Raw genomic sequence first — 55,193 nt, forward strand, 5'->3', positions numbered from 1 at the left:
ATCCCGCTTAAACTATTGATGGCTAAGGGTTTCGGCTTTGTGCAGCAAGCCCTATTTAGACCCGCCTTTCCTAGAAAATCTGTAGGGTAATCGACTGGCTTGGCTTAGTTATCCTGTATGAGCAGAAAAATTGGATTTTGGTTACTTTGGCTTGGTGTTATCACTTATGCCTTTCTTCTTGCCCCTCCCAACCAACCTGAAACCCCAGAACTGATTAAAAATCTTTCCACAGGTAAGTGGGAAGGGATTAACCCGTTAATCATTGCCCTATTCAACATCATGGGTATCTGGCCGATGATTTATGGGGCATTGATGTTTATTGATGGCAGACAGCAGAAAATCCCTGCATGGCTCTTTGCCACAGTATCGTTTGGTGTAGGAGCGTTTGCCTTGTTGCCCTATCTGGCGCTACGCCAACCGAATCACGAGTTTACTGGCTCTAAGGGCACCTTCCTAAAGGCGTTAGATTCTCGCTGGCTTGGTGTTGCCCTTACTTTAGGAACTTTGGGTTTGTTGAGCTTCGGGTTACTTAAAGGCAATTGGGGAGATTTTGCTCAGCAGTGGCAAACCAACCGCTTCATTCATGTCATGAGTTTGGATTTTTGCCTATTGTGCCTCTTGTTCCCAACACTTCTAGGCGATGATATGGCACGACGTGGTTGGAAAAATTCCCAAGTATTTTGGGCGGTAGCGCTAGTACCTCTAGTTGGACCACTACTGTATCTTTGTCTACGCCCATCTCTCCCAGATTCTGGGGATGAGGTAGCGGCTGGTAGTCAGCAGCCAGTTTAAGCACTGGAATAATTTCAATTTCAACTGGGGTGCTAGGATTCGAACCTAGGGAATGGCGGGACCAAAACCCGCTGCCTTACCACTTGGCTACACCCCATTGGCTTCACCTTGATGATTCTAGCAATTAATGCCCAAGGAATGTCAAGTTATTCGATGAGTTTTAGATAAATTTGGGTGAGCGGGAAGATTGGGAAGGGAAAAGTTCGTTAACTGTACAAATTGATATAGCGGTTTCCTGGCGAGATGAGGTACAGCTCAGGTGTCTGAAACCAAAAGAGAGCGAGGAAAACGAAAAAGCTGATAGCTGATAGCTGACGGCTTTCTGCTATAGAGGGCTTGCAACTTCAATTTCTGCAAGCCCTCTATTCAAAAACGTTACTTAGTTGTCTTATGTAGGGTTGAAGTGCCAAGCCAACTTAGGCAGGATAAATGCGTAAGCGCCGATTGGGTTCATCGCCGAAACTGTCAGACTTAAGGCGATAGTGTTCGACTAGCTCATGTTGCATCTTACGCACTTTTGGCGATCGCGGCAGCAATTCCACAGGTTGCCCTTTGGGAATCACGATTTGCTCAACCGCAAGACGGGCTTCCTCTAGTGCCTCAATTTCGTCTTCTGTGCCACTTTCGGTAAATAAGCGCAAGTCAGCCTCATCTGGCATACTAGGGTCGTCCATGTCCAACAGATGCCGCAAAGCGCGGGTAATCTGAGGGATGGTGCTGGCTTTTACAGCATGGATAGGTACCTGACGCGCTTTGGCAATTGAGCGAAGCTTGCCGTGATTTTTGACGTGCGATCGCAAACCCAGAACCGCATCTGCACTATCCAGGTCTTTTGTCAAGACTACGGGCAAGTTTAGTACCCGGATGACTTGCTCCAATTGATGGCGGCTGACACCGTAAGGATAAACATGCAGTGGCAAATCCTCTCCATTTGGGCCTGGCATCCGCATCCCACTGCCCAACCCGTCTTGCTGCTGCCAAGATTGATCGAGCAACTGTTCAAAATAACGATTTTCAGAAGTCCGCTCTGGTGCCTGACGCGACAGTGGCTTCATCTGCCCGGATGAGCGCCAGCCATTTGGTCTTGTCATGGAAGAGGAGAGAACATTTCTGTTCGGTGGTGTTGCTACCGGAGCACTAGGAAACTCACGGGTAATCATCACCTTCCCAGTGTCATCTACCATTCTCACCTGTGGATTCGGTTGACGACTTCTGAGCAACTCATCAACCGTGTCAGAAACGCTCTCGTGGATTACCCAGCGCTGCCGCTCTAGCATTTCCACTGCAATTTCAAACGTTGGAGGTGCCTTACGCTCTAGAACGGTTTTCTGAGAGCCTCGGCGTCTCGCTTCATCATCTCCCAGTGTTACCGCCTGTATACCCCCAACTAAATCAGAGAGGGTAGGGTTTTTAATCAGGTTTTCAATTTGATTCCCGTGAGCCGTTCCCACTAACTGAACACCTCGCTCCGCAATGGTACGAGCAGCTAATGCTTCGAGTTCTGTACCAATTTCATCAATCACGATGACTTCGGGCATATGGTTTTCCACCGCCTCAATCATCACCTGATGCTGAAGTTCCGGACGGGCGACTTGCATTCGTCTCGCTCTCCCAATCGCTGGGTGGGGAATGTCGCCATCACCCGCAATTTCATTGGAAGTATCAATAATCACAACTCGTTTGTGCAAATCATCAGCTAAGACTCTGGCAATTTCCCGCAAAGCCGTTGTTTTGCCAACACCCGGACGCCCCAGCATGAGAATTGACTGACCCGTTTCTACCAAGTCACGAATCATGCCAATCGTGCCAAAGATGGCTCGACCAACACGACAAGTTAAGCCAATAATTTCACCAGGGCGATTACGAATTGCACTAATCCGGTGCAGAGTTCGCTCAATTCCAGCCCGATTATCGCCGCTGAAGTGTCCCACTCGCTCAACGCAATAATTCAACTGTTCCTGAGTGACGGGTATGTCGGAGAGATACTCCGCCTTGCCAGGAAAACGCACTTCTGGGAAGCGGCCAAGATCCATGACCACCTCAATCAAGCTGTCTCGCTGTGGGTGTTGCTCTACTGATGAGCGAATTTGCTCAGGCAAAATCTCTAGCAACTTTTGGAGGTCGTCTGTAATCTGCATCCTGTTTGAAATGAGGTTTTCGTCCACTACTGGCGCTTCTTGATTAGAAAACAGTTGTTGATCAGAGGGATTGATACTGTGGAAATTCACCATATGCTCGCATCAAAGACAGCGATCGCTGCTTTTGTCGGTGGGCTGGAAAATTTGTTTTTACTAAACTTTTTGGTTTAGTTAGGTAACGGTTGCGGCAGTTTTTTTCTGAACTTTAGCTGCGAAACGAGAGAATGGGCACTTGCCACCGCCTGCCAAAGCAATTCAGGTAAGGCTTCAAGGTGCCCGAAGGCAGGGCTTTGATGTGAAACAAGATTTCTCTCAACGTCTTCGCCATTCAATTCTTCTAATTTGTCTAGAATCGGTGAAAGTAATACACGAGCGTAACTACCATAAGCAATACCTGCAACATAATGTTGGCCGTGGGGAGCCGTGACTAAGGGCGAGGTAACCGTATCCGTTTTGAAGCAGGGAGAAACCGGGGAGAAGGGAATTTTTTCTGTTATGTCTCCCCATTCCCCATTCCCCATTCCCCATTCCCCATTCCCCATTCCCCACTCCTTAAGTAGCCCTGCTGCTTTGAGTTTTGCCACGGTATGGTTGTTGGTACCACCAGCTAGCTGTACATATCCCGGTAACCCCGCCGCAATGACTTTGTCAGAGAGTTTTACAGCTGCTCTTGTCGCGCCAGCACCAATATCGCCACTCATCGGACGACCATCAGTCTGCCAAACGAGGGCACAGGGTAGAGGTGTGATGAGTTCGTAAAGTGACCATAGGTACTCAATCAAACCGTCATCATCAGGACAGCTAATTGCTAAGAGCTTGAGCTTTTCGACCCACGGCGCGATCGCGTTCCACAGCCGTTGAAAATCTGCAAAATGCCCAACTTGTGTATGGATTTCCAGAGCATCAACACCACTTCGGAGAATTAGCGGTGCGATCGCTTCCGGAGCTGATACATAGGAGCGCGTATAAATTAGCTCACTAGGGCAAACAGGTAGGCAACGACCACAGCCGTAACACTGTTGGTCAATGACTCCAGAGAAATGCTGATCCGATTTTGGCTGTTGGATATCGGCTATCGAATGGCTTTCCCTCTGAGCAATCTGTCTGCTGCCGATTTGGGGTTGAGACTTCGGGATTCGGGAACCCTCCTGTGCTCCCTCTTTCTCCTTCTTTCTCTGTGTGTGGTCACTAGCTTTTTGGAAAACGATAGCTTGTGCTGGGCAAATCTTTTCGCAGGGACGAGGGCAGTCTGCTGGACACAACTCTGGATTAAATTCAGCTTTGCGGAAATGTGGGTCTTCCCCATCATTCAAGCTCACCATTAGCCAGGGTCGGCTTCGGAATCCAAACCCTCGCACTTGAGCCACCTCACCTAGTTCACTGGCAACTTCTATGGCTTCTTTAGCCGCTGCAATTACCGCTGGGTCAGCTGCGACATCAATGCAATCAGCACCAGCGAGAGTGTAAGCCAAGGTAAGATTTCGGACAGCAGGGAGGTGTTGGAAGCTCGCTCCGCAGATGAGCTTAAACCAGTGACCCTCCCTTAGGGAATGCAAGGGATAGTACAGTTCAGTCACCCCTATATGCTAAATCGTTACTAAAAAAATTGGGAGGTAAATTTTACGACCTTAAGTGGCGAAAAGCCGTAGGGGTGACATCACTGGCTAGGTCTTTTGATGGGTGTGATCGCCAATTTCCTTTACCCATATGTATAGATGTAGCGAACCCTCTCTAAGACTCACGCCAAATCTAGTGGTTGAGTCATTAAACATCTGCAAAAAAATAGCGAGAACGTAGCGTCTCGCCAATGATTAAGTTTTTTTCATTTATCGACAAACTCGGATAAATTATCCCGTCTAATCGCTGATGGCATTGAGCAGCACTTCTGATAAGGTCACATCTGCCATGTCATCAATCGTGAGCGTGTCACAGATATCAAACTTTGCTCCAATACCTTGCAACTGATCATCCAATGCCTTGAGGAACTGACTTGCTGTAGCGTCGTTACCGACTTGAATCATTGAAATTGCCAGTTCTTCATCCCGTTCCATCTGGCGTGATGCTTCAACAATCGCAACCATTACAGCTTTGCGGTCATCTGGCTCACCATCTGTGATCACCAAAATCGTCTCGCCACCTGGCTTTGTTTGCCCAGAGGCTTTGTGCTGAAAATATCGGTCAGCCGCATCTTTCAGCACAGCCGCAAGGTTTGTAGTCCCTGCTGGGTCATTTTCTTGAAAAATTTGTGCAACCTTACTAGAAGTCACATTGTCGTAGCGTTTGAAGCGGCTTGAAAATACATACACAGTAATGCCATCTGGGTCAAACTGTTCGCATTTTCTCGCCAATGCCAGGGTAGATTCCTGTGCGGCATCCCAACGACTTCTTCCACCCAATTGATCAGGAGTGGACATACTGCCGCTTTTGTCAATTATTAGTGTGTAATCTCGGTTTTGCACAGTAAAAGCCTCCTTCGAGGAAAAAATCAAGGCAATAGGCTAACTTACTTCCCACAGTACTTGCCACTTAAGCAAGTCAAAACAAGCGTGGTAGCAAGACTCCTGATGCCTATCTCTAGGCAAATTAAATGTGGCATAGCTGACCATTGGTACTCGATTGTGCAAACTTGAGGTAACCAATGGTCAAAGCTAGTTCTTAGTCATTGATGGCATTTAGCAACACTTCCGCCAACGTCAGGTTCTCCATGTCATCCAGGGTAATTGTGTCAACAATATCAAATTTTGCTCCAGCCCCTTGGAGTTCATCATCCAATGCTTTGAGAAACCGAGTTGCTGTAGCATCACTACCAACCTGGATTAGCGAAATTGCTAGTTCTTCATCCCGATCCATATGCCGCGAGGCTTCAATGATCACTCGCATCACCGCTTTACGATCGTCCGGTTCCCCATCCGTTATAACCAAAATCGTTTCCCCATTTGGTTTTGTCTCCCCTGCTGCCTTGCGTTGAAAGTACTTGTCAGTCGCATCCTTCAGGACACTTGCAAGGTCAGTGGTACCCATTGGATCGTTTTCTTGAAAGATTTGGTTGACCTTATCGGAAGTTACATTGTCGTAACGTTTAAAACGACCAGAAAATAGATAAACAGTAATGCCATCCGGGTCAAACTGTTCACATTTTCGTGCCAATGCCAGGGTAGACTCTTGGGCTGTCTGCCAGCGGTTTCTTCCACCAGGCTGGTCTGGGGTTGACATACTGCCGCTTTTGTCAATGATTAGTGTGTAGTCACGATCTTCCATAATTGAACCTCCCATTCAAAGAACAACCCCCTACAATCGTCAGCATTGCATTCCTGATCTAAGCCTATACGACTCTCCAACCAACCTGTCGGTTTCAATAGAGTGATCTCTTACGAACAATCAGTTCTTGCTAAATTGCTGTAATAGTTATCACCCTTGACGTTCCAATTTATGCAAGAAGCCTAATCTAGGTAAAATTCCAAATAAAATGCCGATACTGTTTGCGATCGGCTATCAGTTTTTTTCACTTCTAAATGTTTGACGATTACCGATGAGTTTCTCGTAAAGCTTGCAGATAATCAATAGCTGCTTCTAGTTTGGAGGAATAGGAATAAGAAAAATCTTCAAACCACATTCCTTCTTCTGAACGAGGATTGAGATTTTTTAGCCACTCTGTTGCTTCTTGAGTGAGTGCCTCCCGTTGCCTTTTCTTCCTCTGCTCAGCTCGAAGTTGTTCTTCTCGAAGTTGTTGCTCTTTTCGGAGTTGTTCTTCTCTGAGTTGCTGCTGTTTTTGGAGTTCCTCAGCTTGCTGTTTTTCTTCAAACTCAGCTTTAACCTGTGACAACAAACTGTCCTGGGCAGGAGATACCCAACTTTGTTGCAAAGGTTGAGATTGGTAAGTCGGTGCAGCAGGTGGAGGAGATTTAAATTCTTCCTCGTTGAAGAGAGGCTTTTTCTTGGGTTTTATCCCTTGGTCTTGTTCCTGATACTCGGCTTTAACTTGTGCCAATAAATCATCTATAGATTCCATTCTTTGACCCTCAGTTAATAGAGATTCTCCTAAATGAGCGTGTAGTCCCGATTTTCCAGCATATAGAGCCTCTCTCGATGAACTGCTAATTCTCTTGATACTTTTTTACACCTAATCAGTGATGGCGTTAAGTAAGACTTCTGACAAAGTCATGTCTTCCATGTCATCCATGGTTACTGTATCTACAATGTCAAACTTTGCCCCAGCACCTTGCAACTCATCATCTAAGATTTTGAGAAATTTAGTAGCTTGTGCATCTGTACCAACTTGAATGAAGGACAGGGCAAGTTCTTCATCCCGATCCATCCGTCGTGACGCTTCAATAATTACTTTCATGACGGCTTTGCGGTCGTCCGGCTCACCATCAGTCACTATTAAAATTGTCTCCCCGTTTGTCTTAGTTTGACCACTCGCCTTGCGCTGAAAATAGCTATTGGTTGCATCTAGCAGCACACTAGCTAAGTCAGTCCGTCCAGAAGGCTCATTTTCGCGAAAGATCTGCGGGACTTTATTGGAAGTGACGTTGTCGTAGCGTTTAAAGCGACCAGAAAACAAGTAAATCGTAATGCCATCTGGATCGAGTTCTTCACATTTACTTGCCAATGCCAGGGTAGTTTCCTGCATAACTTCCCAGCGGCTTTTACTAGATGGCTGATCTCTAACGGACATACTGCCGCTTTTATCAATAATTAATGTGTAGTCACGCTGCTCTAGCAAAATAATTTACCCCCAATCTTCTCAGTCTGTCTCAAGGGTATCAAAACCTGAAATCTGAGCTAAGTCGCTTGGGGGTGATAAAGGCGGCAGTATAAGATGTTGAGCTAATTACACCAGCCTAAGAACTCGCCGCTGTAGTGGTAGAGGTTAGGGAGTACCTGCTGACAAGAGTCCAGGTAACGCATTTTTAAGTGGTGTCCAACGGAAAGCGCGATCGCCTCCCATCTCCACAGCTATTTTCACTCGCGGTTCCTGTTTGGGCAATGTGGTTAAGTATTCCACTTCTTGCTGAGACAAAATCGAACCTTCAATAATCCAGAGTACTAATCCTTTTGATTTAGGAGGCAGATTTTCTAATTGGTAGCCCACTACAGGCGGCAGATAATAAACCCGAATATCTTTCTTACCTAAATGAGGAGGACGAACACCGTGGACACCAGTTAGATAAGCGGCTAAGTCACCCAACCCTCTAGCGCTAAAGTTCAAGGTGGTATAGCCTGCTGCGCGCAACCGACGGCGGTAGCGCCCTTCAAATCCTCCTTCTAAGGGCACATACATTGCCAATGCGCCCGACTGCTCTATGTCGCGGATGAATGAGCTGCCTGTTGTAATAAGTGCCATCTCTAACTCCGATTCCGCCTTAAGTTTTATAAACTATCGTTAGCAGTTTATTATAGATGATGGGCAGATTACGCCCTTCAATCCCTCAACTGCGATCAATTTGCTGAAAGTAAAGTGACTCACTAGACAAAGACAGGAAAATCATTGTATAGTTTAAAATTGTGATAAAACGAAGGTTGCGTGGAAGCAACTGAGGTCAGGATACGCTCTGGTCTTTGAACCACAGGTTCAAAACTGGGAAGTCCTTACAGGCGTTATTTGTTCTACCTAACGGTAAAGGCAAATACCCTTAATGTAAGAGAATTTGCAAGGTTCTTTGACTGACAGCTTCTATACTTAGACCTACTTGAACTTTCGCCACGTTAAGGATACTGGGGCTATTAAGACTTAAGTCCTGACGAGTTAAGGCGACAGGGTTAGTTAGTACTAACTCGTTAAAGCGGTTCGCACAATCTAGCTCTTAAAGATTGAAGGGCTACCAAAGGACATATTTTTTTCTTCGGCTGAAGAGATTGCTGTCTGGAGGTTATATTGACAAGTTTGTGAGGTAGCGCGGATTCACTGAATACCGCTAGTTATTCTCACTGTAATGACTATATAAGAAGGAGAAACCTGTGTCTGTCGGTATCCTCGGCACAAAACTCGGCATGACCCAAGTGTTCGATGACGAAGGAAGAGCGCTTCCTGTCACTATCGTCCAAGCCGGTCCATGCACTGTGACACAAATCAAAACCAAGCAAACGGATGGCTACACGGCTGTTCAAGTTGGTTATCAAGAAGTCAAGCCCAAGGCACTGTCTAAGCCTGAAATGGGGCACTTTGCCAAATCCAGTGCGCCAGCACTGCGACACCTACGCGAGTATCGTTTGGATGATACGAGTGAATTTGAATTGGGTCAGGCAGTCAACGCGAGCCTGTTCAGTAATGGTCAAATCGTTGATGTCAGTGGAACAAGTATCGGTCGTGGGTTCGCTGGTTATCAGAAACGTCACAACTTTAAGCGGGGACCGATGGCGCATGGTTCCAAAAATCACCGCCAGCCTGGTTCGACTGGAGCCGGAACAACGCCGGGTCGCACGTTTCCGGGGAAGAGAATGGCTGGTCGATTGGGCGGCGATCGCGTCACGATTCGTAAGCTTGAGGTAGTGCGTGTAGATGCAGACCGTAACTTGCTTCTGATTAAAGGCGCAGTTCCTGGCAAGCCTGGGGCGCTTTTGAGCATCACCCCGGCTAAACAGGTTGGTCGATAGTCACGGCTCAGGGTTCAGCGTTCACGGCAATGAATCCGCAATGTGAACCATGGACAAAAAGAGGAATGACTAAGGACTAAGGACTAAGGACTAAGGACGTAAAGTTATGGTTGATTGTGTAGTGCGGAACTGGCAAGGGGAAGAGGTTGGACAGGCAACCTTAGACTTGCGAGTTGCAAAAGAAGAGAGTGCCGCTCACATTGTTCACCGAGCGATGGTGCGGCAAATGACGAATTCTCGTCAAGGAACTGTCTCTACCAAAACTCGTGCAGAAGTGAGTGGAGGTGGACGCAAGCCTTGGCGGCAAAAAGGAACAGGTCGGGCGCGTGCAGGTTCGATTCGTTCCCCACTATGGCGGGGTGGTGGTGTGATCTTTGGACCTAAGCCCAGAGATTTCAACATCAAAATGAACCGCAAAGAACGCCGACTGGCTCTAAGAACAGCGTTTCAGAGCCGTACTGAAGATTTAATTGTGGTTGAGGATTTTGCTGCCCAACTGCCACGACCAAAGACTAAAGAACTGATAGGAGCGTTCGCACGGTGGGGCATCACAGCAGAATCAAAAGTACTTTTAATTCTGCCTGAACTAGAAGAAATGGTTTATTTGTCAGCGCGTAATCTTTCAACGGTTAAGTTGATCTCGGCGACCAGTTTGAATGTCTATGACATCCTTAACGCTGACAAAATCGTGACAACTAACACTGCCCTTGCCAAAATTCAGGAGGTTTACAGTGAGTAAGTACGACCCCCGCAACCTTGCTGATTTAGTGCTTCGCCCGATTGTTACAGAAAAGGCAACCCTGCTTTTAGAGCAGAATAAATATGTCTTTGAAGTAATTCTCAAAGCCACCAAACCAGAAATCAAAGCGGCGATTGAAAGCCTATTTGATGTCAAGGTTACCAGCGTCAATACCCTCCGTCCACCACGCAAAAAGCGCCGGGTCGGCAAATTTGTCGGTTACAAGCCGCAATACAAACGTGCAGTTGTGACCTTAAAGACAGGAGACTCGATTACCCTGTTCCCAGAAGTATAGGACTGGGGTAGCGGACTTGGGAAAGTACCAAGTGTGAAGCTTTAATCGCTTTCATCCCAATCCCTAATCACTACTGCCCAATTACCAAGCCCCAGAGATAAAGCAAGTAAAGGATATTCGTTATGGGCATCCGTTCTTATCGGCCATATACTCCTGGTACTCGTCAGGGTACTATCTCAGATTTTGCCGAGATTACGCGCAGTGAACCGGAAAAATCTCTAACACAGTCTAATCATCGCGTCAAGGGTCGTAACAATCGCGGCGTGATTACTAGTCGTCGTCGTGGTGGCGGTCACAAGCGTCTATATCGAGTGATTGACTTTCGGCGTGATAAGCACAATATCCCAGGCAAAGTTGCTGCTATCGAGTACGACCCCAATCGGAATGCCCGAATCGCACTAATTTACTATCAGGACGGAGAAAAACGCTATATTCTTCATCCCGATAAGTTAGCAGTAGGTACAACAATTCTGTCTGGACCCGAAGCACCTATAGAAGTTGGCAACGCTTTACCTTTAAGAAATATTCCTCTAGGAACGAGCGTTCATAATGTTGAACTGAGACCGGGGCGAGGCGGGCAAATTGTTCGTGCGGCTGGAGCAACTGCTCAAGTTGTTGCAAAAGAAGGCAATTATGTAACGCTCAAGCTTCCCTCCAGTGAAGTCCGAATGGTGCGTCGGGAATGTTACGCAACGATTGGACAGGTGGGCAACATTGAGGATAGAAACATTAGTTTGGGCAAAGCTGGTCGCAATCGCCATAGAGGACGCCGCCCAGAGGTGCGAGGAAGTGTCATGAACCCGGTGGATCACCCACATGGCGGTGGTGAAGGAAGAGCGCCTATCGGGAGATCTGGACCCGTGACACCTTGGGGCAAACCAGCCTTGGGTGCAAAAACTCGCAAGCCAAAGAAGCAAAGCAGTTCTTTAATTGTCCGGCGTCGGCGGAAAACCTCGAAGCGCGGACGTGGTGGTCGTCAGTCATAGAAGAGAAAGTTGTTAGTTGTTAGTGTTTAGACGGTTATCCTCACTAAAAACTAACAACTAACAGCTAACAACCAAGTAAACAGTAGGTACGTTCATTATGGGTCGTTCTTTAAAAAAAGGTCCTTTTGTCGCTGATAGTCTTCTCACTAAGATTGAAGTTCTTAATGCCAAAGGTGAAAAACAGGTTATCAAAACCTGGTCACGAGCCTCGACAATTTTGCCCCAGATGATTGGTCACACGATCGCAGTTCATAACGGACGAACCCATGTCCCAATTTTTATCAACGAGCAAATGGTGGGGCATAAGCTTGGAGAATTTGCGCCAACTCGCACATTCCGTGGACATGCTAAAGGCGACCGGAGGGCTGGTCGTTAGAAGGTTTGAGAGGTCATTCCCTCACAGCTTTTTAGAGCGAATAAAACTATGGCAATAGATACTACAGCAGAAACAAAAGCGATCGCTCGCTACATCCGAATGTCTCCCTTTAAAGTAAGGCGAGTTCTTGATCAAATTCGAGGGCGTTCCTATCGGGAAGCCCTGATTATTCTAGAATTTATGCCTTACCGAGCTTGTGATCCCGTCTTGAAAGTCTTACGCTCCGCTGTAGCAAACGCTGAGCATAATGCTGGTCTTGACCCAGCGGGATTGGTCATCACTCAAGCTTATGCTGATATGGGACCCAGCTTAAAGCGTTTTCGACCAAGAGCGCAAGGTCGTGCTTACCAAATTCGTAAGCCAACATGCCATATCACAGTGGCTGTTTCTCCCCAAGTTGATGCAAAGTCATGAGTCAGTAGCGATACAAGTGACAACTAACGATTAACAACTGGCAACTGACAAGGAAAGGAAAGATTCGTGGGACAAAAAATTCATCCAATTGGTTTACGACTGGGTATCACCCAAGAGCATCGCTCTCGCTGGTTTGCAGACACCAAGCGATATCCAGAAGTATTACAAGAAGACCACAAAATTCGTCAATACGTTCAGGAAAAACTCAACAACGCTGGGATTTCTGAAATCCGGATTGAACGCAAAGCTGACCAAATTGACTTAGAAATTCATACCGCTCGACCTGGCGTTGTCGTCGGTCGTGGCGGTAGTGGAATTGATAACTTGCGCGTTGGTCTTCAGCAAGCGTTGGGCAGTAATCGTCAAATTCGCATCAATGTCATTGAAGTCGCACGAGTAGATGCCGATGCCGAATTGATTGCTGAGTACATTGCACAACAACTAGAGCGAAGGGTTTCCTTCCGGCGGGTAGTGCGTCAAGCCATTCAACGAGCGCAACGCGCCGATGTTCAGGGCATTAAAATTCAGGTAAGTGGTCGGTTAAATGGAGCAGAAATCGCTCGAACCGAATGGACTCGCGAAGGACGGGTACCTCTGCATACCCTCCGAGCCAACATTGACTACTCCTACCGCACAGCGAAAACAATTTACGGAATTTTAGGCGTAAAAGTTTGGGTCTTTAAAGGAGAAATCATTCCCGGACAAGAAGAACAGCCGACTCCTGCAGCGGCTCAACCCCGTCGTCGTCAACAACGGCGTCGTCAGCAATTTGAAGATCGCTCAAATGAGTAGTTATTAGTTGTTGATTGTTAGTTATTGATCATCTTTAACAAGCAACAAACAACAAACAACAAACAACAAACAACGAACCATGTTAAGTCCTAGAAGAACAAAATTCCGTAAACAGCAGCGCGGACGAATGTCCGGTGTAGCCACTCGTGGTAGTACGTTGAACTTTGGTGACTTCGCTCTGCAAGCAACAGAACCCTCCTGGATTACAGCGCGACAAATTGAAGCGGGTCGTCGAGCGATGACTCGCTACATCCGCCGGGGTGGCAAAATCTGGATTCGTGTTTTCCCGGATAAACCCGTGACGCAGCGTGCTGCTGAAACCCGGATGGGTTCAGGTAAAGGTAATCCAGAATTTTGGGTTGCCGTTGTGAAACCGGGTCGAATCCTCTACGAAATTGCCGGAGTTTCCGAAGAAATTGCCCGTGAGGCGATGCGTCTCGCTTCTAATAAGTTGCCCATTAAAACGAAGTTCATTACCCGTGAAGGGGAACAGGTATAAGTCATGCCTCTGCCCAAGATTGAAGATGCCAGAAATTTAAGTGATCAGGAACTGGCTGATGCAATTCTCGCTGCAAAGCGCGAACTGTTTGACTTGCGGATGCAACAAGCCACCCGACGTTTGGAAAAGTCGCATCTGTTTAAGCACACTCGACACCGGATTTCCCAGTTGATGACCGTTGAACGGGAGCGTCAACTTGCTACGGCGGCTGAACCGTCAGCGACTGGAGCCCCACAACCTGATGCACAAGAGGAGTAACCCCAATGGCAGTTAAAGAACGAGTGGGTCTGGTTGTCAGCGACAAAATGACTAAAACCGTTGTTGTCGCTGTAGAAAACCGGACCGCCCACCCCAAATACGGGAAAATCGTAGTCCGTACAAAGCGCTACAAAGCTCACGATGAGGAAAATCAGTGCAAAGAGGGCGATCGCGTTCGGATTCGCGAAACCCGACCCTTAAGCCGTACCAAACGCTGGACGGTTGCTGAAATCCTCAGCAGGGCAACTCAAGCCTAAGCGTAGTTGTTAGTTTTTAGTTTTTGGAGAACTAACAACACACCAGCTAACAACTAACAACTAACAACTAAAAAGGAGGTTCACCCATGATTCAACAAGAAACTTACCTGAATGTCGCTGACAACAGCGGGGCACGAAAATTGATGTGCATTCGTGTGTTAGGCGCAGGAAACCGTCGCTATGGCGGTGTAGGTGATGTGATCATTGCCGTGGTGAAGGATGCAATCCCAAACATGGCAGTCAAAAAGTCAGACGTTGTAAGGGCTGTAATTGTTCGTACCCGCAAAGGGCTACGCCGAGACAGCGGTATGAGTATTCGCTTTGACGACAATGCTGCCGTCATCATCAACGCTGACGGAAACCCACGGGGAACCCGTGTTTTTGGACCTGTGGCGCGGGAATTGCGCGACAAAAACTTCACGAAAATTGTTTCCCTCGCTCCGGAGGTACTCTGATGGCAAGTAAACTGATGGGCGCGAAGAATACTTCAGTGCGCTACAAAATGCATGTTAAAAAGGGCGACACCGTTCAGGTGATTGCTGGTCGAGATAAAGGCAAAGTTGGAGAAATTTTGCAGACATTACCAAGGAAAAGCGCGGTTATTGTCAAAGGGGTTAACATCAAAACTAAGCATGTCAAGCCTCAGCAGGAAGGTGAAACAGGTCAAATTGTTACCGTCGAGGCTCCCATCCACAGCTCCAACGTCATGCTTTACTCCAATAAGCAAAAAGTCGCCAGCCGTATCTGCTACACCTTTAACGATCAGGGTCGTAAGGTGCGGATGCTAAAAAAAACGGGTGAAATTATCGACTAATTAGTCATGAGTTATTTGTCATTTGATTAGTAGTGAGCCAACTGACAACTAACGGCTGACAACGGATAAAACATATTTCCCTGACTAAGCCCAGGGGTGAAAAGGACAAAAATATGGCAGATCGACTGAAGACTCTCTACCAAGAAACGATAGTCCCAAAACTCAAAGAGCAGTTTGGATATGAAAATATCCATCAAGTTCCCCAAGTTATAAAAGTCACGGTCAACCGAGGATTAGGGGAAGCCTCTCAGAACGCCAAGGCATTGGAATCGTCTTTGAATGAATTGGCAATCATTACAGGTCAAAAACCTGTGGTAACACGAGCCAGAAAAGCGATCGCGGGTTTTAAAATTCGAGAGGGAATGCCTGTTGGTGTCATGGTTACCCTACGTTCAAGGCGTATGTACTCGTTTCTTGATCGATTAATTAACCTAGCTCTACCAAGAATTCGTGACTTTCGTGGTGTTAGTCCCAAAAGCTTCGATGGTCGTGGTAACTATACCCTTGGTGTTCGAGAGCAACTCATCTTTCCAGAGGTAGAGTACGACAGCGTTGATCAGATTCGAGGCATGGATATTTCAATTATCACAACAGCACACACCGACGAAGAAGGTCGAGCCTTACTCAAAGAGATGGGTATGCCTTTCCGGGAGAACTAAGCTGTAAGCATAGGAAACAAAAATGGCGGCAAACGACACAATTGCAGATATGCTAACTCGCATTCGGAATGCGTGCTTAGTGCAGCAACAAACGACGAATGTACCAGCAACAAGAATGACCCGCAGTATTGCCAAAGTACTCAAAGACGAAGGCTTTATTGCTGATTTTGAAGAAACAGGGGAAGGTATTAAAAAATACTTAGTGGTTTCCCTAAAATACAAAGGCAAAAACCGCCAGCCCATTATCACAGCTCTAAAGCGTGTTAGTAAACCGGGTTTGAGAGTTTATTCCAACCGCCAAGAGTTACCAAGGGTACTAGGGGGTATTGGCATTGCTATTATCTCCACTTCCAGTGGCATCATGACCGACCGAGAAGCACGACGTCAAGGAATTGGTGGCGAAGTGCTGTGCTACGTGTGGTAATCGTTACGGTTCATAGCAATAGGCAATGAACAACTAGCAACTGACAAAGGACAATCGCAGTCATGTCTCGTATTGGCAAGCGCATCATAGACATTCCCAGCAAAGTAACCGTGAAGATTGACGGTCAACATGTTGCTGTTAAAGGTCCTAAAGGAGAACTGGATCGAGTTCTGCCAGAGCAAGTAACAGTCGAGCAAGAAGGTGAGACAATACGGGTATTACGTCGGGATGAGTCTCGAATAGCTCGTCAGCGCCATGGACTGTCTCGCACTTTGGTCGCCAACATGGTTGAAGGGGTTTCCAACGGTTTTGAAAAGCGGTTGCAAATCCAAGGCGTTGGTTATCGAGCGCAAGTTCAAGGTCGCAACCTGATTCTAAACGTCGGTTATAGCAAACCCGTTGAAATTGTCCCTCCTGAAGGTATTCAACTGGCAGTAGAAGGCAACACTAACGTGATTGTTAGTGGGATTAACAAAGAAATCGTGGGTAATACAGCCGCCCGCATTCGTGCTGTCCGCCCACCGGAAGTTTACAAAGGCAAAGGCATTCGTTATGCCGGTGAAGTAGTTAGACGTAAAGCAGGTAAAGCAGGTAAGAAGTAAGATGAAACTGACTCGTAAAGAATCGGTACGGCGGCGGCATCACCGAGTACGTCGAAAGGTAACGGGTACGGCAGAGCGTCCTCGACTAGCCGTGTTTCGCTCCAATCAGCATATCTATGTGCAGGTAATTGACGACAATCTACAACATACCTTAGCTGCTGCTTCTACTCTAGAGCCGGCTTTAAAATCGAATGTAGAATCCGGGGCAACTTGTGAAGCGTCTGTTGAGGTTGGCAAGTTAATTGCTCAGCGAACCATTGAAAAAGGCATTTCAAAAGTTGTCTTTGACCGAGGTGGTAATCTTTACCATGGTCGCGTCAAAGCCCTTGCTGAAGCCGCTCGTGAAGCCGGGCTCGAATTTTAAGTTGTTGGTCATGCATCATAAGTCAATAAATAGAGTAATTGACTACAACGAACAACTAACAACGAACAACTAACAACGAACAACTAACAAAACTATGGCAACTCGTAGAAAAAGTAGCCGCGCTAAAGAAAAAGACACTACTTGGCAAGAACGGGTTATTCAAATCCGTCGTGTCAGTAAGGTTGTCAAAGGCGGTAAAAAATTAAGCTTCCGTGCGATTGTCGTCGTGGGCAATGAACGGGGACAAGTTGGTGTTGGTGTCGGCAAAGCCAGTGATGTTATTGGTGCTGTCCGCAAGGGGGTTGCTGATGGGAAAAAGCAATTAATTGATGTGCCCTTAACCAAATCTAATTCCATTCCTCACCCATCCAACGGTGCTGCTGTTGGAGCTAAGGTGATGATGCGACCCGCAGCTCCTGGAACTGGTGTAATTGCTGGTGGTGCTGTGCGTACCGTACTTGAATTAGCTGGGGTTCGTAATATTCTGGCTAAGCAGTTGGGTTCCAATAACCCATTGAACAATGCTAGAGCCGCTATCAACGCTCTTGATTCGCTACGCACATTTTCTGAAGTGGCTGAAGAACGAGGTGTTCCGATTGAGAACCTTTACGCCTAATCAGATTTAAGTTATTGGTCAGTCGCACAAGGACAACTGACGATTAACACCTGACACCTGACAACTGACACGAAAATTATGAGACTAAATGATGCAGTGCCCCAAAAAGGCTCCAAGAAACGCCGACGCCGTGTTGGTCGCGGGATCGCGGCTGGTCAAGGGGCTAGTGCTGGACTAGGGATGCGGGGTCAAAAATCACGCTCCGGTCGGAGTACACGACCGGGTTTTGAAGGGGGTCAGATGCCGTTGTACCGTCGTCTGCCTAAGTTAAAGCACTTTACGGTCATCAACCCTAAACATTACACTACGATCAACGTGGGTAGATTAGCATCACTCCCGGCTGATACAGAAGTAACATTGACCTCCTTAATGGAGGTAGGTATTGTTACAACCAATGATGGTCCGCTAAAACTTCTCGGCGACGGGGAACTGAGCGTTCCGCTCAACGTTAAAGCGGCAGCCTTCACGGCGGGTGCCCGCAGTAAAATTGAGGCGGCTGGTGGTAGCTGTGAAGTGATAGAGGGTCGAAAGGTCTGGACTCGCGCCAGTGCCTAGTGCTAACCCACGCCAATATTCTGTAGAGGTAGCCCTTTATGGTCGTAAGTCGAGACAAAGCTCCAACTGCTCAAGAGACTTTTATGCAAATGGCACAAGCAGCTGGCCTTAGAGGTCGGCTGCTTGTGACCATTGGTCTGCTGATTTTAGCTCGCCTTGGTGTTTTCTTACCTGTACCAGGTATTGACCGGGAAAGCTTTGCCGCAGCCATTAAAAACAGCCCAGTTATTGGATTTTTGGACATTTTCTCTGGAGGTGGACTTTCTGCCTTAGGGATTTTTGCTCTAGGAATCTTGCCTTACATTAATGCCTCGATTATCCTGCAACTGCTAACAGCTGCAATCCCTTCTCTGGAGAACTTACAGAAGAATGAAGGAGAAGCGGGCAGAAGAAAAATCTCTCAAATTACGCGGTATGTCGCTGTCGGATGGGCAATAGCAAATAGTATTGGGATTGCTCTGTGGGTAGAGCGCTTTGCCACTACTACTCGCGGACCGTTATTTGTTGCTGAAACAGCACTAGCGCTAACGGCTGGTTCCATGTTCGTGATGTGGATATCAGAGTTAATCACTGAGCGTGGTATCGGTAACGGGGCTTCGCTGTTGATTTTTGTCAATATCGTGGCGGCGTTGCCTACTACCTTAGGTCAAACCATTGAGTTTGCTCAGACGGGTGGTCGTGAAACAGTCGGTAAGGTAGTGATCTTGCTGCTAGTTTTCCTGGTGATGATTGTCGGGATTGTCTTTGTGCAAGAGGGAACCCGCCGCATTCCAATTATTTCCGCAAGACGTCAAGTAGGACGAAGGCTCTACCGTGAGCGGACAAGCTACCTGCCCTTGCGGTTAAATCAGGGTGGCGTTATGCCGATTATCTTTGCTTCGGCGGTTCTGATTCTCCCTGCATCACTCGCTCAGTTCACAGCTAGTAATGCTAATAACAAATTTTTAGCGCCAATCAACCAAGTTCTGGTTCAAGTTTCAAATTACATGAACCCGAATGGTCAGACCCCTTGGTTGTATGTCTTGGTCTATTTAGTCTTGATTGTGTTCTTCAGCTACTTCTACGCCTCTTTGATTGTGAATCCAGTGGATATGGCGCAAAACCTGAAGAAAATGGGAGCGAGTATTCCGGGTATTCGTCCGGGTCGAGCTACTAGTGAGTATGTTGAGCGGGTATTGAACCGTTTAACATTCTTGGGAGCCATATTCTTAGGCTTAGTGGCTGTGGTACCCACGGCTGTGGAGAGCGCGACTAATGTTCCAACCTTCCGGGGATTAGGAGCAACCTCGTTGCTGATTTTGGTGGGTGTCGCGATTGACACCGCTAAGCAAATTCAGACCTACGTGATTTCGCAGCGCTACGAAGGTATGGTCAAGGAGTAGACAGTTATTGGTTGTTAGTGATTAGTTACTTGGGACTCTTGCACTAAGTACTGTCCAACAACCAATAACCAATAACCAATAACCAATAACGAATGACACGATTAATTTTCTTAGGACCTCCAGGAGCAGGAAAAGGCACTCAGGCAAAACTTTTGGCTGAGCTGGTGAATATCCCTCATATTTCTACGGGAGAGATTTTACGAAGTGCGGTTGCCGATCAAACGCCTCTAGGTCAACAGGCTAAAGCCTATATGGATAAGGGTGAGTTGGTTCCTGATGAGTTGCTGCTTGATCTAGTGCGCGATCGCCTCAGTCAAGCTGATGCTCAAAGGGGCTGGATTTTAGATGGCTTTCCACGAAATGTTAGCCAAGCCGCTTTCTTGGATGACTTAATGCAGGAAACACACCAAACTTGCACTTGTGTCAACCTGGATGTTCCAGATGAGGTTTTAGTTAATCGGCTGTTAGGACGAGGACGCTCAGATGACACCCCAGAGGCGATTCGTACACGGTTAGAGGTTTATCGGAAGGAAACTGCCCCTTTAATTGATTTCTACGGTGAGCGATCGGTTTTGAGAGTAGTGGATGGCGATCGCTCTTTGGCGGAAGTCACAGACTCCTTAAAGCAGGTCGTCAGCGCCTAGGCTCTTTCTGGTTAACAGAAAACTGATTACTTCTGTTACCCCACTCTTGGAGCTTAACAGTGGGGTCGGTAACTCAGCCGTTTTGCTTGCATATTTGATAAAATATGTTAAGACTCCCTAGAACAACATCCATCAGTCTGGAATGGGGGTGATTAACAGAATTGAGGTTTGAACACATTGGCTAAACAAGACTTAATTGAAATGGAAGGCACAGTGACAGAGTCACTGCCAAACGCGATGTTTCGCGTTGATCTCGATAATGGCTTTAATGTCCTTGCTCACATTTCGGGAAAAATCCGCCGTAACTATATCAAAATCCTGCCAGGTGATCGCGTTAAAGTCGAACTGACACCCTATGATTTAACGAAAGGTAGAATTACTTACCGCCTTCGTAAAAAATAGGATTAGAACGTTCTTATCTTTACTCAATGGTCTAATCAATTCAATATTGATTGACAATCAAACCTCAAAAAATGATATAATGCAGTGCTTGCAGTGTGGCCAAAAAAGGCATGAAAGTTAGAGCATCCGTCAAAAAAATTTGTGAGAAATGCCGGGTAATTCGGCGACGCGGTCGGGTTATGGTGATTTGCCAAAATCCTAAGCATAAACAGCGTCAGGGATAGCCCATAGGCTCTTAAGACTAATTTGTAGCACAAAACCAAGAAATAGGGGGAAAAAAGCGTGGCACGGATTGCCAGTGTAGACCTTCCTCGCGACAAGCGAGTAGAAATTGGTCTGACCTATATCTATGGAATCGGTCTGTCGCGGTCTAAAGAAATTTTGGCAGCAACAGGAGTTAATCCAGATATACGGGTCAAGGATTTAAGCGATTCCGATGTAGCAGCCCTTAGAGGGGCGGTAGAAAATTATCAGGTGGAAGGCGACCTGAGACGCTTGGAGTCAATGAACATCAAGCGGTTGGTTGACATTGGCACCTATCGTGGGCGTCGTCATCGCTTAGGACTACCAGTACGGGGGCAACGAACTCGTACTAATGCCCGAACTCGCCGAGGTCGGCGTGTTGCTATTGCTGGTAAGAAAAAGGCACCCGCTAAGAAGTAATCCATTTGTTCTGTTAAACCAACACGAGTTTTATCAAGCGACATGGCGCGACCAACTAAGAAAACAGGTGCAAAAAAGCAAAAACGCAATGTACCTAATGGAGTGGCTTACATCCAGTCCACTTTCAACAACACAATCGTTACAATTGCTGATACCAGAGGTGATGTCGTTTCCTGGGCATCAGCGGGTTCCAGTGGTTTTAAAGGAGCGAAAAAAGGAACGCCTTTTGCCGCTCAAACGGCTGCCGATGGTGCAGCTCGTCGAGCCGTTGACCAGGGAATGCGTCAAATCGAAGTGATGGTCAGTGGTCCAGGAGCGGGTCGAGAAACGGCGATTCGAGCCATTCAAGGCGCAGGGCTTGAAATTACCTTGATCCGGGATGTGACACCAATTCCCCACAACGGCTGCCGCCCACCCAAGCGGCGTCGAGTTTAAGCCACTATCGGTTGGGATTCAAATATCTAACGCATAGTGTCAGCCGGGAAGTTTTTCACAAGAAACCAACCTGCTGGTGCTTCAGTTATTGAGACATTACACCTGATTTTTCAGGAAGAATGTACAAGGGGGCACGATAAGAGTGCTTTCCGTGGGGTTTTATGAATAAGGGAGGTCACTCCGTGGCGCAGTTTCAGATCGAGTGTGTAGAGTCTAAAACACTGAAGAATCAGAGTCAATATAGCAAATTTGTCCTGGAGCCTCTTGAGCGCGGTCAAGGCACAACAGTCGGCAATGCCCTCAGGCGAGTTCTCCTGTCAAATTTGGAAGGGGCAGCGGTTACAGCCGTTCGGATTGCTGGGGTCAATCATGAGTTTGCCACCATCGAAGGTGTGAGAGAGGATGTCCTGGAAATCTTGCTGAACATGAAGGAGATTGTTCTCAAGAGTTACAGCTCTCAGCCCCAAATTGGTCGAGTCATGATTACAGGACCAGCAACGGTGAGAGCGGCTCAATTTGAACTCCCTTCTGAAGTGGAAATCGTCGATCCAGGTCAGTATGTTGCCACCTTGGCAGAGGGGGCAAGGCTAGAAATGGAGTTTCGGATTGAGAAAGGAAAAGGATATCGCTCTGTGGAGAGGGGCCGTGAGGATGCAGCGTCGGTTGACTTTCTCCAGATTGACGCTGTGTTTATGCCAGTGAATAAGGTAAATTACAGCGTTGAAGATGCTCGCATCGACGGCTCTCTGGAAAGAGACCGTTTGCTATTGGACATCTGGACTAATGGCAGCGTAACTCCCCAAGAAGCTCTGAGTCAAGCTGCTAGTACCCTAGTGGATTTGTTCAAGCCTCTGCAGGAGATGAACCTGGAGCCGATTGATAAGGAATATCCAGATGATGAAGATCCAACCAGTCAAATCCCAATCGAAGAATTGCAGCTATCAGTACGAGCTTACAACTGCTTGAAGAGAGCTCAGATCAACTCTGTAGCCGATTTGCTGGATTACAGCCAGGAAGACCTCCTGGAAATCAAAAACTTCGGTCAAAAGTCTGCCGAAGAAGTGATTGAAGCCTTACAACGGCGCTTGGGAATTACCCTGCCGCATGAGAAAGCAAAAACTACTTAAGTTTTGCTTGAGCGGCTATTGAATTTTTTGGAGTGTATATAGGAACAGAAGAAAATGCGTCACCGCTGTCGTGTACCACAATTAGGAAAGCCTGCTGATCAACGGAAGGCTCTAATGAGAGCTTTAACTACAGAACTGATTCGTCATGGTCGAATCACGACAACCAAAGTGCGGGCAAAAGCAATCCGTGGGGAAGTGGAAAAAATGATTACGCTGGCAAAAGATGGTTCGCTATCTGCACGGCGTCAGGCACTGGGCTATATCTATGACAAGCAGTTAGTTCATGCCCTGTTTGAGGGAGCGCAGGAGCGGTATGGCGATCGCAACGGCGGATACACCCGCGTCCTGCGAACCGTACCGCGTCGTGGCGATAATGCCGAAATGGCAATTATCGAGCTAGTTTAGCTAGCTCGCTATTTGTTACTCCTCATGCAGTCCCCTCAGCTAACAAAGCAGCGTATTGCCCTGGTTATCCAATACCTGGGTACGCACTTTTATGGCTGGCAGCGCCAACCCAACCATCGCAGTGTGCAGGAGGAAATTGAAAAAGTGATCTCTGCCGTGGAGCAGCGACCCGTGACCCTACACGCAGCGGGTCGCACCGATACAGGTGTTCACGCTGCTGCTCAGGTAGCTCACTTTAATGCTACAGGACCAATTCCAGCCACAAGGTGGGCGGCTGTCCTCAACAGTAGACTGCCTGAGGATATCCTAATTCGTGCCTCAGCCTTAGTTGCTCCCAACTGGCACGCTCGTTTTTCTGCTAGCTGGCGTCGTTATCGATATACACTCTATACCGACAACCGACCCAACTTGTTTGTGCGACCCTTTAGTTGGCATTATTATCATGCACCGCTAGATGAATCTTTGATTCAGGAAGCGTTAACTCCGCTAATGGGTAAGCACCACCTGGCTGCCTTTCATCGGGCAAACTCAGGGCGATCGCATTCCTGGGTGGATGTTCAAGCCGCAGAATGCTACCGTAACGGGTCATTTATTCATATAGAAATTCAGGCAAACGGATTTTTGTATGGCATGGTGCGGCTTTTGGTAGGAATGCTGGTACAAGTAGGCACTGGGGAACTACACCCAAACAGTTTCACGGAACTTTGGGTCAACCAGCGACGGGAAGCTGTAAAATACGCAGCTCCAGCGAGAGGTTTATGCCTATTGCGTGTAGGCTACCCCAACTCGCCTTTTCCTCCAGAAGTCTGGTTTGATACACAGCCAAAATTCCTCTTGCCAACTAATACCCCAAGCGAATACTGCCTCAATTAAACACATAACTCTTGAAGCGCTAAAAAAAGACCGATGGAAAAAACTTACCTCCCCCCGCTCAACTCCCTAGAACACAAGTGGTACGTCGTAGATGCGACTGATATGCGTCTTGGACGGCTGGCTAGTGCAATTGCCATGATTCTTAGGGGGAAAAACAAACCCACTTATACACCCCACATTGATACAGGCGACTTTGTTATTGTTGTCAATGCGGAAAAAGTCGTTGTTACTGGCAAAAAACGGACTCAGAAGCTTTATCGACGTAACTCAGGTCGCCCTGGTGGGATGAAGACGGAAACCTTTGCAAAACTACAAGACCGTCTGCCAGAACGGATTATTGAACAGGCTGTCAAGGGAATGCTGCCTAAAAATTCTCTTGGTCGCCAACTGTTTACCAAGCTAAAAGTCTACGCTGGAGACAGCCATCCCCATCAAGCACAACAACCACAAGCCCTAACCATTCAAACGATTCCAGGAGAAAATTAATGCAAGCAGCAGAAACAAGCGGACGCGCTGTGTACTGGGGTACTGGTCGCCGTAAATCCTCAGTCGCACGGGTGCGTCTAGTACCTGGTAGCGGTCAGATAATTGTCAATGGACGCCCAGGAGACAATTACTTTAACTACAACTCCGGTTACATCTCCGCCGCCAAAGCCCCCCTAGAAACTCTAGGTTTAGAAAATGAGTACGACATTTTGGTCAATGCTCATGGTGGTGGATTGACTGGACAAGCTGATTCAATTCGTTTGGGCGTTGCTAGAGCGTTGTGCGAACTAGACCCAGAAAACCGCCCTCCTCTGAAAATAGAAGGTTACTTAACCCGTGACCCACGAGCTAAAGAGCGTAAGAAATACGGCTTACACAAAGCTCGTAAAGCTCCTCAATACTCCAAGCGATAAAGTGTCAACTCTCAGCTTCTCAGGGAGACTCAACCTTGTCTCGTAGGCTAAAAGCTGAGAGCTGGCAACTAAAAGCTAAAATTAAGAACAGATTGACAAAAGTTTAAAGTAGAGCAAAAACTATGCCAAAACCTGATATTCATCCACAGTGGTATCCAGATGCCAAGGTTTATTGCAACGGTGAGGTCGTAATGACAATTGGCTCAACCAAACCAGAAATCCACGTTGATGTTTGGTCTGGCAACCATCCCTTCTATACAGGGACACAGAAAATGATTGATACTGAAGGGCGAGTTGAGCGCTTTATGCGGAAATACGGAATGCTCGACGACAATGCCTCGGCGGATCAGTCCAAAGAGAAATAGCTATCTTGGTGAGCTTATAACCACCCAGTAACTGGCTTGCTGGGTCATTGTTTTATTTGTAAGCAACCAAGCTATTTTTTTGAGGGAGCGATCGCACGAGTCATGGCTGAAACCTACCTGCTAGAGAAATTACAATCTGTTGAACAAACCTTCAATGAATTAACGCGGCGTTTGGCTGATCCAGATATCGCGACCAATCCGCATGAGATGCAACGGGTTACAATGGCACGTTCCTCGCTAGAGGAAGTTGTCAATACCTACGACACCTGGAAACAGACTCAGGAAGATTTAGCAGGAGCGCGGCAAGTCCTCAAGGAAGCAAGCAGCGATCCAGAGATGCAAGAAATGGCTGCGCTGGAAGTTAACGAACTGCAAGCCAAACTAGAGCAACTGGAGACACGCCTGAAAATTTTGCTCTTGCCTCGTGACCCGAATGATGACAAAAACATCATGTTAGAAATTCGGGCAGGTACAGGTGGCGATGAAGCCAGTATCTGGGCAGGTGATTTGGTACGGATGTACTCGCGCTATGCGGAAACTCAGAACTGGAAAGTCAAGTTGCTGAGTGAGTCGCTAGCAGATATGGGCGGCTTTAAAGAGGCAATCCTTGAAATACAGGGCGATCAAGTTTACAGCAAGCTCAAGTTTGAAGCAGGCGTCCATCGAGTGCAACGAGTCCCTGTGACAGAAGCTGGGGGAAGAGTTCATACCTCAACGGCAACAGTGGCAGTTATGCCAGAAGTGGATGAGGTGGAAGTTCAGATCGATCCAAAGGATATAGAACTCAAAACAGCTCGTTCCGGTGGTGCTGGTGGACAGAACGTAAACAAAGTGGAAACAGCCGTTGACCTGATCCACAAACCAACAGGAATTCGAGTCTTTTGTACGGAGGAGCGTTCTCAACTGCAAAACCGAGAGCGGGCGATGCAAATTCTCCGCGCTAAGCTGTACGAAATTAAGCTACAGGAACAACAAGCCGCAGTGAAATCGATGCGGCTATCGCAAGTTGGAACGGGTTCTCGCTCTGAGAAAATCCGTACCTACAACTACAAAGACAATCGTGTCACCGACCACCGATTGGGTCAAAACTATTCACTCAGCCCAGTTCTCGAAGGCGACTTGGAGTCAATGATTCAATCTTGTATTAGCCAAGACCAACAAGAACGGTTGGAGGAATTAGCGGCTTCCACTAAATAATGCTCAGTCGCTCAAGTAATCTAACGTTGTAGTCAAAGTGAGAAAGCCCTGGTAGAAATACTGGGGCTTTCTCATTTTTGCATCAAGCCTAGGGTTAGCGGTCAGCTATCAGCTTTTTTGTTTTCCTGGCTAGTAGTGCTGCTTCACAGCTTTTAGCTGTACCTCATTTAACTAAGAACTGCTATGTTTTTAGGGCAACCAGAACTCTGGCAAAATCGTTTGACTCAAACCCCGCACAAATTGGTTGATTGTCCGGGCAAACTGGATATGGGGTTCATCAGGCTCGACAGGTAGGATAGTCGCCTTGCTACCATGCCCAAAGGATTCAACCACAAGATTTGCTGCCTCTAAACCCGTCACATACGCCTTCTCTTGCGACCATGAACCGTGGCGAGTGATAATCCAATCCCCGCTCATGAAGACATTTTTGATATTGGTTTTTGCCTTCAAGAGATACTGATAGCTACCTGGTGCAAAGTGAGTCACACCTTGAGGCACCCGGATAACACTGCTATCGATAACCTTTGCCTGTCGAAATCCTGGAATACAGGTAGCTAAATCTTCCTGAACTTTCTGCACAATTTGCTCATCGCTCAGAGGTAGCAACTGGTTAGCGTTATAAAAGTCAGCTTCAATTACGCTACCTGGTTCATCACGGTATTCGTCGTGCAGCACATTCAGGTCAAAAAATGTCCAGCCTGTTGTCGGATCAAAGCCGAAGCAGGCATTCGAGGGATGACTGATCGGAATTTTGCGGTCAAACCACAGCCGCGTTGCCATCACATCAATTGCGCCCAAATTCGTCAAGTCTCGGAACTCTTGGTAATTTTGCAGTGTTGGGCTACCTGATACAATCTTTTTCATGCCACTAACGCTAACGCCAAAAATCACTGCGTCTGCTTCAAAGACTTCATCACCACAGACAACTCCCTTTGCCTCGCCTGTGCTGTCGAGGAGGATGTCGCTCACCCGCTTGTTGGTCAGTACCTTTCCACCAAGTTTCTCAATGCGTTCAACCCAAGGCTTGAATATCATTTCCCCAACTGTTCCCCGGCACCAAACCACATCAAAGTTGGGTTGGTGAGCGAGGATGAAGTAGTAAAGCATCCCTAAGGCGGCAGCGGCTGAACACTGTTCCCCTGGAGCAAATAAGCCGACTAGCAGCATCGGCTCGAAGGAATCTTTGTAGAGTCGAGCAGAAACACCAAATTGTTTGAACACTTCACGGGCGGTTACAAAGTCATAACGCCACCAAGCACTATCAGAATTGTCAAAATCGACTACAGCATAGAGCAGAGGTAAGGCAGAAAGGCGGTCAATCAGGGGCAACCGCTTGAACTGAGTGTAGAGAAAGGTTCCCAATGGTGTGGGAAGTAACGGCTCGTTTTGAAATATGGGCGATTCGACTTCCAGTCCTGCGGGTGAATATTGGGAGGAACGGGTAAACGGGGTGAAGGGATTTAGTCCCAACTTTTGCACTAGGGAAAAGATATTGCTGTAGGGATACCAGAAGCCATGAATACCGCCCTCTACCGAGCGTCCACCCGCTGTTTTCCAACCTGCCACTAATCCACCGGGGTAGGAACTAGCTTCTAAGAGCGTGACATCGTAACCCTGAGCGGTTAGGTGGTAGGCTGCGCCTAATCCAGCCCAACCAGCACCGACGACTACTACCCGTTTCTGTTCTGACGCTTCCGTCATCCTTTACCTCGTGATTCTCTTTTTTCAGGATGCCATGATTGATGGTGCGCTATGACGCTGGAGTTGAGCCAGGCTGTCCATTGCTTCACCTAGAGATGAGAGTACCTGAAGAAGATAGGCAGGGGGAGGGAAGTTTTCCTTGGGGGGCGGCAATTCTGTGATAAAGTCCGACACAGTCAAGGTCGCACCGATGTGTGCCCCTATAAGCAATCTGTACTTCATTGACTGGAAAACGCTATAAATTCAATGCGATCGCCTCTATTTCTAAAGAAGCGATCGCACAAACTTTTCGATATCCGAAAGCGGAAGGTTAGTTACCTTTTGAAGCCTATTCCTCCTCTTCCTCACCTTGAATGGAGGGAAGCTCTTCGTCACCTTGAATGGAGAGAGGCTCTTCCTCACCTTGAACAGAGGAAGGCACTAATGCAACAGCCGCGATCGCATCATCTTCATCTAACCGCTGTACTCTTACCCCAGTTGCCATCCTAGATTGCGGTGAAATTGCACCAATCACTTGACGAATGATGATACCTCGACTAGTGACCATCATCAGCTCATCCCCTTCATTGACCACCATCAGCGACGATAGTTTATCTTTCGGTAAACGGAACTTCGTGGCTAAAATTCCCATTCCTGCACGATTTTGCAGCCGGAATTGTTTAACAGGTACTCGCTTACCATAGCCACCCATCGTTACTACTAGCACCCAAGGGCCTTGTCCAGCCGTTTCTACCAACTCCCCACCATTAAGTTCTGCGCCATTGAGGTCTTCGATCTCCTCCTCTGACTCCGCCTCATTGACAGGTGCAAGACTAGCAACAACTTGACCCGGTAGAATGTCCATGCTGATCAACACATCATCGCGTTTCAGCTTCATTGCCTTAACGCCGCGTGTAGCCCGACCGAGGGGACGTAGTTGATCGTGGTCAGTCTTGAAGTGAATCGCCATCCCCTGACGTGACCCAATGATGATGCTGTCTGCTTCTGTGGCACGACGTACCCACCGTAATTGATCACCTTCTTCTAGAGAGATTGCAATCAACCCATTGGCTCTTATATTACCAAAGGCATCTAGTGCTGTTTTTTTGATGTAACCCTTCTGGGTCAACATCACTAGATATTCATGATCGGTAAACTCCGACACTGGCACAATCGAGGTGATTTTTTCATTCCGGGGAATCGGCAACATCTGCACAGTTGGCACTCCCCGTGCGGTGCGAGAGGCTGCTGGGATTTGGTACGCTCTCAAACAGTAGACTACACCGCGATCGCTAAAGAATAAAAGGCTATCGTGATCACAGCAAGTCAGGAAATGCTCAACCCCGTCATCCTCTTTCATTCGAGTGCCTGCCTTGCCGCGCGTTGCTCTCGCTTGTGCAGCAAAGTCGTTGACTGGCATCCGCTTGATGTAACCTTGCTCAGTCAGCAGAATGACGGCTTTTTCATTGGCAATCAGGTCAATGTCACCGAGTTCACCTTCAACCTGCTGAATTACCGTGCGTCGTGGTGTGGCGTGGGTGGTTTTAAGCTGACCCACTTCCGTTTCAATAATTTCTAGGATGCGACTTCTGTTGGCAAGGATGTCCTGCAAGTCAGCAATCCGAACTTGTAACTCATTGTGCTCCGCGTGAATCTTCTCTGCTTCCAGCGCTGTCAAGCGTCGCAACTGCATTTGTAAAATAGCATCAGCTTGCGGTTCGGAAAGACCATATACTTCCATCAACCCGACTTTCGCCGTCGGTGCATCAGCGGCGCTGCGGATGAGTTCAATAATCGCATCCAGGTTATCAAGAGCAATCAATAACCCTTGCAGTAAATGGTCGCGTTCTTCTGCTTTCCGCAGTTCGTACTGAGTCCGTCGCGTAATCGTCTCAATGCGAAAATCTAAGAAAACTTCCAAAAACCGCTTAAGCGTCAGTAGCTGCGGTTCATTTCGCACCAACGCCAGCATATTCGCCCCAAAGTTCATCTGTAGGGGCGTTTGCTTGTAGAGGTTGTTGAGGACAACACGGGGATAGGCGTCGCGCTTGAGTTCTATGACGATTCGCATCCCGTCGCGATCGCTTTCGTCCCGAATATCCGAAATGCCCTCTAAGCGCTTTTCGTTGACCATTTCGGCAATCTTCTCAATCATCCCTGCCTTATTCGTTTGGAAAGGAAGCTCAGTGATGATGATTGCTTCTTTGTCAGGACGCCCACGATGTTCAATCGTTTCAATCTCGGCGACACCCCGCATCGTAATCGAACCGCGACCTGTGGTAAATGCTTCTTTAATCCCCGTGGTTCCCAGAATCTGTCCCCCAGTTGGAAAGTCAGGGCCAGGAACATACCGCATTAACTCTATATCCGTTATCTCAGGATTGTGGATGAGCGCCACCAAGCCATCAATTAACTCTCCCAGGTTGTGAGGCGGGATATTGGTTGCCATCCCCACCGCAATCCCGGAAGAACCATTGAGTAGTAACTGAGGCACACGCGCCGGTAAGACAGTTGGTTCTTGTTGCGAACCATCAAAGTTATCAATGAAGTCTACCGTTTCTGACTCAATATCCTGCAACAGGGCGTCTGTAGCTAAAGCACGCAAGCGACACTCTGTATAACGCATTGCGGCTGGTGGGTCGTTGTCAACCGAGCCAAAGTTCCCATGTCCGTTAATCAGAGGCGATCGCATCGAGAACTCTTGAGCCATCCGCACTAAGGCGTCATAAACGGCAGTATCTCCATGAGGGTGATACTTACCTAGCACTTCTCCCACAACACGAGCACACTTCCGGAACGGTCGGTCTGGCATCAGACCTAGCTCATGCATTGCATAGAGAATCCGCCGATGTACCGGCTTGAGACCATCCCTAGCATCTGGCAGTGCCCGACCCACAATTACGCTCATCGCGTATTCCAGGTAAGACTGAGACATCTCGTTCCGCAGATTCGTCGGGACAATCCGCTCTTGGGAGGTACTCATAGAACGAAAAACTCCATTAAAATCAAGAATGTGGCAGAAAAAAGCCGAAAAGCTGCAAAAAATGCCGCTTTTCACTCGAATATTTGCCAAAAATTAGTAGTTTCTTTTAAAATTTTAACACAATTCCAAACCCCTCAGCCGGAGCAACGGCTGGGAGAAACGTTATATGGAATACAAGTGCTAATTCGCAATCCTATTCAATCGGCACTCTATACTAAAGTCTGAATTATGAGTCCAAAAGGGAGCGAGAGATGGTCTCCATCCGCGAGTTGCATAGACAGCTCATTCGCAAAGAACGTTCGGCTGTCGAAATTACCCAAGAAGCCCTAGACCGGATTCAGGAGCTAGAGCCGAAATTACATAGCTTTTTGCACGTCACCTCAGAACACGCCCTAGAGCAGGCGCGTCAGGTGGATGTCAAAATCGCCGCTGGAGAAGAGATAGGGCTGTTGGCGGGAATTCCGATTGGCATCAAAGACAATATGTGTACCAAGGGAATTCCTACTACCTGTGCTTCCCGAATTCTGGAGAATTTTGTGCCGCCTTACGAGTCAACCGTGACTCAAAAGCTCAAGGACGCTGGCGCGGTGATGGTGGGTAAAACCAATCTTGATGAGTTCGCGATGGGCAGTTCTACGGAAAACTCTGCCTATCAAGTCACCGCAAATCCTTGGGATTTGGATCGGGTGCCAGGAGGTTCCTCAGGAGGTTCAGCCGCCGCAGTAGCAGCACAAGAATGTGCTGTTGCCCTTGGTTCGGATACAGGTGGTTCAATTCGTCAACCTGCCTCGTTCTGCGGTGTTGTTGGTCTAAAACCTACCTATGGTTTGGTTTCCCGTTATGGTCTTGTTGCTTATGCGTCTTCTTTGGATCAAATTGGGCCACTAGCGCGAACGGTAGAAGATGCAGCAATTTTGCTCAGTGCGATCGCAGGTTATGACCCCAACGATGCTACTAGCTTGAAAGTCGAAATCCCTGACTATGCCAAAATACTTCAGCCCGATCTGCGACCCAGAGGACGGCTAAGAGTTGGCATTATTAAAGAAACCTTCGGTGAAGGCTTAGACCCGGCTGTTGAACAGGCTGTAACTAAAGCGATCGATCAGCTACAAAGCTTGGGTGCAGAAATTCATGTCATTTCTTGTCCCCGGTTCCGCTACGGGTTGCCAACCTACTACATCATTGCTCCTAGTGAGGCATCAGCAAATCTTGCTCGTTACGATGGTGTCAAATATGGCAAGCGTGTTCCTGATGCCGACAATCTCCTCTCGATGTACACCAAAACTCGTGCTGCTGGATTTGGTGCAGAAGTCAAACGCCGGATTATGCTAGGCACCTATGCCTTATCAGCAGGTTACTACGATGCGTATTACCTGAAAGCGCAAAAAGTTCGCACTTTAATCAAACAAGACTTTGAGGCAGCCTTTGAAAAAGTAGATGTCTTAGTCTGTCCAACTGCTCCCACAACAGCATTTAAAGCTGGGGAAAAGACAGAAGACCCTTTGAGTATGTATCTCTCTGACCTGATGACCATCCCGGTAAACCTCACAGGTTTACCAGGGTTAAGTGTACCTTGTGGCTTTGATGACAATGGATTACCGATTGGAATGCAGCTAATTGGCAAAGTGTTGCGTGAAGATCAGTTATTTCAAGTCGCCTATGCCTACGAGCAATCGACTAGCTGGCATCTACAGAAACCCCAATTGCAGTAGAGATTAGAGGCATGGAGCACAGCTCCTATGCCTTTTAGGTGTAGCTTTAAGATGCAGGTGTGGGGAACGGTTTTCGCGAATTTCCTAGTGCAGAAATAAAGCCTTTTGACTTCTGAATTCCAGGGAGCAGCACTAAATAGTTAAAGATGAACTACCTCGCACATTTATATTTAGCTGAAGATTCACCAGAATCACTCCTTGGTAATCTTTTAGGAGATTTTATGAAAGGACGAAGTATAGATACTTACTGTGATGAAATCAAGAAGGGAATACGGTTACATCAAAAAGTTGATATTTACACGGATTCGCATCCTGTTGTCCGCGAAAGTAAAAGATTAATCAGTTCAGTTAATCGAAGATATTCGGGAATAATTGTTGATGTCTTTTACGACCATTTCCTAGCAAAAAACTGGTTAGATTATTCCTCTGTTAGTTTGAGAGAGTTTACTGCAAAAATCTATAAAATATTAGAACAAAATGAGTCAATTCTTCCAGATTCTATAAAAAGGGTATTGCCAAATATTATTAATGGAGATTTGTTGATGTCTTATGTAGAGCCTCAAGGCATAACCAACGCTTTACAAAGGATATCCCTTAGATTGAAAAGAGAAAATAATTTAGGTAGTGCATCCGTAGATTTAATTGCTAATTATGAGCAATTCAAACAGGATTTTTACCGTTTTTTTCCTGAGCTAATTGACTATGTTAAAACATTACGATATAACTCAAGCTTCTTAGGATAATGTCAGTCCCTTAGCGCAAAACACCATGTCTTTTGTTGGTCTACATATTCATAGTGACTACAGCTTGCTTGATGGGGCTTCTCAGTTACCGCAACTGGTAGATCGAGCGGTTGAGTTGGGAATGCCCGCGATCGCACTTACCGATCATGGTGTCATGTACGGCGCGATCGAACTCATCAAAGTCTGCCGTGGTAAAGGCATTAAGCCGATTATCGGCAACGAGATGTACGTAATCAAAGGTGACATCGAAAAGAAAGGGCGTTATCGCAAGTATCACCAAGTTGTTTTAGCGAAAAACACACACGGCTACAAGAACTTAGTCAAGCTGACTACAATTTCTCACCTCCAGGGCTTTCAGGGAAAAGGCATTTTTGCTCGCCCTTGTATTAATAAAGAACTACTTGAGCAGTATCACGAGGGTTTGATTGTTACGAGTGCTTGTTTGGGGGGTGAAGTTCCCCAAGCGATTCTCAAAGGTGACATGAAGCTTGCGCGTGAAGTTGCTCAATGGTACAAAGAGGTCTTTAAAGATGATTACTATTTAGAAATTCAAGACCACGGTTCTATAGAAGACCGCCTTGTTAATGTTGAGATTGTCAAAATTGCCCGTGAGCTAGGCATTAAAATCATTGCAACGAATGACTCTCACTTTATTTCCTGCTACGACGTAGAAGCACACGACGCTTTGCTTTGTATTCAAACAGGCAAGCTAGTGATCGAAGAAAAGCGGATGCGCTATAGCGGTACGGAGTATCTCAAGTCAGCGCAAGAGATGGCGCGGCTGTTCCGAGATCATTTACCAGATGATGTGATCAAAGAAGCGATCGCAAATACTCTCGAAGTTGCCAATAAAGTCAAACCCTACGAGATTATGGGGGAACCCCGCATCCCCAATTACCCCGTCCCCAATGGTCACACAGCCGATACCTATCTAGAAGCAGTCACCTGGGAAGGACTACTAAACCGCGTTAGCTGTCGCTCTCGCACTGAAATTGACCCCGTTTATCGAGAGCGGTTGGAATATGAGCTGAAGATGATGCAGCAGATGGGGTTCTCCACCTACTTTTTAGTGGTTTGGGACTACATCAAATATGCCAGAGATCAAGGCATTCCTGTTGGGCCAGGTAGAGGTTCAGCAGCAGGTTCTCTTGTCGCTTATGCCCTAAAAATTACTAACATTGACCCCGTTCATCATGGTCTTCTTTTCGAGCGTTTTTTAAATCCTGAACGGAAATCAATGCCAGATATTGATACCGATTTCTGCATTGACAGACGCGACGAAGTAATTGACTACGTTACCCGTAAGTATGGCAAAGAGCGAGTTGCACAAATTATTACCTTTAACCGCCTAACCTCAAAAGCTGTCCTAAAAGATGTGGCAAGAGTGTTAGATATTCCCTACAAAGAATCTGACCAAATGGCAAAGCTCATCCCTGTAGTTCGGGGTAAGCCAACTAAGCTTTCAGTGATGATTTCTGGTAAAACACCAGCACCAGAGTTTAAAGAAGCTTATGAGAAAGACCCCAGAATCCAGCGCTGGGTGGATATGGCAATGCGGATTGAGGGAACAAACAAAACGTTTGGGGTTCACGCGGCAGGTGTTGTCATTTCCTCAGAACCACTAGATGAAATTGTGCCTCTGCAAGTGAATAATGAAGGCGCTGTCATCACTCAATATTTTATGGAAGACCTGGAATCGCTAGGTCTTCTAAAAATGGACTTCTTGGGTTTGAGAAACCTAACCACTATTCAAAGAACAGCAGATTTAATTAAGAAAAATCAAAATATTAGTCTTGATTTAGATCAGTTGCCACTTGATGAAATTAGGGCATTGAAGATTTTGGCAAAAGGGCAGATTAACAAAAAGCCCATAGATATCAAAAAAACATATCAGGTTTTGGAGAAAGGTGAGTTAGAAGGCATTTTTCAATTGGAATCATCTGGAATGCGCCAGGTTGTACGAGACTTAAAGCCCGATAGTATCGAAGACCTATCTTCAATTTTGGCATTGTACCGTCCTGGTCCTCTAGATGCTGGTCTAATTCCTAAGTTTATTGATCGCAAACATGGGCGAGAAAAAGTAGAGTATCAACATCCTCTATTAGAGCCAATTTTGCAAGAAACTTATGGAACACTTTGCTACCAAGAGCAAATCATGAAAATGGCTCAAGATTTAGCCGGATATTCTCTTGGTCAAGCAGACTTACTTCGCAGGGCTATGGGTAAAAAGAAGGTTTCTGAGATGCAAAAACATCGAGAAACCTTTATTGATGGTTCGGCAAAAAATGGAGTTTCTAAACGAGTAGCTGAAGAACTATTTGAGCAAATGATTTTATTTGCTGAATATTGTTTGAGTTATGACACAGAAATCCTAACGGTTGAATATGGCTCAATGCCAATTGGCAAAATTGTTGAAGAAGCAATTGAATGCACGGTGTATAGTGTTGATTGCAATGGTTTTGTCTACACCCAACCGATCGCACAGTGGCATGACCGAGGACAGCAAGAAGTGTTTGAATATAGTTTAGAGGACGGTTCGATTATTCGAGCCACAAGAGACCATAAGTTTATGACGATTGATGGTCAGATGCTGCCTATTGATGAGATTTTTGAGCGAGGCTTAGAGCTAAAACAGCTAGAAGGGTTAGAAAAGCTTTGAGATATCCTAATAGTTAGGACTATACACTGTCTTAGAACATTAGGAGTCTGTGCAGGTGAAACTAGGAGTATTTTGCCAAAATCTGGGAAATCCAATAGTTTACTATCCTAGGCTGGCTAAAGCTACTGGTGGAGTGGCAGCTTCTATTTTGTTTTGGCAGCTTTTCCAATGGCAATCTAAAAATGGCAACCTTAAACCGTGGGTAAGAGCCACTATTGATGAAATTGAAAAGGAAACGGGTCTAACGGCCATTGAACAGGAACTAGCACGCCGTGAATTAGTAAAGCGATCGCTTTTAAAAGAACGGTTAGTTACTGAGCATTTTGATACTCTAGAGTTTTGTCCAGATATTGATGCCCTTGAGAAGCAATTGAACGATTGTTGGATAGAAGCTTTTCATGTACCTTCTTTAAATCCAAAAGGTGATGTTATTTTACAAAAGTCTAGTCTTAATAAACCTGGCTTAGTAAATAATCCAACTAATTTAGATTCAGTCTTAACAACAGAGACTATTGTAGAGACGGTAAAGCCTCCGAAAACAGAGAACAATGGCCATTCTGCATTGAGTCGTCATACACCAACAACAGAACAATCCGGCACTGGCTTTGATTCTTCATCAACACATACCGCTGTTGAAGTGGTTGATAACGCTTGTAAGACAACTCGAATCACTAAAACTGATCGATTTTTTCCAGTTCAACGTCAGCCAATTGCCGTGAAAGTTAGCCCTAATTATCAATTTAGTGGGCCTTGGGAGACTATTGAGCAATTTGAGGGGTTTCAGAGAGCTTTATTAGAGTATGCAAAGAATCTGGGGTTTAATAGCCCTTCCGGATGGGTATTTAAAATAGTTGATGACATAACAAAAGGCTTAGTGTCCCCATTCTGGGATGAATTTATCTCAGGAATCCCCCTAGGAGAAAGCCAAAAAGTTAAGCGTGACTGGGAAATTGAACCAGGTGTTCCCTATCCGGCTTTTGAGGAGGAACATACTCAGTATTATGTCCACAAAGGAGAACCGTTAGAGGTAGCTGTATCGAAAGCGCGTTCAGATCTGCGAAATCCAGTGATTGGGAAAGATTTGTGGGAAGGATTCTTGAGGAAATGCGATCGCATTGCTGATGATGCAATACGAGCAAAGAGATTAGGAGTAGCAACCCCCTATTTACCACCCTCCTTTAGTAATAAACCCCAAATTACTAAAGAAAGTGTAATTACTAAGCTTTCGGCTATTACACCTGAATTTTCCCTGGCACCGTCCAGTGCTGAACCCCTAGCACAGCGAAGTTTAGAACCACAGGAAATTAAGGATGAAAGCCCTCAATTGGTCGCTGAGGCTCCTAGCCTATCTGCTTTGCAGGAAGTCTATAAAACTCCTATGGGTCGAACTTTAGTTCAAAAGCAAATTGCTGAAAATCCAGAATGGGGGTATGGAATTGTTGATGACCAAGTAGTAGACTTACTTCCCTTCTAGTGAGGTAAATATGAAGCGAATTGGTGATATTGATGCATTTCTTTTAGGACGCTCTCCTCTTTCAGAGCAGGAAATGAAAAAACTACGTCAAGCTAGACATCAGCAACAGAAAGAGGATGGATATCAACAGTTAGCTGAACTCTGTAGTTTAGGAGAGTACGAGCTAGCTAAGCAACTTGCAAACCGTAACTCTAATTGGGGATATGAAGTAGTTAATGGGGTTGTCATGGAGAGGAGCAATTAGCATTATATTAGCTACTAACCCATCAGGAAAAAGTAACGTTAATCAAACAAGGCTAGTAACTCCCAAAAGTCCAGATGCTGAGTTTCTATCCAAAAGCTTGCTTCATTAGCTTGTTTGAGATGCAACAGAGAAATATCAGATAGACCTCTAGCTTCAAGCTCACAAAGAAGCATTTCCCAATTTTGCTCAAAAAAGGGAAGCTGTTCAAGTTTCTGGCTTCTAATTTCTTCTGCCGACTGAATTTGATTAGGAATTCCGAATAACCGAGGTAAATTTAAATTTTTAGAGAAGTTCCTGGCTTCCTTGTGGTTCATAGAAATTCAAAAAAGATTTAGCTGTATAGGTAGTTGCTCAATGTTGTTCCAAGGTAAGGGTGGAACTGGGACACCTTTCTGTTCAAGCAACTGCTGGAAGTGACGCGCATTTCCAGGAGAATATTTCTCAATGGGACAGTGGACAAAAAAGTAGATACGCTTACCTAAGCGCAACCACTGATCAACTAAAGTAATCCATTCTTCCATAAATGGCTGATTCACCTTTTGGTCAGGATGGCTGATAAAGCGCACTAAACTAAACGGCGCGGTAACAACAGGTTGCACTGGCACCTTTGGTTTTCGCGGTTCGACTGGCTGCTGTCCGTAGCTAGCTGACCCACTGTAGGCAGGCCGCGTATCCAACAGCACCCGTCCGACACCCAGTTGTTCCAAAACTGTATTGAGATTACTAGCGTGGGGTTCCTTGAACCAATCCGGGTGACGAACTTCGACGGCTAGGGGGGCTTCACTCCGAGACCAAGCATCCAGAAAGGCAGTAAGGTCTTCTAATAAAGTGGGTTCATAGCTAGGTGGGAGTTGGGCAAAGATTGGCCCAAGGTGCTTACCTAAACTCCGCATTTGCTCCAAAAACTCTAAGGCACCGGAAATTGAGGGTTGCAAGCAGCCGTTGTGAGTTAACTGGCGCGGCAACTTTGGGCAAAGTTCAAAACCAGGTCGCATCTGTGATGCCCACTGTGCAACAGTCTCCTGATTAGGTGCTGAGTAAAATGTTGTATTGCCTTCAACTGCGGTGAAACGTTGGCTGTAAAGGTTTAAAAATTCTGCGGCTTTACTTCCTCTAGGATAAAGTTCGCCAACCCAACTTTTATGACCCCAAACAGCGCACCCGATGAAAAAGCTCATATTAATAGGTCACAGCCTCTTTCATCAATCAGAACTTGCAGTTTACCACGACTTCCAGAAGTCACGAGTTTTGAATAACTCTACAAAAGGAGGCTTTGAAAACGATGGCAAGTTCACCTTTAAGTATTTTTGGTTCAACCGATCAAGGATAGACTCAGCCTGATACACTTCCTCATCCGTACCCTCTACCATGACTAGATACTCGCTGCTTGAGTATCGTTCAAAATCAACTCCAGCTTCATCTTCGGGAGTCCCCATCCCAGCTACAACCCTAATCAATCCACCACTTGCAGCACCAATCCCAGTTCCCGCTACAGTCGCCAGTAGAGGCGTTCCCCAAGTTCCAACAGCTAAGACAAGACCAACTTCCGGCATCAATAAAAGACCCAAACCCGCGAAGCAGCCACCAACCGCACCCAACAGGCTACCTACGATTGTTGCGGCCATTGCTCCCATTTCTTCTTGAGAGTTGTCCTCATCCAAGTCATTGAACTTAGTGTTACTAAGCTTCTCTTCGTGGTCTGCGTCTTTAGATTCTAAAGGAACAATAGAAATATGAGGAGTTGGAACTCCTGCACGCTTTAGTTCGTTGAAAACCTGTTCTGCATCTGGGCGGTTAGCAAATGTACCAACAGCGCATCTGTGTTGACCTAAAACCATTTCTTCCTCCTTCTGCAATATGCACAGGCATTATGCAGAGGCAAAGTGACTGTGCATTTAGTTACAGTACAATTAGGTGCATTCTTGAATAATTGAAAGCCTCTACCAATCTCTTTTTAGTCAAAATCTATCCAAGTAAATCAGAGTCGCCAAGATTCTCAATGTATCTATAAAGTTTTTGACAAATTTAGATCTTGTCTTGCAGAATTCTTTAAGCTTGATTACGTCTGTAACTTGACAGTACCCAACTCTCGACTGCTTAACCTTACTCAGGCTCAACTTAAAACCTGGGTAGTTCAGGCGCAAATTCAGAGCCAGCGTGGTCAACTACCAGAATACATTCCTCTGCTTGCCCAAGCTAATCCGTTCTGGTTTGCTGTGCAATTCCAGTGTATTGATGGTCAAGTTCATCAGTTTGGCAACATTACGCTGTTGTTTCCGTTGATGAGTGTGGTTAAGCCGTTTGTGTTGCTATTTTTACTAGAGCAATTGGGGGCAGAAGCTGTGTTTTCTCGTGTTGGGATTGAGCCTTCTGACGAACCGTTCAATTCCCTTAAGCAACTACAAGCAGACCAAGGTTTGCCACGTAATCCGATGCTTAACAGTGGTGCGATCGCATTAGCCTCCTTATTGCCTGGTGAAAATGCTCACTCTCGTTGTGAAAGTCTTTGCCTGTGGCTCAATCATCACTCGAACTCTCAGCTATTTTTAGATGAGTCGATGCTGAGTTCCGTGCGTTCTGTAGCGAATGAACGCAATCGAGCGATCGCAACTTTGCTATCTCAGTCTGGTTATCTAGATGACGTAGAACTTGCTTTAGATACCTACAATCACGTCTGCTGTTTGTCTGGAACCATTGCTGATTTAGCAAGTTTGGGGATGTTGTTGGCGCAATGCCAAAAACCAATCCGGCTAGAACACTGCCGTACTGTTAATAGTTTAATGACTACCTGCGGCTTGTACCAAGCTTCTAGACGCTTCGCTGTAGAGGTGGGACTCCCTACTAAGTCAGGAGTAAGCGGGGCAATGGTTTCTGTGGTGCCATCTCAAGGTGCGATTGCCTATGGCACCGCCCAAGGGGCGATCGCGTGTTACAGCCCTCCTCTCGATCAAGAGGGTAACTCTGTAGCCGGAGTGTTTTTATTACAGCAACTTGCCCAAGTATTGAATTTGAAGGGTTAGAAGGTGATTGTTTTAGCTAGTGATTGCAGAACGTGCGATCGCTCTACAATAAAAAGTTCAAACCTTTGACCATAGGTGCTTGGTCACTATCCTTAGACTAATGGCTACCTTTTCTGATGAGCGCTAGAACACTGTTTGATAAAGTTTGGGACTTACATACTGTTGGTATTTTGCCTTCCGGTCAGACTCAGCTATTTATTGGTTTACATTTAATTCACGAAGTTACCAGTCCTCAAGCGTTTGCGATGCTGCGGGAACGTGGACTGAAGGTGCTGTATCCCGATCGCACTGTTGCCACTGTCGATCACATTGTTCCTACAGAGAACCAATCGCGTCCGTTTGCTGATGTCTTAGCAGAAGAGATGATGCAAGCGTTGGAGAATAACTGTAAAGAGTACGGCGTAAGATTTTATAACATTGGGTCTGGCAGTCAAGGCATCGTTCATGTGATTGCGCCCGAACTGGGTTTAACTCAGCCAGGAATGACAATCGCCTGTGGGGATTCTCATACCTCAACTCATGGTGCATTTGGCGCGATCGCATTTGGCATTGGCACCTCTCAAGTCCGTGATGTCCTAGCCTCCCAAACCCTAGCGCTGTCTAAACTTAAGGTTCGTAAAATTGAAGTCAATGGCAAATTGCCCCCCGGTGTTTATGCCAAAGATGTAATTCTCCATATCATCCGCACCCTCGGTGTGAAAGGTGGCGTTGGCTACGCCTATGAATTTGCTGGTACTACCTTCGAGCAGATGAGTATGGAAGAGCGCATGACTGTCTGTAATATGTCCATCGAGGGTGGCGCTCGTTGTGGGTATGTGAACCCAGATGAGGTGACATATGAATACCTCAAGGGCAGAGATTTTGCTCCCAAAGACGCAGAGTGGGATAAAGCAGTTAGCTGGTGGAACAGCCTCCGCAGTGATGAGGATGCTGTTTATGATGATGTCGTCACCTTTGATGCGGCTGAAATTGCACCTACTGTCACTTGGGGAATTACGCCAGGGCAAGGGATTGCGGTTAATGAAGTGGTTCCTGTTGCCGATACCCTGCCAGAATCAGAAAAAGCGATCGCACAAGAAGCCTATCGCTACATGGACTTCACGCCAGGAACACCGATTCAAGGCACAAAAGTCAATGTCTGCTTTATCGGTAGCTGTACCAATGGACGCATCAGCGACTTACGAGAAGCTGCCAAATTTGCCAAAGGTAAGCACGTAGCCCAAGGAGTCAAGGCATTTGTTGTCCCTGGTTCAGAACGAGTGAAAAAGGAAGCGGAAGCAGAAGGACTAGACAAAATCTTTTTGGAAGCGGGGTTTGAGTGGCGAGAACCAGGATGCTCAATGTGTCTAGCGATGAATCCTGACAAACTTCAGGGTACTCAGTTGAGTGCTTCTTCTTCTAATCGTAATTTCAAAGGTCGTCAAGGTTCGTCTACAGGACGTACACTGCTGATGAGTCCGGCAATGGTGGTTGCTGCGGCGATTAAGGGTGAAGTTTCTGATGTTCGCGAGTTGATGCTACAGGAGTCAGTCTCATGAGTAGTGAAGTAAAAGTGATTGAAGGTCGGGGAATTCCTCTTGTAGGCAATGATATTGATACCGATCGCATTATTCCTGCCCGTTTTTTGCGCTGTGTCACCTTTGATGGTTTGGGGGAACAAGCGTTTGCCGACGATCGTGTGCAAGCGAAAGGGGAACATCCCTTTGATCAGCCACAGTATCAAGGAGCGAATATCTTAGTTGTTAACGGCAACTTTGGCTGTGGTTCCTCACGAGAACACGCGCCTCAAGCCTTGGCAAAATGGGGAATTCAAGCCGTTGTGGGAGAAAGCTTTGCTGAGATATTTTTTGGTAACTGTGTTGCGATCGGGATTCCTGGTGTAACGGCTGAACCTACGACAGTCAAGCAGTTACAGACAATCCTGCAAGAAAATCCCCAAGCTTCGATAACTGTGGATTTAGACGCAATGCAAGTCCATTGTGGAGACTTCCAAGCTTCTGTATCGATGGGTGAGGGTTCACGGCAGATGTTAACTACAGGCACCTGGGATACTTGTGTACAATTGCTTGCTCAAATTGACCCGATTCGAGCTACGGTGGCTAAATTGCCGTATGTAGATTGGGACAGTCGAGTTGTGGCAACATCGTTGTAGGTGGTAGGTGGTAGGTGGACAGAGCTATGCCTTGCTCTTCTTTGAATCTCCCCAAAACCCTAATCTTGCCAAGGAGAGCACCGTAGTTTTTCCCTTACAACCTACCACCTAACACCTAACACCTAACACCTAACACCTTAAAAATCTTCGAGTAGCCACTCTGAGGCACGTTCACCCAACTCAATTGGAATACTGACGGCTTTACCCAACCGTGGACGCTCACGAGTTTCCCGAATATAGTTTTGTACTTGTGTCGCGCCTCCCCAAGCGTGTAGGTAATTAGCGACTGTATTGAGATGCTCTAGGTACTCGGCTTCAGAGAGTGGGAAAGATACCTGTTCTAGGTATTTCCACATGACTTGAACGAAGATTTTCCCCTGAGTCCGTCGTATTTGAATGTCATAAGAGTATCCCCACTTGTTGAGCAGGAGTTGGCGCAAGTCCTGTCCTGTCATAACCCTCTTTGCCTAAGTTTTTGTTTACATTTCGTCACAAATACGACGCTTTTTAACTTTATGATACGGTGTAAAAGAATGTAATAATACCTATATCTGAAGCCGTAAATCCTTTGACTGAAAGGATTTTGGCAACCCTGTTGACGGTTAGATTACTCTACATTATGAGAGCAGGGTTTAAGAAGTTCTGGAAATATTTCCAGAGTTGTTAAAAAAAATATACCCTTAGGCGTTCAGTTATGGCTCAAGTTTCTGGCTCAGCAGATGTTCCTGATATGGGGCGTCGTCAATTTATGAACCTCTTGGCGTTTGGTACGATTACCGGAACAGCTCTGGGAGCGCTCTATCCAGTTATTAAGTTCTTCGTTCCGCCTTCAGCGGCTGGCAGTGGCGGGGGTGTCACGGCTAAAGATGCGTTAGGTAATGACATCGTTGTCAGTGACTTTCTAGCCAATCATGGTGCAGGCGATCGCACTCTCGCTCAAGGTCTCAAAGGTGACCCGACCTATGTTGTTGTTACCGAAGACCAATCCATTGGCAACTATGGTTTAAATGCTGTCTGCACCCACTTGGGATGCGTGGTGCCTTGGAATAGCAACGAGAATAAGTTCAAGTGTCCCTGTCATGGTTCTCAGTACGATAACACTGGTAAGGTGGTACGGGGACCAGCACCTCTGTCTTTGGCATTGGTTCACGCCACTGTCACCGAAGACGACAAGCTTTCCCTCACGCAGTGGACAGAAACTGATTTTCGCACTGGCGAAGACCCCTGGTGGGTTTAATTCAATTCGGACTTAGGGCATCGGGACTGGGGATTAAGGATTGGGGAAGAAGTCTTGAACAAAGCAGAGCAAGTATTGACGATATCCTTTTCCTTAACGCTCCAGCCTCGATGCTTTAATCCTTGTCTCTTCCATCCTTAATACCCAATCCCTCTTCGAGTTTTTTGCTTTAAAAGATGAGAACACCTTCTTTATCGGTGATGTACAACTTCCTCAACAAGCGGGTAATCACCAGAACCGTTGTGCTGGCTTTGGCAACCCTGGCATTATTCTTCGTTAGTGATATTACGCTTCCTCAGTCAGCTAGTGCATACCCCTTCTGGGCACAGGAAACCGCGCCAGAAACTCCCCGTGAACCGACGGGACGGATTGTTTGTGCCAACTGCCACTTGGCAGCGAAACCTACAGAAGTCGAAATTCCCCAGTCCGTTTTGCCAGATACGGTATTTGAGGCTGTGGTGAAGATTCCCTACGACCTAAACGCACAACAGGTTTTGGGTGATGGCTCCAAAGGCGGCTTAAATGTCGGTGCAGTGGTAATGTTACCAGAAGGCTTCAAGATTGCCCCTGAAGACCGAATTCCTGAGGAGATGAAGGAAAAGGTTGGCGGCGTTTACTTCCAACCTTACAAGGAAGACCAGGAAAACGTTATCATCGTTGGTCCACTACCCGGTGAACAGTACCAAGAAATTGTTTTCCCTGTCCTGTCTCCTGATCCAAACACTGATAAATCCGTTCGCTTTGGTAAGTATCCTGTTCATATTGGGGCTAACCGTGGACGTGGTCAGGTTTATCCTGCTGGTAACAAGAGCAATAACACCATCTACAATGCCTCGAAAGCGGGTCAAATTTCTCAGATTAGTAAGCTGGAAGATGGTGGCTATGAAGTCACGATTCAAACAGCAGACACTGGGACAGTTGTTGATGCAATTCCTGCTGGTTTGGAGTTGATTGTATCTGAAGGGCAGGACGTTACTGCTGGTGAAGCTCTGACGAATAATCCTAATGTTGGTGGATTTGGTCAAGCGGATGCTGAGGTTGTCTTACAAAGTCCAGCACGAATTAAGTGGTTAATGGTATTCATCGGCGGGATTATGCTGTCCCAAGTGTTCCTGGTGCTGAAGAAGAAACAAATTGAGAAAGTTCAAGCGGCTGAAATGAACTTCTAAGTTCTCTGCTAAATTACAAGTTGTAGGACAAGCTGAACGGCTTGTCCTTTTTTATTGAATTGTTCAATTTTTTGTCTAAATTAACGCGATCGCATTATTGCTTTTTTGGTTATCGGTTAGCTATCTCGAATTGCGGCTGCTGTTGCCAAGGTTTCTGCACCTTGTTGCATGGCTTCAATATTGGACTCTGACCAAGAACGAGTATCCTGGCAGTGATGAGCGACGAGTAACCCCCACAATCGACCCTGATTAAGGACTGGCACGACTAAGTTAGCGCGAACCTGCATGTCTCTTAAGAAGTCTCGGTGACAAGCTTGGATGGGTTCTGTTTCTATATCTGCGATCGCTCTTACTCGTCCGGCTTCGTACATGGCGGCGTATTCACTATTGAAACACTCATCGGGTCCGGTTGAGCCGAAGATAGAAAACTCGCTAGAACTCAAGGACTCGAATGTAACTCGTCCTTCCCATTCGCGGTAAAAGTAATACAAGACTACGCGATCGACCTGAAGAGAATTCCTTAATTTGTCGGTGGTTTCTTGGACTACTGTATCTCTTGCAAGAGTGGCAGCAAGGCGATTCGCAACTCTTAGCAAATTTTGATCGGACATCAGCTCTGTGGGGACTCCTAGAGTAGTTTGTTGAACTTCTCTGATCATATAGAGTAGCTTTTGCTGTTTGGCTGGCTTTTGGTACTTTCAGTTTTGTGAGTTGCTAAGAGTGGTTTGCCGTTGCTGCCAAATTTCTTGAAGTCTTGTAATTGCGTCTTGGGTGTAGCGGGTTGCTTCTTTGAGAATGGCTGTCCATAGGGTTGTGAGGGTTGGCAAGTTTTGGCAACCGCGAATTAGGGTACGACAAGCAGCAATCCACTGTTCTAATTTTCGGTAACTGATGAAATAGCCGCCTCTTCCTTCGAGATGCACCCAAAGCACATGTTGCCATTTTTGCCAGTTAATGATGCGCTTGGGGTTAATCTTTAGATGCTTTGCGATTTGCTTGAGGCTGATTACGAAGGTGTTTGGGTTAATGCGATCGCGTAGAGGCGGCATGGTTCTTTCAATCCCTGGATAAATCACTGGTGTTCAGTTACTGATGAACTGATGAGGCTTTAGTCTCTGGGAATGCTGTGACGCAAAACGCTCATTACTTCGCCTGAGATGGATGTGGGTTGCAGGGGACTCCAGGCGGTAACTTCGGCAAAACCGAGGCTGTAGAGGTGACGAATCGTGCTGTGGACTCCGTTGCGAGAACCGATGAGCATCACTTTGATGTGTTCTTTCTTTGGGCGTGGTGTGGGGAAGTCGGAGGAGGCAGGAGGAGTGGGGGCTTCGTTGGGGTCTGGGAGAGATTCTTGGGACATTTGTGTGTACCGATGAATGGATGATGTCTCTTATTAGAGACATCATCCATTCTACACCTAGTGTCATATATAAGAGACATTTACTTCGTCATCAGGTTTTGACAAAATCTGAGGCATGGGAAAAGCAGGGCAAGCCCTCAAGCAGGTGTTGGAAACCTATGACATTAGCCAAAATCGGCTAGCTGTGATGATGGGAACTCGGCGGGGGAACGTTCACCGCTGGGTTAATGAGATGGCAGATCCTTCGGCTGATGCCGTTCTTGAGATTCGGGACGGACTTGAGAAGATTAATTCAGATGCGGCGGAAGAATTTATCAGGTTGTATTTGAGTAAATCAACTCAGAATGATTAGTCCTAGATAATTCTCATGTCTGGACACAGGTTTTAAAAGCCAAGCTAGACTCTGAATTATAGTGATTTCCAAAAGCGGTAATCTTTTAGCACAAGAATTCGATCTAAATCATTTTCTACAGCTCTAAGCAGTATTTTGGAATTTTTGAGATGGAAAATTATAAAGCACCATGCCTACCATTCAATGTCTTCAGGAACATATAAAGTCTGGCAATTGTACTTATCCGGTATTCATAGGCTTTATTTCAGCCTCAGAAGTCTTGCAAATTGCAGAAGCACCTAGCTTTTCAAAAAAAACTACAAATCAGCAAATAGCCCAAAATATACTTACACCACCGATTAAAGATTGGCAACGCCCACTAAATGTAGAGCGAGTCCAAAATATAAAGCTGTTGTTTAACAACTCTGGGGAATTTATGCCAAACCCAGTTTTGCTGTGTCAGAACGGTACAACTTCTCAAACCAATATTGAAATACGCCAGCAGCAAACAACAAGCGGTGGAGTTCCTACAATGGTTTGGGATGTCATCATACCCATACCAAATACTGGTGATCCTATTCCTTTCTGGATTCTTGATGGTCAGCATAGAATCAATGGGTTAGCTGGCTCTCAACAATCAGGTAATCCGATTCCTGTTGTTTTGCTCCTGGAGCAAGGTCAACATGTATATAGCGGTCCAATAGTAGCTAAACTCTTTGCCCAAGTTACAACTTCTGCAACTAAGCTTGATGATTTACACAATGAGTGGTTAACTTTTGCCTTTGGACTAAAAAATTACGCCAATGGACCTAGAAGCCTTCAAGATAGGCAAGCAATGGAATGTGTTGCACTCCTTTGCCGCGACCCTATTATTCAACAAACAAGAGTAAGTAATCCATTTTGCAATCAGATTAAATTTAATGCAGAGAGTAATGTTGAGTTAACTCCAGGTGGTTTTGCATATAGTTGCATCGAACTTAAAGATCTTGTCAGTAAACATTATTATGGAGCCGCTTCTCCAATTAGTTTTTATCTAAATCCTCAAGATTTATCTCAACAGATTGGGCTAGCCTATTTAGCTCTTACTCAAGTTGTTCAGGCACCTCAAAACCAATCAGTTTTCTTCGGTTCGTCTGGTCCTAATCAATCGGGGCAGAGAATTATGCAAGATGCTTATCTGGTAGGAGTTTTCTCATATCTTTTGCATCACGGCATTCCAGCTTCTTGGGAAAACATTTTACGAACATTATCTTTTCATACAACTAATTGGAATTTTCAAAGTTGGGTTCGTTCATTGAATGGTTCGCATCAAACAATTTCTAAAAAACTTGCCTTTAGCGTCTTTGCTAAAGTTTTTCGTGAAAGTCAGCTACCGACAGCAGCAGGTAATCTAGCTGATTATCTTCGAGGTAATAATGCAACTGTAATGTTTGAGTTCTCACATTTGACTCCAGCAGGAAAGCCTGCAAAACAGGGAAGAGAAACTTTCACAGTTACAAGAGGAGCCACCCTGTCACAAATTATTCATCCTCGAAAACATATTAAGAAAGCAGCCATTAGTGAGAACATTGGTAATCTTGTTATTTCAGATATGAACAGTCCGCCAGGTCGAGTTGTGTTCTATCCAGAAATTATCAGGAGTGGGATGAAACTAGATTCAAATAAACACTTAAGTCCTCTTTCATTACTAATTACGATGGAACACTATGGCGGAGTTGAATTTACAGCCCAGCTAGAGATTAGCTGGTAAGTATTATGTTTGAGTACCGTATTCGCTGCACTCAAGAATACATAACATCTCTAGAACTTTCTCTTCAAAGTAGTTGGCTAAATCAATATGAGACGTACTGTAGAAGTAATCTCTCTCTACCTCATGCATTTGCTTTAATCCATCCTTGGCATTACTGTCAAGACTCTACACAGTTGAGAGTAAATGGAGTGCGTGGTAGTCGCAGTTTTCACAAAGAAGTTGGGATGAATAGCTTACTATGTGCTTCAGAACTAATTTGGGGATACAAGTGTTCTCGCAGCCTCGGCGAGGAAGTTCAGGCAGATCATCTCTTTCCATACTCACTAGGAGGTCAAACAGTTGCGTCAAATAAGGTATATCTTTGTTCTTTGCACAACCAAATGAAATCCAATGACATCCATATTTTTCCTTGGGAAAACGGCGAACCTGCTTGGTTATCTAATTGTTTAGAGATGATTGCACGGATTAAGCGGCTAACTTGAGCGATCTCCAAGCCAGCTATTGAAAATTACAATTAATCTGACCTCAACTTGTTACATCTTGCAATATTAGAATTTTTGTAATTTGTTGTATGTTAAATAGAGCATACAAAAAATTGATTTTACTGTCAAGTATGTTAATGTTTGTTTGATAAGACATAAACTTTGATAAGACATAAACTTTGAGGAGTGCCCTAGTGACAAACCTTAGGCAATTCCAAGTAAATGGTTCCTGTCAAAAGGAAGTACAAGTTTTTTTGGACACCGTTAAAGCTATACAACCGACTGTTGAGTGGGGATGGAATACCCTTGAGCCAGGATGCGAAAACAATCCTGAGGAAGTTCAAGGGTTTGGGTATACCAATCTTCCTCGTAAGCATCTAAGTCGTCTTGCCGATTTTTTAGAGTTGCAACTAGTGTATGTAAGCGAAAATCTACAACCTGAAACAGTTAGAACACTTCAGCTTATAGAACGAAAGTGAGGATGAAAATTTATGGTACTTCCTTTTCACCATACTTTTCCAGCTATTAGGGGCATCCAAGCAGGGCGTGAATACTACATATCTATGTGTCCCGTCCGGCTGATTCCCAAGCTGTTCTCCTTTGACGATGAAGAAATTCCGGCTGAAATGAGGGCACAGCGAACACTGAATCGGGTAAGAATACCAGAAATCGCTCAGTATATCCTGGATAACCCAAGCAGTTACATTTTCTCAGCCATCACAGTTTCAATCAACGCTGAGATTAAGTTTGAACCAATCAGCTCAGAAGATATTGGAATGTTAAAGATTCCAATGGATGCCAGGTTTGTCATAAATGACGGACAACATCGACGTGCAGCATTTGAGATGGCTCTGAAGGAAAACCCCGAAGTTGGGGATGAAACGATTTCGGTCGTCTTCTTCCTGGACGTGGGACTGAAGCGATCGCAGCAGATGTTCACCGATCTCAATCGCTATGCTGCTCGTCCCGATCCATCGCTCAATATCCTCTACGATCACCGCGATCGCAAAGCAGTTCTATCCAAGACGGTGATGAAAGCGGTAAAAATCTTTAACAAGCTGACGGACACCGAGCGAAGTAGCCTACCACCACGCTCCAGCAAATTATTTACCTTAAGCGGTATCTATACCGCAACTAATCTACTTCTTGCTAATTATAAGGATGTTGATTTTGACAAACAAAGCAGTTTAGCATCACAATACTGGAACGCTGTAGCTGCTCAAATGTCTGATTGGCAAGATGTTTTACATAAAAAGGTGTCTGCTGGTGAATTACGCCGAGATTATGTCCACAGCCATGCGGTAACACTGGTTGGGTTGGGTGGCGCTGGCGCTGCTTTGCTTTCTCTCTACCCCGATGATTGGGCAAATCGGCTCAAACCTCTACAGACCATAAACTGGGAACGCTCTAATCCCGCCTGGGACGGATCGATCATTGTTGGTGGTAGCGTCCACAACAACCGAACTTCCAGAAGTTTTATGATTAGTTACCTCAAAAAGGCTCTAGGCTTACCCTCGGAGGATATCTGAAAAGTATTCAAAGCTATTTGATTTCTTCTAGCATCCCGATTACATTTCCCCGCCCCCTAAATCCCCCAATTCTGGGGGACTTTGAGTTCTGCTTCCCCCAAAGTTGGGGGGTTAGGAGGGCGAAATTATAAAGGCTGCATAAGTCCTATCCATATCGTCTATCCCACTGTACTGATGGAAAAAGACTCTTATAGAATTCGCGGCACTACAAAGCCAATTGAGCAATCTGCTCGTCGCTTGCGTCAACAGCTAACTCCCGCAGAAGCTCACTTGTGGAGTGCGTTGAGCCGTCGTCAACTGGCAGGACTCAAGTTTCGCTCTCAACATCCAGTGGGACGTTTTATTGTTGACTTTTATTGTCCAGCCTGCAAGTTGGTTATTGAAGTCGATGGAGACATTCATGCTCAGCAAAAAGACTATGACAGTGTTCGGACAGAGCAGCTTCAGGCTTTTGGCTATCAAGTACTGAGGTTTACAAACGAAGATGTTTTGAGCGATCTGCAAACCGTTCTAGCGCACATTGTCAAAGTAGCAGAAGCTCAGTTCCCCCCAGAATTGGGGGGCTAGGGGGGCTAAATCCTCGTCTGAAGAAGAAAAGTTGTTAGGAAGTATTCACCAATGAACGTCATTCAAGAAGCTGACAATCCAAGTTCAGCCCAACCCGTTTTGGCAGAGTCTGTTAGACAAGATGTTAAGTGGCTAACGGCTGAAATTCAAGGACTGTACTGTTTAGATGAAGTTCCTTGGGTTGTTGGTTATTCCGGTGGCAAGGATAGCACTGCTGCGCTTCAACTTGTTTGGAATGCCATTGCTGCATTACCCAAAAAAGAGCGAACTAAACCAATTCATATTATTTCGACGGATACATTAGTTGAAAATCCCATCATTTCTGCTTGGGTACGCCAGTCTTTGGAACGAATGGAAACATCAGCTCAGGCTAAGAATTTACCGTTTCAACCCCATCCGCTAAAACCTTCGCTAGAAGATACTTTTTGGGTTAACTTGCTGGGTAAAGGGTATCCGGCTCCTCGTAATAAATTTAGATGGTGTACGGCACGTCTCAAAATTAATCCTGCTAACCGCTTTGTCCGAGACATTGTTCGTGAAAGTGGTGAAACTATCTTAATTCTTGGCACTCGCAAAGCCGAAAGCCAAAAGCGAGCTTCCACAATGGCAAAACACGCACAGGGCCGAATACGCGATCGCCTGAGTCCTAATGCCAGTTTGCCTAATTCTCTAATCTACACACCGATTGAAGACTGGAGTAACGATCAGGTTTGGCTGTATTTAATGCAATGGGAAAATCCTTGGGGATATAGCAACAAAGAGCTATTCCAAATTTACCGTGGAGCTTCTGCCGATAACGAATGTCCTTTAGTCATTGATACTTCAACCCCCAGTTGCGGCAGTTCTAGATTCGGTTGTTGGGTTTGTACATTGGTTGATCGTGACAAATCAATGGAAGCAATGCTTCTCAACGATGAATCTAAAGAATGGATGCAAGCTCTCTTAGATTTTCGAGATGAATTAGATTTTCATACTAATGAGAAGCTAGAACAGGAGCGGCAAAATCGAGATTTTCGCCGTATCACTGGAAATGTTCAACTCTTTGAGCGCAATGTAGAAGGCTCAAAAGAAAAAGAAGTAACGAATGTTCCTGGGCCTTATATCAAAGCCTATCGAGATGAGCTGTTGATAAAACTTCTGAAAACTCAACAGGAAGTCCGTCAAAAAGCTCCACCAGAAATGCAAGATATCGAACTGATTTCCCTCGATGAACTCAGTGAAATTCGACGGATTTGGCTAGAAGAAAAACACGAATTTGACGATTCTCTCCCCCGCATCTACCACGAAGTCACTGGCGAAATCTTCCTCGATCCACGTCTCAATGCAGGCAATGCTTACCTAGGTGTTGATGAATGGAGCATCCTTGCAGAACTGTGCGAGGACTCCATGCACCTCGAACTCATGAATCGGCTTCTCGACACCGAACGCCAGTTCCAAACCATGTCCCGCCGCGTTGGACTCTACGAAAAACTAGATAAATGCTGCGAAATCAATTTTGACTCCAAAGACGAAGCCCTAGAAAATGCCCATCGCACTCGCACCCTCAAACAAGCTGCAACCCAAGGCGATATTGATACTGTCAGACAACTGACAACAGACAAAGCCAACCCATCCAATCCAACTAATGCGATAGCTTGCGCTGCTGCAAAGCAGATCGCTCAACCCAACTCCTGGGCAGAAGCGAAATTCAGCAAAGCTCCCTCCTCATCGCCCCTTGCAGCCGAATCCACAGCAAGCTACAGCCTTAAAGATACTCCCACTCCTCAGCCCGAAACAGAGAAAGACTACAAACCCCAAGGGATTCCCCACATCATCCTCACTGAACTGGTTTTGCAGAATTTCGGTCCCTATCAAGGTCAACACACCATCGACCTCACTTCCCCCAACAACAACCAGCCAATCATCCTATTCGGAGGCATGAACGGTGGCGGCAAAACCACCCTCATGGATGCCATCCGTTTAGCACTCTACGGACAACGCGCTCTATGCTCCACCCGTGGCAAGCTATCCTACAGCGACTTCCTCAAAGAATGCGTCAACCGCCAAACCGACGACGAACCTACAACCATTGAACTTACCTTCCAGCAAACCCTCAACAACGCACCCCAACCTACCCAATTTCGAATCCATCGCACCTGGAACCGACAACCCAAAAACGGACGCGACACACTGAACATCCTTAAAGATGGCTCTCCCGATGCCGCCCTCACCAATGCCTGGGATGAACGAATTGAAGACCTGCTACCCCTCGGCATCTCCAATTTATTTCTGTTTGACGGAGAACAAGTCAAAGAACTCGCAGAACAAGACGAACTACCACCCATCGTAGTTACTGCTATGCGATCGCTCCTCGGTTTAGAACTACCCGATCGCCTCTCCACCGATCTAGACGTACTCATTGCCCGCAAACGCAAAGCAAGCGCTAAACGTCAGGACTTAAAAAAACTCGAAGAAATTGAACATCGCTTAGAGTCCCTTACCCAAGAAAAGCGGACAGCCAAGCAAAAATTAGCTGCCATTCAACCTCGACTAGAAGCCGCACAAAACAAGCTAAACCAAGCAGAAGAAGCTTTTCTGACCCAAGGAGGCAAGATTGCCGCCGAACAAACCAACCTAGAAACCAAGGTTCAACGCCTACAAGAAGAGGTAGAAAGCGATCGCCAAGCCCTGCGCGATTTAGCTGCCGGAATCCTGCCACTGGCGATGATTCAACCACTGCTGCAACAAGCTCAATTCCAAGCCCAACAGGAAGTACAACACCAACAACAAGAAGCTGCCCGCGACCAGATACAAACTCACGACCAACGCCTCCTAGACTTCCTACCCGCGCTCAAACTCAAAGCCAGCCAACTCAAACAGATTCAAGCCTTTCTAGCGGCTGAGCAACAAGCCCTGACCCAAACTCAAATCGATGCTTGGTTAGGTGCCAGTGCCAATCACGTCCATCAACTTGCCAGTTTATTGGAGCATGGATTACCCAGCCAGTACTTTTCCGACCTAACCCCCCTAACCTCCTCACTAAAGCTCCGGCTTCCCTACGATAGCGAAGCGGCACGAAGTGCGGGAAGGGGGGAACTGAACTCCCCTCTCCTTGCAGGAGAGGGGCAGGGGGAGAGGTCAACCGAGAAGTCTTGGTTACCCAACCCGATCCAGCAAGCCCAAGAACGAATCCAGCACTTGCAAGATTCTCAAACTGAAATAGATGCCACAGAACGCTATCTAGCCACAGCCGCAGCCCCCGAAGTTTACGAAAAACTCAAACATCAGTTCCAAAAAGCACAAACTGAAGTCATTCACCTCTCAACCGACCACGAACAGGCTCATCGAGAGTTGGAGGAAATCAAAAAAGCGATCGCCCGTGTCAAGCAAGAACTTGTAGACTACAGCACTGTTGCGATCGAGCAACAGACAACCGAACACACCCTCAAAGCCGCAGCCAAGGCTCAAGAAACGTTAAAAGAGTTCAAAAAACGCCTCAAACTCCGCAAACTCAACCAACTAGAAACCCTAGTAACCGAGTGCTTCCTCTACC

At 46.3% G+C, this 55,193-nt stretch carries 68 protein-coding genes and 1 tRNA gene (1 of these 69 running past the window's edge); 50 read left to right on the forward strand and 19 right to left on the reverse strand.

Annotation, left to right across the window (positions count from 1 at the left end):
• Positions 1-117: 117 nt before the first annotated feature.
• On the forward strand, positions 118-792 hold the full coding sequence (locus tag AC5JL3_RS13280) for a DUF2834 domain-containing protein (RefSeq protein ID WP_496074944.1): 675 nt from the start codon (positions 118-120) through the stop codon (positions 790-792).
• A gap of 24 nt (positions 793-816) precedes the next feature.
• On the opposite strand, the gene AC5JL3_RS13285 is transcribed toward AC5JL3_RS13280, so the two are convergent.
• From AC5JL3_RS13285 to AC5JL3_RS13320, 8 genes are all read right to left on the reverse strand, one after another.
• A tRNA-Gln gene (locus AC5JL3_RS13285) sits at positions 817-889 on the reverse strand.
• 319 nt (positions 890-1,208) lie between these two features.
• Positions 1,209-2,930: a R3H domain-containing nucleic acid-binding protein gene (locus tag AC5JL3_RS13290; RefSeq protein ID WP_496074986.1), complete on the reverse strand. Its 1,722-nt coding sequence runs from the start codon at positions 2,928-2,930 to the stop codon at positions 1,209-1,211.
• A gap of 167 nt (positions 2,931-3,097) precedes the next feature.
• Positions 3,098-4,507 (reverse strand): Light dependent period protein LdpA domain-containing protein, encoded by a 1,410-nt coding sequence (locus tag AC5JL3_RS13295; RefSeq protein WP_496074945.1) that lies wholly within the window; start codon positions 4,505-4,507, stop codon positions 3,098-3,100.
• 279 nt (positions 4,508-4,786) lie between these two features.
• Positions 4,787-5,344, reverse strand: coding sequence for a VWA domain-containing protein (locus tag AC5JL3_RS13300; RefSeq protein ID WP_496074987.1), 558 nt, complete (start codon positions 5,342-5,344; stop codon positions 4,787-4,789).
• 241 nt (positions 5,345-5,585) lie between these two features.
• On the reverse strand, positions 5,586-6,191 hold the full coding sequence (locus tag AC5JL3_RS13305; RefSeq protein WP_192222036.1) for a vWA domain-containing protein: 606 nt from the start codon (positions 6,189-6,191) through the stop codon (positions 5,586-5,588).
• A gap of 262 nt (positions 6,192-6,453) precedes the next feature.
• Complete coding sequence (locus AC5JL3_RS13310) at positions 6,454-6,939, reverse strand: salt stress protein, Slr1339 family (protein WP_496074946.1); 486 nt, start codon at positions 6,937-6,939, stop codon at positions 6,454-6,456.
• A gap of 111 nt (positions 6,940-7,050) precedes the next feature.
• Positions 7,051-7,656, reverse strand: a complete 606-nt coding sequence (locus AC5JL3_RS13315) for a vWA domain-containing protein (RefSeq protein WP_192221935.1) — start codon at positions 7,654-7,656, stop codon at positions 7,051-7,053.
• A gap of 147 nt (positions 7,657-7,803) precedes the next feature.
• A complete protein-coding gene (locus tag AC5JL3_RS13320) occupies positions 7,804-8,277 on the reverse strand; it encodes an NAD(P)H-quinone oxidoreductase subunit N (RefSeq protein ID WP_496074947.1) in 474 nt (157 codons plus the stop codon).
• 614 nt (positions 8,278-8,891) lie between these two features.
• Here AC5JL3_RS13320 and rplC point away from each other — a divergent pair.
• The 31 genes from rplC to prfA all read left to right on the forward strand — a co-directional run bounded on the left by rplC (position 8,892) and on the right by prfA (position 26,569).
• The gene (gene rplC, locus AC5JL3_RS13325) at positions 8,892-9,527 is read left to right on the forward strand and encodes a 50S ribosomal protein L3 (protein ID WP_192221937.1); all 636 of its coding nucleotides are present in this window, start codon (positions 8,892-8,894) and stop codon (positions 9,525-9,527) included.
• 106 nt (positions 9,528-9,633) lie between these two features.
• On the forward strand, positions 9,634-10,266 hold the full coding sequence (gene rplD / locus AC5JL3_RS13330; protein WP_496074948.1) for a 50S ribosomal protein L4: 633 nt from the start codon (positions 9,634-9,636) through the stop codon (positions 10,264-10,266).
• Positions 10,259-10,561: a 50S ribosomal protein L23 gene (locus AC5JL3_RS13335; protein ID WP_496074949.1), complete on the forward strand. Its 303-nt coding sequence runs from the start codon at positions 10,259-10,261 to the stop codon at positions 10,559-10,561. Before rplD ends, AC5JL3_RS13335 begins: the two co-directional genes overlap by 8 nt.
• A gap of 122 nt (positions 10,562-10,683) precedes the next feature.
• A complete protein-coding gene (gene rplB / locus AC5JL3_RS13340) occupies positions 10,684-11,547 on the forward strand; it encodes a 50S ribosomal protein L2 (protein ID WP_496074950.1) in 864 nt (287 codons plus the stop codon).
• A gap of 97 nt (positions 11,548-11,644) precedes the next feature.
• On the forward strand, positions 11,645-11,923 hold the full coding sequence (rpsS, locus tag AC5JL3_RS13345) for a 30S ribosomal protein S19 (RefSeq protein WP_192221941.1): 279 nt from the start codon (positions 11,645-11,647) through the stop codon (positions 11,921-11,923).
• A 48-nt stretch (positions 11,924-11,971) separates the two neighbouring features.
• The gene (gene rplV, locus AC5JL3_RS13350) at positions 11,972-12,337 is read left to right on the forward strand and encodes a 50S ribosomal protein L22 (protein ID WP_192221942.1); all 366 of its coding nucleotides are present in this window, start codon (positions 11,972-11,974) and stop codon (positions 12,335-12,337) included.
• A 66-nt stretch (positions 12,338-12,403) separates the two neighbouring features.
• Positions 12,404-13,129, forward strand: a complete 726-nt coding sequence (gene rpsC, locus AC5JL3_RS13355; RefSeq protein ID WP_192221943.1) for a 30S ribosomal protein S3 — start codon at positions 12,404-12,406, stop codon at positions 13,127-13,129.
• A gap of 79 nt (positions 13,130-13,208) precedes the next feature.
• Positions 13,209-13,628, forward strand: coding sequence for a 50S ribosomal protein L16 (gene rplP / locus AC5JL3_RS13360; RefSeq protein WP_192221944.1), 420 nt, complete (start codon positions 13,209-13,211; stop codon positions 13,626-13,628).
• A 3-nt stretch (positions 13,629-13,631) separates the two neighbouring features.
• Entirely contained in the window at positions 13,632-13,886 is a 255-nt protein-coding gene (gene rpmC, locus AC5JL3_RS13365) for a 50S ribosomal protein L29 (protein WP_496074951.1), read from the forward strand.
• Positions 13,887-13,891: 5 nt separating this feature from the next.
• Complete coding sequence (gene rpsQ / locus AC5JL3_RS13370; RefSeq protein WP_496074952.1) at positions 13,892-14,143, forward strand: 30S ribosomal protein S17; 252 nt, start codon at positions 13,892-13,894, stop codon at positions 14,141-14,143.
• 86 nt (positions 14,144-14,229) lie between these two features.
• A complete protein-coding gene (gene rplN, locus AC5JL3_RS13375; RefSeq protein ID WP_192221947.1) occupies positions 14,230-14,598 on the forward strand; it encodes a 50S ribosomal protein L14 in 369 nt (122 codons plus the stop codon).
• Positions 14,598-14,957, forward strand: coding sequence for a 50S ribosomal protein L24 (rplX, locus tag AC5JL3_RS13380; RefSeq protein ID WP_242058727.1), 360 nt, complete (start codon positions 14,598-14,600; stop codon positions 14,955-14,957). The genes rplN and rplX overlap by 1 nt, the downstream gene beginning before the upstream one ends.
• 113 nt (positions 14,958-15,070) lie before the next feature.
• Positions 15,071-15,616 (forward strand): 50S ribosomal protein L5, encoded by a 546-nt coding sequence (gene rplE, locus AC5JL3_RS13385; RefSeq protein ID WP_192221948.1) that lies wholly within the window; start codon positions 15,071-15,073, stop codon positions 15,614-15,616.
• A gap of 22 nt (positions 15,617-15,638) precedes the next feature.
• Positions 15,639-16,040: a 30S ribosomal protein S8 gene (gene rpsH, locus AC5JL3_RS13390; RefSeq protein WP_192221949.1), complete on the forward strand. Its 402-nt coding sequence runs from the start codon at positions 15,639-15,641 to the stop codon at positions 16,038-16,040.
• Between the two features lie 62 nt (positions 16,041-16,102).
• Complete coding sequence (gene rplF, locus AC5JL3_RS13395) at positions 16,103-16,642, forward strand: 50S ribosomal protein L6 (protein WP_192221950.1); 540 nt, start codon at positions 16,103-16,105, stop codon at positions 16,640-16,642.
• 1 nt (position 16,643) lies between these two features.
• Positions 16,644-17,006 carry a 50S ribosomal protein L18 gene (gene rplR / locus AC5JL3_RS13400; RefSeq protein ID WP_496074953.1) on the forward strand — a complete coding sequence of 121 codons (363 nt, stop codon included), beginning with the start codon at positions 16,644-16,646 and terminating at the stop codon, positions 17,004-17,006.
• Positions 17,007-17,100: 94 nt separating this feature from the next.
• On the forward strand, positions 17,101-17,622 hold the full coding sequence (gene rpsE / locus AC5JL3_RS13405; RefSeq protein ID WP_192221952.1) for a 30S ribosomal protein S5: 522 nt from the start codon (positions 17,101-17,103) through the stop codon (positions 17,620-17,622).
• 78 nt (positions 17,623-17,700) lie between these two features.
• Positions 17,701-18,177 (forward strand): 50S ribosomal protein L15, encoded by a 477-nt coding sequence (gene rplO / locus AC5JL3_RS13410; RefSeq protein ID WP_192221953.1) that lies wholly within the window; start codon positions 17,701-17,703, stop codon positions 18,175-18,177.
• A 38-nt stretch (positions 18,178-18,215) separates the two neighbouring features.
• Entirely contained in the window at positions 18,216-19,559 is a 1,344-nt protein-coding gene (gene secY / locus AC5JL3_RS13415) for a preprotein translocase subunit SecY (RefSeq protein ID WP_192221954.1), read from the forward strand.
• Positions 19,560-19,651: 92 nt separating this feature from the next.
• Positions 19,652-20,203, forward strand: coding sequence for an adenylate kinase (locus tag AC5JL3_RS13420; RefSeq protein WP_496074954.1), 552 nt, complete (start codon positions 19,652-19,654; stop codon positions 20,201-20,203).
• Between the two features lie 177 nt (positions 20,204-20,380).
• Positions 20,381-20,605: a translation initiation factor IF-1 gene (gene infA, locus AC5JL3_RS13425; RefSeq protein ID WP_008191178.1), complete on the forward strand. Its 225-nt coding sequence runs from the start codon at positions 20,381-20,383 to the stop codon at positions 20,603-20,605.
• A gap of 110 nt (positions 20,606-20,715) precedes the next feature.
• On the forward strand, positions 20,716-20,829 hold the full coding sequence (gene rpmJ / locus AC5JL3_RS13430; RefSeq protein ID WP_192221956.1) for a 50S ribosomal protein L36: 114 nt from the start codon (positions 20,716-20,718) through the stop codon (positions 20,827-20,829).
• Between the two features lie 58 nt (positions 20,830-20,887).
• On the forward strand, positions 20,888-21,268 hold the full coding sequence (rpsM, locus tag AC5JL3_RS13435) for a 30S ribosomal protein S13 (protein WP_192221957.1): 381 nt from the start codon (positions 20,888-20,890) through the stop codon (positions 21,266-21,268).
• A gap of 42 nt (positions 21,269-21,310) precedes the next feature.
• On the forward strand, positions 21,311-21,703 hold the full coding sequence (gene rpsK / locus AC5JL3_RS13440; RefSeq protein WP_192221958.1) for a 30S ribosomal protein S11: 393 nt from the start codon (positions 21,311-21,313) through the stop codon (positions 21,701-21,703).
• 182 nt (positions 21,704-21,885) lie between these two features.
• Entirely contained in the window at positions 21,886-22,830 is a 945-nt protein-coding gene (locus AC5JL3_RS13445; protein WP_496074955.1) for a DNA-directed RNA polymerase subunit alpha, read from the forward strand.
• Positions 22,831-22,884: 54 nt separating this feature from the next.
• On the forward strand, positions 22,885-23,235 hold the full coding sequence (gene rplQ, locus AC5JL3_RS13450) for a 50S ribosomal protein L17 (RefSeq protein WP_496074956.1): 351 nt from the start codon (positions 22,885-22,887) through the stop codon (positions 23,233-23,235).
• Positions 23,236-23,259: 24 nt separating this feature from the next.
• Positions 23,260-24,108, forward strand: coding sequence for a tRNA pseudouridine(38-40) synthase TruA (gene truA / locus AC5JL3_RS13455; protein ID WP_496074957.1), 849 nt, complete (start codon positions 23,260-23,262; stop codon positions 24,106-24,108).
• 33 nt (positions 24,109-24,141) lie between these two features.
• Positions 24,142-24,594: a 50S ribosomal protein L13 gene (rplM, locus tag AC5JL3_RS13460; RefSeq protein ID WP_496074958.1), complete on the forward strand. Its 453-nt coding sequence runs from the start codon at positions 24,142-24,144 to the stop codon at positions 24,592-24,594.
• Complete coding sequence (rpsI, locus tag AC5JL3_RS13465; protein WP_496074959.1) at positions 24,594-25,007, forward strand: 30S ribosomal protein S9; 414 nt, start codon at positions 24,594-24,596, stop codon at positions 25,005-25,007. The genes rplM and rpsI overlap by 1 nt, the downstream gene beginning before the upstream one ends.
• Positions 25,008-25,129: 122 nt before the next feature.
• The gene (rpmE, locus tag AC5JL3_RS13470; RefSeq protein WP_192221964.1) at positions 25,130-25,372 is read left to right on the forward strand and encodes a 50S ribosomal protein L31; all 243 of its coding nucleotides are present in this window, start codon (positions 25,130-25,132) and stop codon (positions 25,370-25,372) included.
• A gap of 102 nt (positions 25,373-25,474) precedes the next feature.
• Positions 25,475-26,569, forward strand: coding sequence for a peptide chain release factor 1 (gene prfA, locus AC5JL3_RS13475; protein ID WP_496074988.1), 1,095 nt, complete (start codon positions 25,475-25,477; stop codon positions 26,567-26,569).
• 189 nt (positions 26,570-26,758) lie between these two features.
• Here prfA and AC5JL3_RS13480 read toward each other — a convergent pair whose 3' ends face one another.
• From AC5JL3_RS13480 to gyrA, 3 genes are all read right to left on the reverse strand, one after another.
• Positions 26,759-28,270, reverse strand: a complete 1,512-nt coding sequence (locus tag AC5JL3_RS13480; protein WP_496074960.1) for a hydroxysqualene dehydroxylase — start codon at positions 28,268-28,270, stop codon at positions 26,759-26,761.
• Positions 28,271-28,294: 24 nt separating this feature from the next.
• A complete protein-coding gene (locus AC5JL3_RS13485) occupies positions 28,295-28,492 on the reverse strand; it encodes a hypothetical protein (RefSeq protein WP_496074961.1) in 198 nt (65 codons plus the stop codon).
• A 106-nt stretch (positions 28,493-28,598) separates the two neighbouring features.
• Positions 28,599-31,232, reverse strand: coding sequence for a DNA topoisomerase (ATP-hydrolyzing) subunit A (gyrA, locus tag AC5JL3_RS13490; RefSeq protein ID WP_496074962.1), 2,634 nt, complete (start codon positions 31,230-31,232; stop codon positions 28,599-28,601).
• Positions 31,233-31,262: 30 nt separating this feature from the next.
• Here gyrA and AC5JL3_RS13495 point away from each other — a divergent pair, with 30 nt between their 5' ends.
• The 6 genes from AC5JL3_RS13495 to AC5JL3_RS13520 all read left to right on the forward strand — a co-directional run bounded on the left by AC5JL3_RS13495 (position 31,263) and on the right by AC5JL3_RS13520 (position 38,064).
• On the forward strand, positions 31,263-31,457 hold the full coding sequence (locus AC5JL3_RS13495) for a hypothetical protein (protein WP_192221967.1): 195 nt from the start codon (positions 31,263-31,265) through the stop codon (positions 31,455-31,457).
• Between the two features lie 26 nt (positions 31,458-31,483).
• Positions 31,484-32,944, forward strand: coding sequence for an Asp-tRNA(Asn)/Glu-tRNA(Gln) amidotransferase subunit GatA (gene gatA / locus AC5JL3_RS13500; RefSeq protein WP_496074963.1), 1,461 nt, complete (start codon positions 31,484-31,486; stop codon positions 32,942-32,944).
• 146 nt (positions 32,945-33,090) lie between these two features.
• Positions 33,091-33,687 (forward strand): acyl carrier protein phosphodiesterase, encoded by a 597-nt coding sequence (locus AC5JL3_RS13505; RefSeq protein WP_496074964.1) that lies wholly within the window; start codon positions 33,091-33,093, stop codon positions 33,685-33,687.
• 25 nt (positions 33,688-33,712) lie between these two features.
• Positions 33,713-36,346 (forward strand): DNA polymerase III subunit alpha, encoded by a 2,634-nt coding sequence (locus AC5JL3_RS13510; protein ID WP_496074965.1) that lies wholly within the window; start codon positions 33,713-33,715, stop codon positions 36,344-36,346.
• 55 nt (positions 36,347-36,401) lie between these two features.
• On the forward strand, positions 36,402-37,820 hold the full coding sequence (locus tag AC5JL3_RS13515; protein WP_496074966.1) for a hypothetical protein: 1,419 nt from the start codon (positions 36,402-36,404) through the stop codon (positions 37,818-37,820).
• Positions 37,821-37,830: 10 nt separating this feature from the next.
• The gene (locus AC5JL3_RS13520; protein WP_496074967.1) at positions 37,831-38,064 is read left to right on the forward strand and encodes a hypothetical protein; all 234 of its coding nucleotides are present in this window, start codon (positions 37,831-37,833) and stop codon (positions 38,062-38,064) included.
• 38 nt (positions 38,065-38,102) lie between these two features.
• Here AC5JL3_RS13520 and AC5JL3_RS13525 read toward each other — a convergent pair whose 3' ends face one another.
• From AC5JL3_RS13525 to AC5JL3_RS13535, 3 genes are read right to left on the reverse strand one after another with little or no spacing between them, the layout of a single operon-like run.
• Positions 38,103-38,378, reverse strand: coding sequence for a hypothetical protein (locus AC5JL3_RS13525; RefSeq protein ID WP_496074968.1), 276 nt, complete (start codon positions 38,376-38,378; stop codon positions 38,103-38,105).
• 6 nt (positions 38,379-38,384) lie between these two features.
• Entirely contained in the window at positions 38,385-39,242 is an 858-nt protein-coding gene (locus AC5JL3_RS13530) for a DUF72 domain-containing protein (RefSeq protein WP_496074969.1), read from the reverse strand.
• Between the two features lie 42 nt (positions 39,243-39,284).
• On the reverse strand, positions 39,285-39,902 hold the full coding sequence (locus tag AC5JL3_RS13535) for a hypothetical protein (protein WP_496074970.1): 618 nt from the start codon (positions 39,900-39,902) through the stop codon (positions 39,285-39,287).
• Between the two features lie 234 nt (positions 39,903-40,136).
• Here AC5JL3_RS13535 and AC5JL3_RS13540 point away from each other — a divergent pair, with 234 nt between their 5' ends.
• The 3 genes from AC5JL3_RS13540 (at position 40,137) to leuD (ending at position 43,236) form a co-directional block, all read left to right on the forward strand.
• Positions 40,137-41,084 (forward strand): glutaminase, encoded by a 948-nt coding sequence (locus AC5JL3_RS13540; protein ID WP_496074971.1) that lies wholly within the window; start codon positions 40,137-40,139, stop codon positions 41,082-41,084.
• Positions 41,085-41,200: 116 nt separating this feature from the next.
• Entirely contained in the window at positions 41,201-42,622 is a 1,422-nt protein-coding gene (leuC, locus tag AC5JL3_RS13545) for a 3-isopropylmalate dehydratase large subunit (RefSeq protein WP_496074972.1), read from the forward strand.
• Positions 42,619-43,236, forward strand: coding sequence for a 3-isopropylmalate dehydratase small subunit (gene leuD / locus AC5JL3_RS13550; protein WP_496074973.1), 618 nt, complete (start codon positions 42,619-42,621; stop codon positions 43,234-43,236). The genes leuC and leuD overlap by 4 nt, the downstream gene beginning before the upstream one ends.
• Before the next feature lie 137 nt (positions 43,237-43,373).
• On the opposite strand, the gene AC5JL3_RS13555 is transcribed toward leuD, so the two are convergent.
• Complete coding sequence (locus tag AC5JL3_RS13555) at positions 43,374-43,691, reverse strand: DUF3067 family protein (RefSeq protein ID WP_496074974.1); 318 nt, start codon at positions 43,689-43,691, stop codon at positions 43,374-43,376.
• A gap of 239 nt (positions 43,692-43,930) precedes the next feature.
• On the opposite strand from AC5JL3_RS13555, the gene petC reads away from it, so the two are divergent.
• Positions 43,931-44,473, forward strand: a complete 543-nt coding sequence (petC, locus tag AC5JL3_RS13560; RefSeq protein WP_496074975.1) for a cytochrome b6-f complex iron-sulfur subunit — start codon at positions 43,931-43,933, stop codon at positions 44,471-44,473.
• 176 nt (positions 44,474-44,649) lie between these two features.
• Positions 44,650-45,642 carry a cytochrome f gene (gene petA, locus AC5JL3_RS13565; protein WP_496074976.1) on the forward strand — a complete coding sequence of 331 codons (993 nt, stop codon included), beginning with the start codon at positions 44,650-44,652 and terminating at the stop codon, positions 45,640-45,642.
• A 116-nt stretch (positions 45,643-45,758) separates the two neighbouring features.
• On the opposite strand, the gene AC5JL3_RS13570 is transcribed toward petA, so the two are convergent.
• From AC5JL3_RS13570 to AC5JL3_RS13580, 3 genes are all read right to left on the reverse strand, one after another.
• Entirely contained in the window at positions 45,759-46,253 is a 495-nt protein-coding gene (locus AC5JL3_RS13570) for a GAF domain-containing protein (protein ID WP_496074977.1), read from the reverse strand.
• An 87-nt stretch (positions 46,254-46,340) separates the two neighbouring features.
• Positions 46,341-46,718: a hypothetical protein gene (locus AC5JL3_RS13575; RefSeq protein WP_496074978.1), complete on the reverse strand. Its 378-nt coding sequence runs from the start codon at positions 46,716-46,718 to the stop codon at positions 46,341-46,343.
• 32 nt (positions 46,719-46,750) lie between these two features.
• Entirely contained in the window at positions 46,751-47,002 is a 252-nt protein-coding gene (locus tag AC5JL3_RS13580) for a peptide ABC transporter substrate-binding protein (protein WP_496074979.1), read from the reverse strand.
• A 115-nt stretch (positions 47,003-47,117) separates the two neighbouring features.
• Between AC5JL3_RS13580 and AC5JL3_RS13585 the strand changes: the two genes are divergently transcribed.
• Together AC5JL3_RS13585 and AC5JL3_RS13590 are read left to right on the forward strand one after the other, a co-directional pair.
• Complete coding sequence (locus AC5JL3_RS13585; RefSeq protein WP_496074980.1) at positions 47,118-47,354, forward strand: helix-turn-helix domain-containing protein; 237 nt, start codon at positions 47,118-47,120, stop codon at positions 47,352-47,354.
• Between the two features lie 169 nt (positions 47,355-47,523).
• A complete protein-coding gene (locus AC5JL3_RS13590) occupies positions 47,524-49,083 on the forward strand; it encodes a ParB N-terminal domain-containing protein (RefSeq protein WP_496074981.1) in 1,560 nt (519 codons plus the stop codon).
• A 3-nt stretch (positions 49,084-49,086) separates the two neighbouring features.
• Here the strand turns inward: AC5JL3_RS13590 and AC5JL3_RS13595 are convergent, their stop codons facing one another.
• On the reverse strand, positions 49,087-49,212 hold the full coding sequence (locus tag AC5JL3_RS13595) for a hypothetical protein (protein WP_496074991.1): 126 nt from the start codon (positions 49,210-49,212) through the stop codon (positions 49,087-49,089).
• A 95-nt stretch (positions 49,213-49,307) separates the two neighbouring features.
• Here AC5JL3_RS13595 and AC5JL3_RS13600 point away from each other — a divergent pair, with 95 nt between their 5' ends.
• The 5 genes from AC5JL3_RS13600 to dndC form a co-directional block, all read left to right on the forward strand.
• Complete coding sequence (locus AC5JL3_RS13600; protein WP_496074989.1) at positions 49,308-49,565, forward strand: HNH endonuclease domain-containing protein; 258 nt, start codon at positions 49,308-49,310, stop codon at positions 49,563-49,565.
• A gap of 194 nt (positions 49,566-49,759) precedes the next feature.
• Positions 49,760-50,044: a hypothetical protein gene (locus AC5JL3_RS13605; protein ID WP_496074982.1), complete on the forward strand. Its 285-nt coding sequence runs from the start codon at positions 49,760-49,762 to the stop codon at positions 50,042-50,044.
• Positions 50,045-50,056: 12 nt separating this feature from the next.
• A complete protein-coding gene (gene dndB / locus AC5JL3_RS13610; RefSeq protein WP_496074983.1) occupies positions 50,057-51,094 on the forward strand; it encodes a DNA sulfur modification protein DndB in 1,038 nt (345 codons plus the stop codon).
• A gap of 174 nt (positions 51,095-51,268) precedes the next feature.
• Positions 51,269-51,661, forward strand: a complete 393-nt coding sequence (locus AC5JL3_RS13615; RefSeq protein ID WP_496074984.1) for an endonuclease domain-containing protein — start codon at positions 51,269-51,271, stop codon at positions 51,659-51,661.
• 51 nt (positions 51,662-51,712) lie between these two features.
• On the forward strand, positions 51,713-55,193 hold the 5' portion of the coding sequence (gene dndC, locus AC5JL3_RS13620; protein ID WP_496074985.1) for a DNA phosphorothioation system sulfurtransferase DndC. The gene runs 410 nt beyond the window's last position; only the first 3,481 of its 3,891 coding nucleotides appear in the window; its start codon is at positions 51,713-51,715; its stop codon lies off the right edge, out of view.

It is taken from the genome of Symplocastrum torsivum, from assembly GCF_059505465.1.

Coding starts and splice junctions, on each gene's coding strand:
- AC5JL3_RS13280 (WP_496074944.1), top strand. CDS start 118: ATGAGCAGAAAAATTGGATTTTGGTTACTTTGGCTTGGTGTTATCACT.
- AC5JL3_RS13290 (WP_496074986.1), bottom strand. CDS start 2,930: ATGCAGATTACAGACGACCTCCAAAAGTTGCTAGAGATTTTGCCTGAG.
- AC5JL3_RS13300 (WP_496074987.1), bottom strand. CDS start 5,344: ATGTCCACTCCTGATCAATTGGGTGGAAGAAGTCGTTGGGATGCCGCA.
- AC5JL3_RS13310 (WP_496074946.1), bottom strand. CDS start 6,939: ATGGAATCTATAGATGATTTATTGGCACAAGTTAAAGCCGAGTATCAG.
- AC5JL3_RS13320 (WP_496074947.1), bottom strand. CDS start 8,277: ATGGCACTTATTACAACAGGCAGCTCATTCATCCGCGACATAGAGCAG.
- rplD (WP_496074948.1), top strand. CDS start 9,634: ATGGTTGATTGTGTAGTGCGGAACTGGCAAGGGGAAGAGGTTGGACAG.
- rplB (WP_496074950.1), top strand. CDS start 10,684: ATGGGCATCCGTTCTTATCGGCCATATACTCCTGGTACTCGTCAGGGT.
- rpsS (WP_192221941.1), top strand. CDS start 11,645: ATGGGTCGTTCTTTAAAAAAAGGTCCTTTTGTCGCTGATAGTCTTCTC.
- rplV (WP_192221942.1), top strand. CDS start 11,972: ATGGCAATAGATACTACAGCAGAAACAAAAGCGATCGCTCGCTACATC.
- rplP (WP_192221944.1), top strand. CDS start 13,209: ATGTTAAGTCCTAGAAGAACAAAATTCCGTAAACAGCAGCGCGGACGA.
- rpmC (WP_496074951.1), top strand. CDS start 13,632: ATGCCTCTGCCCAAGATTGAAGATGCCAGAAATTTAAGTGATCAGGAA.
- rpsQ (WP_496074952.1), top strand. CDS start 13,892: ATGGCAGTTAAAGAACGAGTGGGTCTGGTTGTCAGCGACAAAATGACT.
- rplN (WP_192221947.1), top strand. CDS start 14,230: ATGATTCAACAAGAAACTTACCTGAATGTCGCTGACAACAGCGGGGCA.
- rplX (WP_242058727.1), top strand. CDS start 14,598: ATGGCAAGTAAACTGATGGGCGCGAAGAATACTTCAGTGCGCTACAAA.
- rplE (WP_192221948.1), top strand. CDS start 15,071: ATGGCAGATCGACTGAAGACTCTCTACCAAGAAACGATAGTCCCAAAA.
- rpsH (WP_192221949.1), top strand. CDS start 15,639: ATGGCGGCAAACGACACAATTGCAGATATGCTAACTCGCATTCGGAAT.
- rplF (WP_192221950.1), top strand. CDS start 16,103: ATGTCTCGTATTGGCAAGCGCATCATAGACATTCCCAGCAAAGTAACC.
- rplR (WP_496074953.1), top strand. CDS start 16,644: ATGAAACTGACTCGTAAAGAATCGGTACGGCGGCGGCATCACCGAGTA.
- rpsE (WP_192221952.1), top strand. CDS start 17,101: ATGGCAACTCGTAGAAAAAGTAGCCGCGCTAAAGAAAAAGACACTACT.
- rplO (WP_192221953.1), top strand. CDS start 17,701: ATGAGACTAAATGATGCAGTGCCCCAAAAAGGCTCCAAGAAACGCCGA.
- secY (WP_192221954.1), top strand. CDS start 18,216: ATGGTCGTAAGTCGAGACAAAGCTCCAACTGCTCAAGAGACTTTTATG.
- AC5JL3_RS13420 (WP_496074954.1), top strand. CDS start 19,652: ATGACACGATTAATTTTCTTAGGACCTCCAGGAGCAGGAAAAGGCACT.
- rpmJ (WP_192221956.1), top strand. CDS start 20,716: ATGAAAGTTAGAGCATCCGTCAAAAAAATTTGTGAGAAATGCCGGGTA.
- rpsK (WP_192221958.1), top strand. CDS start 21,311: ATGGCGCGACCAACTAAGAAAACAGGTGCAAAAAAGCAAAAACGCAAT.
- rplQ (WP_496074956.1), top strand. CDS start 22,885: ATGCGTCACCGCTGTCGTGTACCACAATTAGGAAAGCCTGCTGATCAA.
- truA (WP_496074957.1), top strand. CDS start 23,260: ATGCAGTCCCCTCAGCTAACAAAGCAGCGTATTGCCCTGGTTATCCAA.
- rplM (WP_496074958.1), top strand. CDS start 24,142: ATGGAAAAAACTTACCTCCCCCCGCTCAACTCCCTAGAACACAAGTGG.
- rpsI (WP_496074959.1), top strand. CDS start 24,594: ATGCAAGCAGCAGAAACAAGCGGACGCGCTGTGTACTGGGGTACTGGT.
- rpmE (WP_192221964.1), top strand. CDS start 25,130: ATGCCAAAACCTGATATTCATCCACAGTGGTATCCAGATGCCAAGGTT.
- prfA (WP_496074988.1), top strand. CDS start 25,475: ATGGCTGAAACCTACCTGCTAGAGAAATTACAATCTGTTGAACAAACC.
- AC5JL3_RS13480 (WP_496074960.1), bottom strand. CDS start 28,270: ATGACGGAAGCGTCAGAACAGAAACGGGTAGTAGTCGTCGGTGCTGGT.
- AC5JL3_RS13485 (WP_496074961.1), bottom strand. CDS start 28,492: ATGAAGTACAGATTGCTTATAGGGGCACACATCGGTGCGACCTTGACT.
- gyrA (WP_496074962.1), bottom strand. CDS start 31,232: ATGAGTACCTCCCAAGAGCGGATTGTCCCGACGAATCTGCGGAACGAG.
- gatA (WP_496074963.1), top strand. CDS start 31,484: ATGGTCTCCATCCGCGAGTTGCATAGACAGCTCATTCGCAAAGAACGT.
- AC5JL3_RS13505 (WP_496074964.1), top strand. CDS start 33,091: ATGAACTACCTCGCACATTTATATTTAGCTGAAGATTCACCAGAATCA.
- AC5JL3_RS13510 (WP_496074965.1), top strand. CDS start 33,713: ATGTCTTTTGTTGGTCTACATATTCATAGTGACTACAGCTTGCTTGAT.
- AC5JL3_RS13520 (WP_496074967.1), top strand. CDS start 37,831: ATGAAGCGAATTGGTGATATTGATGCATTTCTTTTAGGACGCTCTCCT.
- AC5JL3_RS13525 (WP_496074968.1), bottom strand. CDS start 38,378: ATGAACCACAAGGAAGCCAGGAACTTCTCTAAAAATTTAAATTTACCT.
- AC5JL3_RS13530 (WP_496074969.1), bottom strand. CDS start 39,242: ATGAGCTTTTTCATCGGGTGCGCTGTTTGGGGTCATAAAAGTTGGGTT.
- AC5JL3_RS13535 (WP_496074970.1), bottom strand. CDS start 39,902: ATGGTTTTAGGTCAACACAGATGCGCTGTTGGTACATTTGCTAACCGC.
- leuC (WP_496074972.1), top strand. CDS start 41,201: ATGAGCGCTAGAACACTGTTTGATAAAGTTTGGGACTTACATACTGTT.
- leuD (WP_496074973.1), top strand. CDS start 42,619: ATGAGTAGTGAAGTAAAAGTGATTGAAGGTCGGGGAATTCCTCTTGTA.
- AC5JL3_RS13555 (WP_496074974.1), bottom strand. CDS start 43,691: ATGACAGGACAGGACTTGCGCCAACTCCTGCTCAACAAGTGGGGATAC.
- petC (WP_496074975.1), top strand. CDS start 43,931: ATGGCTCAAGTTTCTGGCTCAGCAGATGTTCCTGATATGGGGCGTCGT.
- petA (WP_496074976.1), top strand. CDS start 44,650: ATGAGAACACCTTCTTTATCGGTGATGTACAACTTCCTCAACAAGCGG.
- AC5JL3_RS13570 (WP_496074977.1), bottom strand. CDS start 46,253: ATGTCCGATCAAAATTTGCTAAGAGTTGCGAATCGCCTTGCTGCCACT.
- AC5JL3_RS13580 (WP_496074979.1), bottom strand. CDS start 47,002: ATGTCCCAAGAATCTCTCCCAGACCCCAACGAAGCCCCCACTCCTCCT.
- AC5JL3_RS13585 (WP_496074980.1), top strand. CDS start 47,118: ATGGGAAAAGCAGGGCAAGCCCTCAAGCAGGTGTTGGAAACCTATGAC.
- AC5JL3_RS13590 (WP_496074981.1), top strand. CDS start 47,524: ATGCCTACCATTCAATGTCTTCAGGAACATATAAAGTCTGGCAATTGT.
- AC5JL3_RS13595 (WP_496074991.1), bottom strand. CDS start 49,212: ATGCATGAGGTAGAGAGAGATTACTTCTACAGTACGTCTCATATTGAT.
- AC5JL3_RS13600 (WP_496074989.1), top strand. CDS start 49,308: ATGAATAGCTTACTATGTGCTTCAGAACTAATTTGGGGATACAAGTGT.
- dndB (WP_496074983.1), top strand. CDS start 50,057: ATGGTACTTCCTTTTCACCATACTTTTCCAGCTATTAGGGGCATCCAA.
- AC5JL3_RS13615 (WP_496074984.1), top strand. CDS start 51,269: ATGGAAAAAGACTCTTATAGAATTCGCGGCACTACAAAGCCAATTGAG.